Origin of the sequence: Parabacteroides sp. AF39-10AC (assembly GCF_003635405.1) — a bacterium.
GTDB lineage: Bacteria > Bacteroidota > Bacteroidia > Bacteroidales > Tannerellaceae > Parabacteroides > Parabacteroides distasonis.
Map to the genome: position 1 here is coordinate 368,472 of NZ_QTLP01000001.1, position 57,136 is coordinate 425,607.

41 protein-coding genes and 1 pseudogene are annotated in these 57,136 nt (G+C 48.4%); 18 read left to right on the forward strand and 24 right to left on the reverse strand.

The annotated features are described in order from the left end of the window. Window positions 1-179, reverse strand: a pseudogene (locus DW033_RS24810) (DNA starvation/stationary phase protection protein); the annotation flags it as partial. A 637-nt stretch (window positions 180-816) separates the two neighbouring features. Between DW033_RS24810 and mfd the strand changes: the two are divergent. The 6 genes from mfd to DW033_RS01595 all read left to right on the forward strand — a co-directional run bounded on the left by mfd (window position 817) and on the right by DW033_RS01595 (window position 11,634). Continuing rightward, window positions 817-4,179 carry a transcription-repair coupling factor gene (mfd, locus tag DW033_RS01575; RefSeq protein WP_122382341.1) on the forward strand — a complete coding sequence of 1,121 codons (3,363 nt, stop codon included), beginning with the start codon at window positions 817-819 and terminating at the stop codon, window positions 4,177-4,179. Between the two features lie 27 nt (window positions 4,180-4,206). Continuing rightward, window positions 4,207-6,108 carry a long-chain fatty acid--CoA ligase gene (locus DW033_RS01580; RefSeq protein WP_122382324.1) on the forward strand — a complete coding sequence of 634 codons (1,902 nt, stop codon included), beginning with the start codon at window positions 4,207-4,209 and terminating at the stop codon, window positions 6,106-6,108. 24 nt (window positions 6,109-6,132) lie between these two features. Continuing rightward, on the forward strand, window positions 6,133-6,288 hold the full coding sequence (locus DW033_RS24440) for a hypothetical protein (protein WP_162613644.1): 156 nt from the start codon (window positions 6,133-6,135) through the stop codon (window positions 6,286-6,288). 423 nt (window positions 6,289-6,711) lie between these two features. Next, window positions 6,712-7,521 (forward strand): DUF6261 family protein, encoded by an 810-nt coding sequence (locus DW033_RS01585; RefSeq protein WP_122382325.1) that lies wholly within the window; start codon window positions 6,712-6,714, stop codon window positions 7,519-7,521. Window positions 7,522-7,693: 172 nt separating this feature from the next. After that, on the forward strand, window positions 7,694-10,282 hold the full coding sequence (locus DW033_RS01590) for a DUF5686 and carboxypeptidase-like regulatory domain-containing protein (RefSeq protein WP_122369231.1): 2,589 nt from the start codon (window positions 7,694-7,696) through the stop codon (window positions 10,280-10,282). A 56-nt stretch (window positions 10,283-10,338) separates the two neighbouring features. After that, window positions 10,339-11,634, forward strand: coding sequence for a Na+/H+ antiporter NhaC family protein (locus DW033_RS01595; RefSeq protein ID WP_005863068.1), 1,296 nt, complete (start codon window positions 10,339-10,341; stop codon window positions 11,632-11,634). A gap of 151 nt (window positions 11,635-11,785) precedes the next feature. Here DW033_RS01595 and DW033_RS01600 read toward each other — a convergent pair whose 3' ends face one another. The 11 genes from DW033_RS01600 to DW033_RS01650 form a co-directional block, all read right to left on the reverse strand. Further along, complete coding sequence (locus tag DW033_RS01600) at window positions 11,786-12,754, reverse strand: hypothetical protein (RefSeq protein ID WP_057326474.1); 969 nt, start codon at window positions 12,752-12,754, stop codon at window positions 11,786-11,788. 6 nt (window positions 12,755-12,760) lie between these two features. Then, a complete protein-coding gene (locus tag DW033_RS01605; RefSeq protein WP_057326475.1) occupies window positions 12,761-13,303 on the reverse strand; it encodes a ferredoxin domain-containing protein in 543 nt (180 codons plus the stop codon). Between the two features lie 71 nt (window positions 13,304-13,374). After that, window positions 13,375-15,489 carry a KamA family radical SAM protein gene (locus tag DW033_RS01610; RefSeq protein ID WP_122382326.1) on the reverse strand — a complete coding sequence of 705 codons (2,115 nt, stop codon included), beginning with the start codon at window positions 15,487-15,489 and terminating at the stop codon, window positions 13,375-13,377. Window positions 15,490-15,612: 123 nt separating this feature from the next. Further along, window positions 15,613-16,008 carry a response regulator gene (locus DW033_RS01615; RefSeq protein WP_009275015.1) on the reverse strand — a complete coding sequence of 132 codons (396 nt, stop codon included), beginning with the start codon at window positions 16,006-16,008 and terminating at the stop codon, window positions 15,613-15,615. Between the two features lie 131 nt (window positions 16,009-16,139). After that, window positions 16,140-18,011 carry a TonB-dependent siderophore receptor gene (locus tag DW033_RS01620; RefSeq protein ID WP_122382327.1) on the reverse strand — a complete coding sequence of 624 codons (1,872 nt, stop codon included), beginning with the start codon at window positions 18,009-18,011 and terminating at the stop codon, window positions 16,140-16,142. A 92-nt stretch (window positions 18,012-18,103) separates the two neighbouring features. Further along, complete coding sequence (nikR, locus tag DW033_RS01625; protein ID WP_005857797.1) at window positions 18,104-18,505, reverse strand: nickel-responsive transcriptional regulator NikR; 402 nt, start codon at window positions 18,503-18,505, stop codon at window positions 18,104-18,106. An 89-nt stretch (window positions 18,506-18,594) separates the two neighbouring features. Beyond that, window positions 18,595-20,190, reverse strand: coding sequence for a SusD/RagB family nutrient-binding outer membrane lipoprotein (locus DW033_RS01630; RefSeq protein ID WP_121961199.1), 1,596 nt, complete (start codon window positions 20,188-20,190; stop codon window positions 18,595-18,597). 4 nt (window positions 20,191-20,194) lie between these two features. After that, window positions 20,195-23,500, reverse strand: coding sequence for a SusC/RagA family TonB-linked outer membrane protein (locus DW033_RS01635; protein ID WP_048928209.1), 3,306 nt, complete (start codon window positions 23,498-23,500; stop codon window positions 20,195-20,197). 172 nt (window positions 23,501-23,672) lie between these two features. After that, window positions 23,673-25,337, reverse strand: coding sequence for a SusD/RagB family nutrient-binding outer membrane lipoprotein (locus DW033_RS01640; protein WP_005863085.1), 1,665 nt, complete (start codon window positions 25,335-25,337; stop codon window positions 23,673-23,675). Window positions 25,338-25,366: 29 nt separating this feature from the next. Next, window positions 25,367-28,549, reverse strand: a complete 3,183-nt coding sequence (locus tag DW033_RS01645) for a TonB-dependent receptor (protein WP_005863087.1) — start codon at window positions 28,547-28,549, stop codon at window positions 25,367-25,369. Window positions 28,550-28,714: 165 nt separating this feature from the next. Continuing rightward, window positions 28,715-29,734 (reverse strand): FecR family protein, encoded by a 1,020-nt coding sequence (locus tag DW033_RS01650; protein ID WP_036615587.1) that lies wholly within the window; start codon window positions 29,732-29,734, stop codon window positions 28,715-28,717. A 160-nt stretch (window positions 29,735-29,894) separates the two neighbouring features. On the opposite strand from DW033_RS01650, the gene DW033_RS01655 reads away from it, so the two are divergent. The 3 genes from DW033_RS01655 to DW033_RS01665 all read left to right on the forward strand — a co-directional run bounded on the left by DW033_RS01655 (window position 29,895) and on the right by DW033_RS01665 (window position 31,663). Then, a complete protein-coding gene (locus DW033_RS01655; RefSeq protein ID WP_005857809.1) occupies window positions 29,895-30,263 on the forward strand; it encodes a DUF488 domain-containing protein in 369 nt (122 codons plus the stop codon). 14 nt (window positions 30,264-30,277) lie between these two features. Beyond that, window positions 30,278-31,024, forward strand: a complete 747-nt coding sequence (gpmA, locus tag DW033_RS01660) for a 2,3-diphosphoglycerate-dependent phosphoglycerate mutase (RefSeq protein WP_048928687.1) — start codon at window positions 30,278-30,280, stop codon at window positions 31,022-31,024. Window positions 31,025-31,090: 66 nt separating this feature from the next. After that, window positions 31,091-31,663, forward strand: a complete 573-nt coding sequence (locus DW033_RS01665) for an RNA polymerase sigma-70 factor (RefSeq protein ID WP_005857830.1) — start codon at window positions 31,091-31,093, stop codon at window positions 31,661-31,663. 50 nt (window positions 31,664-31,713) lie between these two features. Here the strand turns inward: DW033_RS01665 and DW033_RS01670 are convergent, their stop codons facing one another. Both DW033_RS01670 and DW033_RS01675 read right to left on the reverse strand, forming a co-directional pair. Next, window positions 31,714-32,649 carry a sugar phosphate isomerase/epimerase gene (locus DW033_RS01670; RefSeq protein ID WP_122382328.1) on the reverse strand — a complete coding sequence of 312 codons (936 nt, stop codon included), beginning with the start codon at window positions 32,647-32,649 and terminating at the stop codon, window positions 31,714-31,716. A 118-nt stretch (window positions 32,650-32,767) separates the two neighbouring features. Beyond that, window positions 32,768-34,201 carry an aspartate ammonia-lyase gene (locus tag DW033_RS01675; protein ID WP_005863095.1) on the reverse strand — a complete coding sequence of 478 codons (1,434 nt, stop codon included), beginning with the start codon at window positions 34,199-34,201 and terminating at the stop codon, window positions 32,768-32,770. 451 nt (window positions 34,202-34,652) lie between these two features. On the opposite strand from DW033_RS01675, the gene trpB reads away from it, so the two are divergent. The 8 genes from trpB (at window position 34,653) to DW033_RS01720 (ending at window position 42,548) form a co-directional block, all read left to right on the forward strand. Next, the gene (gene trpB, locus DW033_RS01685) at window positions 34,653-35,837 is read left to right on the forward strand and encodes a tryptophan synthase subunit beta (protein WP_008772462.1); all 1,185 of its coding nucleotides are present in this window, start codon (window positions 34,653-34,655) and stop codon (window positions 35,835-35,837) included. Further along, window positions 35,834-37,237, forward strand: a complete 1,404-nt coding sequence (locus DW033_RS01690; protein WP_008779674.1) for an anthranilate synthase component I family protein — start codon at window positions 35,834-35,836, stop codon at window positions 37,235-37,237. Before trpB ends, DW033_RS01690 begins: the two co-directional genes overlap by 4 nt. 122 nt (window positions 37,238-37,359) lie before the next feature. After that, window positions 37,360-37,926 carry an aminodeoxychorismate/anthranilate synthase component II gene (locus tag DW033_RS01695; protein WP_048928685.1) on the forward strand — a complete coding sequence of 189 codons (567 nt, stop codon included), beginning with the start codon at window positions 37,360-37,362 and terminating at the stop codon, window positions 37,924-37,926. A gap of 169 nt (window positions 37,927-38,095) precedes the next feature. Further along, complete coding sequence (gene trpD / locus DW033_RS01700; RefSeq protein ID WP_048928684.1) at window positions 38,096-39,094, forward strand: anthranilate phosphoribosyltransferase; 999 nt, start codon at window positions 38,096-38,098, stop codon at window positions 39,092-39,094. A gap of 13 nt (window positions 39,095-39,107) precedes the next feature. Then, window positions 39,108-39,902, forward strand: coding sequence for an indole-3-glycerol phosphate synthase TrpC (gene trpC / locus DW033_RS01705; protein ID WP_122382329.1), 795 nt, complete (start codon window positions 39,108-39,110; stop codon window positions 39,900-39,902). Beyond that, window positions 39,899-40,564, forward strand: a complete 666-nt coding sequence (locus tag DW033_RS01710; protein ID WP_122382330.1) for a phosphoribosylanthranilate isomerase — start codon at window positions 39,899-39,901, stop codon at window positions 40,562-40,564. Before trpC ends, DW033_RS01710 begins: the two co-directional genes overlap by 4 nt. 25 nt (window positions 40,565-40,589) lie before the next feature. Next, complete coding sequence (trpA, locus tag DW033_RS01715) at window positions 40,590-41,363, forward strand: tryptophan synthase subunit alpha (RefSeq protein ID WP_048928682.1); 774 nt, start codon at window positions 40,590-40,592, stop codon at window positions 41,361-41,363. A gap of 42 nt (window positions 41,364-41,405) precedes the next feature. Further along, complete coding sequence (locus tag DW033_RS01720) at window positions 41,406-42,548, forward strand: iron-containing alcohol dehydrogenase (protein WP_048928681.1); 1,143 nt, start codon at window positions 41,406-41,408, stop codon at window positions 42,546-42,548. Between the two features lie 58 nt (window positions 42,549-42,606). Here DW033_RS01720 and DW033_RS01725 read toward each other — a convergent pair whose 3' ends face one another. The 7 genes from DW033_RS01725 to DW033_RS01755 form a co-directional block, all read right to left on the reverse strand. Continuing rightward, the gene (locus DW033_RS01725) at window positions 42,607-43,185 is read right to left on the reverse strand and encodes an LUD domain-containing protein (RefSeq protein ID WP_009017215.1); all 579 of its coding nucleotides are present in this window, start codon (window positions 43,183-43,185) and stop codon (window positions 42,607-42,609) included. Further along, entirely contained in the window at window positions 43,185-44,552 is a 1,368-nt protein-coding gene (locus DW033_RS01730; RefSeq protein ID WP_009275003.1) for a lactate utilization protein B, read from the reverse strand. Before DW033_RS01730 ends, DW033_RS01725 begins: the two co-directional genes overlap by 1 nt. Continuing rightward, complete coding sequence (locus tag DW033_RS01735) at window positions 44,549-45,289, reverse strand: (Fe-S)-binding protein (protein WP_005857855.1); 741 nt, start codon at window positions 45,287-45,289, stop codon at window positions 44,549-44,551. The genes DW033_RS01730 and DW033_RS01735 overlap by 4 nt, the downstream gene beginning before the upstream one ends. 59 nt (window positions 45,290-45,348) lie before the next feature. Beyond that, entirely contained in the window at window positions 45,349-45,930 is a 582-nt protein-coding gene (locus tag DW033_RS01740) for a Crp/Fnr family transcriptional regulator (protein ID WP_005857857.1), read from the reverse strand. Between the two features lie 72 nt (window positions 45,931-46,002). Then, on the reverse strand, window positions 46,003-49,230 hold the full coding sequence (gene carB / locus DW033_RS01745) for a carbamoyl-phosphate synthase (glutamine-hydrolyzing) large subunit (RefSeq protein WP_122297688.1): 3,228 nt from the start codon (window positions 49,228-49,230) through the stop codon (window positions 46,003-46,005). Between the two features lie 118 nt (window positions 49,231-49,348). After that, window positions 49,349-50,530, reverse strand: coding sequence for a glutamine-hydrolyzing carbamoyl-phosphate synthase small subunit (carA, locus tag DW033_RS01750; RefSeq protein ID WP_122268510.1), 1,182 nt, complete (start codon window positions 50,528-50,530; stop codon window positions 49,349-49,351). Then, the gene (locus DW033_RS01755) at window positions 50,527-52,413 is read right to left on the reverse strand and encodes an amidophosphoribosyltransferase (protein ID WP_044545050.1); all 1,887 of its coding nucleotides are present in this window, start codon (window positions 52,411-52,413) and stop codon (window positions 50,527-50,529) included. Before DW033_RS01755 ends, carA begins: the two co-directional genes overlap by 4 nt. Window positions 52,414-52,762: 349 nt before the next feature. On the opposite strand from DW033_RS01755, the gene DW033_RS01760 reads away from it, so the two are divergent. Continuing rightward, window positions 52,763-53,923, forward strand: a complete 1,161-nt coding sequence (locus DW033_RS01760; protein WP_122382331.1) for an ATP-binding protein — start codon at window positions 52,763-52,765, stop codon at window positions 53,921-53,923. 116 nt (window positions 53,924-54,039) lie between these two features. On the opposite strand, the gene DW033_RS01765 is transcribed toward DW033_RS01760, so the two are convergent. The 3 genes from DW033_RS01765 to DW033_RS01775 are packed head-to-tail and all read right to left on the reverse strand — an operon-like array spanning window position 54,040 to window position 56,877. Next, complete coding sequence (locus DW033_RS01765; RefSeq protein WP_122382332.1) at window positions 54,040-55,092, reverse strand: mannose-1-phosphate guanylyltransferase; 1,053 nt, start codon at window positions 55,090-55,092, stop codon at window positions 54,040-54,042. Between the two features lie 20 nt (window positions 55,093-55,112). Then, the gene (locus DW033_RS01770; protein WP_122382333.1) at window positions 55,113-56,111 is read right to left on the reverse strand and encodes an acyltransferase family protein; all 999 of its coding nucleotides are present in this window, start codon (window positions 56,109-56,111) and stop codon (window positions 55,113-55,115) included. Window positions 56,112-56,124: 13 nt separating this feature from the next. Beyond that, window positions 56,125-56,877 carry a glycosyltransferase family 2 protein gene (locus DW033_RS01775; RefSeq protein ID WP_009274997.1) on the reverse strand — a complete coding sequence of 251 codons (753 nt, stop codon included), beginning with the start codon at window positions 56,875-56,877 and terminating at the stop codon, window positions 56,125-56,127. Window positions 56,878-57,136: the final 259 nt, after the last annotated feature.

The window sequence follows — 57,136 nt, forward strand, 5'->3', positions numbered from 1 at the left end:
TTGTTGTACATATCCTCGAATTTACCATGAAGAACGAAGAAACCGTGTCCCTTGATATTCCAGTGGAAACCACGAAGGTTCGTATAGAATACTTGGTAGTCCGCCAATAATTGTTTCAAGCTTGCTACTACGTTACTTACCGCTGATGCGTCTAAGTGGATATAATCTAATGTTCTCATAATTGCTACTTTTTAATTTGTTATACTTTTTGCTTTTCTTGTACCACAAAGATACGGCAAGTATAAGTAGCTGTCAAACAGATAATTTTTATATCAAGATAGAGGAAATTTATTAAACTATTCCATACAATAAGTATGCAAATGACATGAATACATAAATAATTGGATACTAACATTTTAAAAAGACGATTATCATTTTCGAAAAACACGTACGTGTTTTTTTGAAAAGTCGTACATGTTTTTCGGGAAACACGTACGACTTTTTACAGAATCATACGGCAAGGAACTAGAACATACATAAAAATATACGATAAGTCTCCCTTTTTCAGGGGGCCCAAAAGCATTTCCCCCAAAATCCCCTACTCGAATTATCGCTGTGGTTTTAGAGAGCCGTAAAAGAATGAAGCCGTTGCGCCTCCGTCTATCAGAAAATTTCTTGCGCAGAGGATGGCAAAGATAGATGAGTCCGTTCTATAGCCACTTAGCAAATTTACAGATTCTCTTACCACATTTACGGATTTACCAATATCAATAGTCGTCTTTATCAAGGATTAGTTACTTGATAAAGAAAGAAACCGGACGAACACCTATAAAAACTTAAGCAAAAAGGTTACCTTTGCGGAAACAAGATTTCGCTTTGGAAGTACAAGAATTATTGAAACTATATGCCGCTCACCCGCAAGTGACGGCGCTGGACACCTTACTGAAAAACGATACGTCCCGCAATATATTCCTAAAGGGACTGAATGGCTCGGGTCCGGCAATGACGATCGCCTCTCTTTTTACGAAAGGAAGGGGAAGTTATGTGTGCGTGTTGAACGACCAAGAGGAAGCCGGCTATTTCTATCACGACTTGATGCAGCTTACCGCCAGCGATGAGGTATACTTCTTCCCATCCGCTTACCGGAGGGCCATCAAGTACGGGCATGTCGATCCGGCGAACGAGATCCTGCGCACCGAGGTACTCAGCCGGTTGCAAGACCCGGACGCCTCTTTCGTGATCGTCACGTATCCGGACGCCTTGGCGGAACGAGTCGTGGCCCGGGAGGTATTGAAGGAGAATACCTTAAAGATCAGCGTGGGCGAGAAGCTGGATAATATGTTTGTCTCCGACGTGCTGGACGAGTATGGCTTCGAGCAGGTCGACTATGTATATGAGCCGGGGCAGTACGCCCTCCGTGGCAGTATCCTCGACGTTTTCTCTTTCTCCAACGAGTTTCCTTACCGTATAGACTTTTTCGGCGACGAGGTGGAGACCATCCGTACGTTCGACGTGGAGACGCAACTCAGCAAGGAGAAACTGGACAGCATCTATATCGTACCGGAGATGAGCAAGAACGCCATGGATAGTACTTCCTTGCTAGGCTCCCTTCCCCGGAACACCTGCATAGCGGCGAGAGATCTCGCATGGTGCAAGGAGCGCATCGGAAGCGTATGGAACGACGATCCGGTGGTAGCCGACGAGGAATCCTTCGCCGATATCGACCAGATGCGGAAGAAATTAGTCCGGGGCGAGGACTTCCTACGGGAGGTCTTGGATTTCCGTCGCATTCATTTCGGGGCACGGCCGATGGGAACGGCGGACGCTACCATCCATTTCTCTACGCAAACGCAGCCGATCTATCATAAGAATTTCGACCGGGTGAGCGAGTCGTTCCATAAATACCTCGACGAGGGCTATACATTATATATATTGAGCGATCAAGAGAAACAAGCCAACCGTATCCGGATGATTTTCGAGGATAGGGGCGACAATATCCCTTTCACCGCCGTAAACCGCACGATACACGAGGGATTCGCCGATGATACGCTACGCATCTGCTTTTTCACCGATCATCAATTGTTCGACCGCTTCCACAAGTTCAACTTGAAGAGCGATAAGGCACGAAGCGGAAAGATCACCCTTTCGCTCAAGGAGCTGAACCAGTTCTCGCAAGGGGATTATATCGTACATATCGACCATGGCGTAGGACAGTTCGGAGGATTGGTACGCACCGAGGTGAACGGTAAGATGCAAGAGGCCATCAAATTGATTTATCAGAATAACGATATTATATTCGTCAGCATCCATTCCCTGCATAAATTATCGAAATACAAGGGGAAAGAGAGCGGCGAGCCGCCTAAGTTGAGCAAGCTCGGCACAGGCGCTTGGGAAAAGATGAAGGAACGTACCAAGGCGAAGGTGAAGGATATCGCCCGGGACTTGATCCTCCTCTATTCCAAACGCAAGCAAGAGACGGGTTTCGCCTACACGCCGGACAGCTTCATGCAGCATGAGCTGGAAGCCAGCTTCATCTATGAGGACACGCCGGACCAGATGAAGGCTACCGCCGAGGTCAAGGCGGATATGGAAAGTACCCGTCCGATGGACCGGTTGATTTGTGGAGACGTTGGTTTCGGAAAGACCGAGGTGGCTATCCGTGCGGCATTCAAGGCGGTATCGGACAATAAGCAGGTGGCCGTGTTGGTACCCACCACCGTACTGGCTTTCCAGCATTACCAGACGTTTTGTGAGCGCTTGAAGGATTTCCCTTGCAAGATCGATTATATCAGCCGGGCCCGTACGGCCGCGCAAATCAAGGCTACCTTGAAAGAGCTGAAAGAGGGCGAGGTGAATATCTTGATCGGCACCCACCGGATCGTCGGCAAGGATGTACGTTTCAAGGATCTGGGCTTGCTTATCATCGACGAGGAGCAGAAGTTCGGGGTATCCGTCAAGGAGAAGCTTCGGCAGCTGAAGGTGAACGTGGACACCTTGACAATGACGGCCACCCCAATCCCCCGTACCCTACAGTTCTCCTTGATGGGGGCCCGGGATCTTTCCAGCATCACCACGCCACCGCCCAACCGTTATCCCGTGCAGACGGAGGTGGAGCGTTTCAACCCCGATATCATCCGGGAAGCGATCAATTTCGAGATGAGCCGGAACGGGCAGGTATTCTTCATCAACAACCGTATCCAGAACATTTACGAGATGGAAGCCTTGGTACGGCGGGAAGTCCCCGACGCACGGGTAGCCGTGGGGCACGGGCAGATGGAGCCGGAGAAGCTGGAAAAGATCATCCTCGATTTCGTGAATTATGAGTATGACGTATTGATAGCCACCAGTATCGTGGAGAGCGGCATCGACGTGCCTAACGCCAATACGATCATCATCAACAACGCCCAGCAATTCGGGCTTAGCGACCTCCATCAGCTACGCGGACGGGTGGGACGAAGCAATCGGAAAGCCTTCTGCTACCTCCTTTCCCCGCCCCTCACCTCGCTGACGCAGGAGGCACGGCGCAGGTTGCAAGCGATCGAGAACTTCTCCGAGCTGGGTAGCGGTATCCATATCGCCATGCAAGACCTCGATATCCGGGGGGCCGGCAATATGTTGGGGGCTGAGCAAAGCGGTTTCATAGCGGATCTGGGTTACGAGACGTACCAGAAGATCTTGGAGGAGGCGGTAGACGAGTTGAAAAGCGAGGAATTCGCCGATCTTTACGCCGATAACACCGAAGGGCACCGGGATACGGGCAGCGAGTACGTCCGGGAGACCTATATCGAGAGCGATCTGGAATTGATGTTCCCTCCCACCTACATCCCCAACGACTCGGAACGTATTTCCCTATACCGGGAGTTGGATAATATGGAGGAGGAACGTGACATCCTCGCCTTTACGGAGCGCCTGAAAGACCGCTTTGGCAAGATACCGAAGGAGGGCAAGGAGTTGATCCGGATCGTGCGCCTCCGCCGCATGGCCAAGAAACTGGGCATGGAGAAAGTGGTCCTGAAGAAAGGGCAGATGAGCCTCTTCTTGGTGAATAACCCGGACAGCCCGTATTACCAAAGCGAGGCGTTCGGCAAGCTGCTGGGCTTCATCCAAAAGCATCCCCGTGAATGCAACCTCCGGGAGCAGAATGGCAAGCGAAGCATCGTGATCAAGAACGTCCCTACGGTGGAAGCGGCATGCGGCTACCTGCAAGAGATGGAAAAAATAAACTCAACCAACTTTTGACACATCCTCTTACAAACACGAAAAGATATGGAAAAGAAAACGATTATAGACCTTTTTGAGAGTTCAGCCAAGCGATTCCCGAGTAATCCTTTTTTATGGGAGAAGACGGGCAAGCGATTCGAGCCAACCACTTACGCCGAGGTTCGCGACCTCGTCTATGAGGAAAGCGCCGGCCTCATATCGCTGGGTGTGCGAAAGGGGGATAATATGGCTTTACTGAGCGAAGGGCGCAACGCGTGGATCATCGGCGAGCTGGCCATGTTCTACGCCGGGGCGACGAACGTGCCCCTATCGATCAAGCTGGAGGAGGCGAACGACCTCTTATTCCGCCTCGTCCACGCCGACGTGAAATATATCATGGTATCGGGCCAGCAACTCAAGAAAATCCGGGCGATCAAGGATAAGCTCCCCGCCGTACGGAAGATCATCGTACTCGACGAGCAAGCGGAATACCAAGACCGTGAGATGCCGCTGTCCGAGATACGCCGGATGGGGAAGGTCTATCTGGGTATTCATCCGCTAGAGGAGTTCTTGGCGATCGGGCAATCGCTGGGCAACGATGATTACGCCACCATCACCTATACCTCCGGCACGACCGCCGATCCGAAAGGCGTGATCCTCACCCACCGCAACTATACGGCGAACGTGGAGCAAGCGCTCACTTGCGTGGATATAGACGATACGTGGCGTACGCTGGTGATCCTCCCGTTGGACCATTGCTTCGCCCACGTGGTAGGATTCTACATCTTCATGTCGAAGGGAGCCTCGGTAGCTACCGTGCAGGTAGGGCGTACCGGTATGGAGACCTTGAAGAATATCCCTATCAATATAAAGGAGTTCAAGCCGTACCTGATATTAAGTGTCCCCGCCTTGGCGAAGAACTTCAAGAAGAATATCGAGCAGGGTATCCGAGCGCGAGGCAAGAACGCCGTCCGCCTTTTCAACCTAGCCTTACGGATCGGTTATATCTATAACGGGGATAGCGACGAGGAGGAAGGAAAAGGTTTCCGCGTCCTCTTGAAGCCACTGGTCCGTTTGTTCGACAAGCTATTGTTCGCGAAAGTCCGTGAGAACTTCGGGGGCGAGCTGAAGTTCTTTATCGGAGGGGGCGCCTTGCTGGATAAGGACTTGCAGAAGTTCTATTACGCCTTGGGAATCCCGATGTACCAAGGATACGGGCTGAGCGAGGCGACACCGATCATCTCGACCAACGGCCCCCGCCGCCATACCTTCGGCAGTAGCGGCGTATTGGTGCGGCCCCTCGACCTAAAGATCTGCGACATGGACGGCAACGTACTTCCTCCGGGGGAGAAAGGCGAGATCGTCATCCGGGGAGAGAACGTGATGGCCGGCTACTGGAAGAACCCGGCATCGACGGCCGATACCGTAAAGGAGGGTTGGCTGTACACCGGGGATATGGGATATATGCATGACGGGCTTCTTTATGTGTTGGGGCGTTTCAAGAGCCTGCTGATCGGAAGCGACGGGGAGAAATACAGTCCGGAGGGTATAGAGGAAGCCTTGGTAGAGCATTCCTCTTGCATCGACCAGCTGATCCTGTACAATAACCAGAGTCCGTACACGACCGCCCTGTTGGTCCCTAACAAAGAACGGTTGCGGAAACATCTGGCCCACCAGAATCTGGACCTCACGAGCGATCAAGGCCGGGAAGAGGCCATCCGTATCATCCAGCGCCAGATCGACCGTTTCCGCAAGGGAGGCGACCTGTCCACCCTATTCCCGGATCGTTGGTTGCCGACCACCTTCGCCATCCTCCCCGAGCCTTTCACCGAGCAAAACGGCATGGTAAATAGCACCATGAAGATCGTCCGGGGCAAGGTAGAGAAAGCCTACGCCGCCCGTATCGCCCAGCTCTATACCCCCGAGGGGAAGAACCCGCTGAACAAGTGGAACAAGGAGGCGTTGTAGAGATGCGGCGTGCTCGCCTACTCCATGCACCCCCGAGAAGGCTCCCTAAGCACGAAGCAGTATTACAACCCGGAATATTATCCGTTCTTGGTTCCTACGTTAGATGACAATGGCAAGCAGATCGGGGATCTGGTACAGCCCGAGGGCGGCACGCGTATCATCGTGATCAAGAAGAAATGATTTATCGCGAGGCCCGGCCACCAAGGTTGGGCCTCGCATTTTTTACAGATTTGACCTCGCGCCTGCCGCGGGATACCGCATTTCTCCAAGATTCGGCCTCGCGCCCGATGTACCCCCCGCATTTTTCGCAAATTCCACCACGCGCCTGCCGCGAGATGCCGCATTTCTCCAAGATTCGACCTCGCACCCGATGCACCCCCCGCATTTTTCGCGAATTCCACCACGCACCTGCCGCAAGGTGGAATATTTCCCTAAGATTCCGTTTCGCACCCGATGTAAGCCCCGTATTTTCGCAAGATTCGACTTTTCACCTGCCGCGAGGTCGAATCCGCGAAAAACACGGCGGTTCCCAGAGCTATATCAATCGATTTGTCGTACCTTTAGCCAGTGTTAAACAGATCATGGATCTAAATCAATAAGAAAATGGGAAAGATTACAAAAGTAAAAGACATTAACATCGCAAAATTAAACAACGCCGAGTACCGGACCTTCATGGCCCGCTACGGGAGCCTGATCGCAGGTGACGGCGGCGATTCCGAATCTCCCGACGAGATCAGCTTCGACCCGAACGACCCGCTGGGCATCCCCGCCGAGCTGCGCACGGCCTTCGACAGCGACTTCAAGCTGCTGACCGACGCCGTCAACCAATCCTCCGCCAGCGAGGAAACCGCGCAGATGTCCGCCATCGACAAGGAGCGAGACGACCTGCTCACCTTCATCACCTCCACCGTATCGCAAATGACGAAAAGCCCGCTGGCGGCGCAACGCACGGCCGCCGAGAAGCTATACCTCGCCGTGAAACCCTACATCGGCGCCGCACGCCTCGCCAACTTGCAGGAGACGGCCGCCATCGAGGGCTTGCTGACCGACCTAGCCAAGGAGGGCATGCCCGAGGCACTGGCGGCGATCACCCTCACCGAGGTAGTGGCCACGCTGAAGGAGAAGAACCAGCAATACGCAGCCTTGACCGAGCAGCGCACCAACGCACGGGCCGACCTCCCGGTGGAGAGCGCCAAGAAAATCCGCCTCCGCATGGACGAGGAATACGACGAGATGACCACCTACGCCTTCGCCCAAAGCGTGGTGAAGCCCACTCAGGTGACGGCCACCTTCATCAGCCGCCTCAACGCGCTGATCGACGAGACCAACGCCCTCTACAACCAACGCATAGCGCTCGTGAAAGCCGCCGCCGCCAAGAAGCAAGCGGATAGCGAATCGCCGTCAGAGATATAAAGCCGTGAGGCCCTCATGTTTTTTAGATTTAAGAATGATGGGGCTCCCCTCCCTCCAAGGAGGGGATGCCCCATTGATTAATGATTATTAATAGCCTCTCCCCCCTCCCTCCCACGAAAAAAACATACCTTTGCCAACAGTATTATCCGTGAAGGAATAACGAGACATTTACATGATAAGATCTATTCGCTATATCACTTTGCTAGTCCTGTTACAATTCGTGACCGGCATTTCCGTCCTATACGCCCAGAGCATAACTTCCGCATCCGGAATCGTGAGAGACTCCGTAAGCGGGGAACCCCTATCCTACGTATCCGTCATGTTCGAGAACTCGACGATCGGGGCGATGACCGACGATGACGGGGCTTTCAGCCTCCAGAATGACAAAGGGCTTACCCGGCTGGTCGTATCCTCGCTTGGATATGACAATAAGGTCGTAAACCTAAAGGCGGGGCAAAAGAACAACGCCCTCAACGTGCTCCTCCGGCCTACCTCGTTCGAGATTGCCGAGGTAGTCGTCAAGCCTAAACGTGAGAAATATTCCCGCAAGGACAACCCCGCCGTGGAACTGATCAAGAAAGTCATAGAGCATAAGAACGACAACCGCATCGAGGCGAAGGACGAGTACCAAAGCGAGGTGTACGAGAAGCTCAGCATGTCGCTGGACGACTTCAACCCCAATCTCGAGAAGAATAAGTTCCTGAAGAAATTCAAGTTCATCAAGAACTATCTGGATACCTCGGAGTTCAACGGGAAACCGATCCTGACGATCTCCGTCCGTGAGACGATCTCCGACCAATACTACCGCAAACATCCCAAGGCGGAGAAGACGATCACCAAGGCCAAGCGCCAGCAGGGTATCGACAAGACCTTGGACGATGGAGGCGCCATCACCGCCAACCTTGAGGAGATATTCAAGGGCGTCAATATCTTCGACAACAATATCAATATCTTGTTGAACCGTTTCGTGAGCCCGTTATCTTCCACGCTGGCCGTCTCCTATTACAAATATTATATCATGGATACAGTGGACGTTGCCGGAGATAAATGTGTGGATCTCGCCTTCGTGCCCGTAAACAGCCAGAGCTATGGTTTCACGGGCCGCTTGTACATCACGCTGGACGGTAATTACGCCGTCAAGAAATTCCTCTTGAACACCCCGGCGAACATCAACCTCAACTGGGTGGACAAGCTCCGGATCGAGCAAGAGTTCAAGCGGATGCCGGATAGCACTTGGGTGCTCGCCAATGAGAATACTTACGTTAATTTCTATATCGTAAAAGGGGCGCAACAGCTCTACGCCCACCAGCTAAGGAATTTCGATAAGTATCAGTTCGACGTGCAGAACGCCGACTCGATCTTCGGCCTTCTCGGCCCGATCCATGAGTTGCCCGAAGCCACCGCCCAGACCGACACCTTCTGGATACACAACCGCCATGTCCCCTTGAAAGAGAAAGAGAGCGCCTTGGACGACTTGCTGGCGCAACTTCGCAAGGTACCGGCTTTCAACGTGATCATCAAGACCGCCGAGATATTGATCACCGGTTATATCCCGACCACGGCGGACAAGGATAAGAGCAAGTTCGATTTCGGACCGATGAATACCACGTTCAGCGCCAACCATCTGGAGGGCTTCCGCATGCGTGTGGGAGGTATGACGACGGCAAACCTCAACCCGCACTGGTTCGGTAGCGGTTATCTGGCCTATGGCGTAAACGACCGTAAGCTAAAGTATAACGCCAAGCTGACGTATAGCGTGAACAAGAAGAAATATCACGAGGGAGAAAGCCCGGTGAACAATATCTCTGCGATCCAAGAGTACGACGTATATACGCCTGGTCAGGACTTCCTCTTCACCAGCAAGGATAATATGTTCGTGGCATGGAAGGTGGGCGAGCCCGTCACCATGATGCAATACATCCGCAAGACCATGCTCCAGTACCAGAAGGAATGGCTGAATGGCCTGACCCTTACCACTTGGGCGCGGAACGAGAACAACGAGGCGGCCGGAACGCTCCGCTACGACCGTTACGACGCCGACGGGACATTGACGAACCTAAAGAGTTTCACCAACACGGAGCTAGGGACCCAGCTTCGTTTCGCCCCGGGCGAGCGTGCCTATAACGGACGAGAGGGTAAGAACTCGCTTTTCAACCTCTCGAAAGACGCTCCCGTATTCAAGCTATCCCATCAGATGGGATTGAAGAACGTGTTGGGGGGCGACTTCAACTACAACCATACGGAGATCAGCGCCGAGAAACGGATCTGGCTCTCTTCCTTCGGACATATCGACGCCTTGGTGACGGCGGGCAAGGTATGGGACAAGGTTCCTTTCCCCTTGCTCATCATGCCGAATACCAACCAGTCCATCACGATCCAGCCGCAAGCCTTCAACATGATGCGTGCGCTGGAGTTCGTAAGCGACCAGTATGTTTCGTTCTACTTCACGTATTATATGAAGGGATGGATCTTAAACCGTATTCCCGGCGTGAAGTGGCTACGTTTGCGTGAGGTGATATCGTTCAGCGGTTTCTACGGAGGACTGACCGATAAGAACAACCCTGCCTTGGACCCGACGGGACTATACCGTTTCCCCGAGGGAACCTCGCCGATGGGCCGTACGCCTTACCTGGAGGCCAGCGTAGGTCTGGAGAACATCTTCAAGATATTACGGATCGATTATTACCGCCGGTTGACGTATCTGGACCAACCGAATATCAAGAAGGGGGGCGTGCGTATAGCGCTGCGGTTCTCCTTCTAAGAGAAGGGACGTAGAGAATTGACAGTTGACAGTTAATTTAAGAGAGATAAGAAAAAATGGGGGAGTTGGAACGCAGACCGAACGCTTGGGCGTTGACACCGCTGGTGGTATTCTTATTGACTTATTTGGTGGTATCTATCGTGGCGGGAGATTTCTATAAGATGCCGATAACGGTAGCCTTCGTCATCTCCTCGATCGTAGCGATAGCGATCTCCAAGGGAGGCAAATTAAGCAACCGCATCGAGCAGTTCTGCCGGGGGGCGGCCAACAGTAATATCATGCTGATGGTATTGATCTTCATCCTCGCCGGGGCCTTCGCGCAGACCGCCAAGGCGATGGGTGCCGTAGACGCTACCGTGAATCTGGCGATGTCCATCCTGCCCGGTAACCTGTTGGCGGCCGGAATCTTCCTAGCCGCTTGCTTCATATCCATCTCGGTAGGTACGTCGGTGGGCACGATCGTGGCCTTGGCCCCGGTAGCTGTCGGTATAGCGGACAAGACGGGGATGCCGGACGCCCTTATGCTGGGTGTCGTGGTGAGCGGCGCTATGTTCGGCGATAACCTGTCGTTCATATCCGATACGACTATCGTAGCTACCCGCACGCAGGGTTGCCAGATGTCCGATAAGTTCAAGGTGAATATCCGTATCGCCCTCCCGATAGCGATCCTGACCGGATTGATATACGTGCTGGTGGGAAGCGGCGTGGAGAACGCTTACGCCCCCGCCCCGATCGAATGGGTCAAGGTGATCCCTTATCTGGTGGTATTGGTAACCGCCGTTTGCGGGATCAATGTCATGCTGGTGCTATTCATCGGGATCGTCCTGTCCGGTATAGTAGGTCTGTGGACCGGTAGCTTCGATATCTGGGGCTGGAACGCCTCCATGGGACTAGGTATCACGAATATGGGCGAGCTGATTATCGTGACGCTTCTGGCAGGAGGCATGTTGGAGATGATCCGTTATAACGGGGGTATCGACTGGATCATCCGCAAGCTTACCTCCCGCATCCATTCCTCCAAGGGGGCCGAGATGAGCATAGCGGCCTTGGTAAGTTTCGCCAACCTCTGCACGGCCAACAATACGATCGCCCTCATCATGGCCGGCCCGATCGCCAAAGATATAGCGGACCGGTTCAAGATAGATCCCCGCCGCAGCGCCAGCCTATTGGATATCTTCTCTTGCTTCGTACAGGGAATCATCCCCTACGGCGCCCAGATGTTGATGGCCGCCGGACTCGGGCATGTCTCCCCTATCGAGATCATGCAATATCTTTACTACCCGTATCTATTGGGAGCAGGCGCCTTATTGGCGATCTTATTCAATTATCCGAGGAAATATACACTCGTATAGACTGCCCGTCCTTACGAAAAAACACAATAGTATTCAAAGCAAAAAGACTATTGTGTCCGGGATTGAATACTATTGTGTTCGCTGATGAATACTACTGTGTTCAGGTGGGAACACGGTAGTGTTTGGGAGCGATGGGAATACCGCTGTCGGATTAGCCGAACAAATCCAGCGTAAGCTGTTTCTTCGCGGCTTCCAGTTTACGAAGATGCCGCTTGCCTTGAGGGGTGACGATCTCCATCTTATCGAAACGGGTACGTATCACCGTAGTCACGGTATAGCTCACGTTGACCACCTCTCCTAGCTCCGACAGACGGCGGGCGATCTCCAAGACGCAATCGATGCACATACCGCTCGTGAACGAGATCTTGTCCTCGAACATCTGTTTCTTGAAATCCTCATCTTGCATATAGAAATCGATCGTCTCGCCTCCCTTGTTGTAGATACCTTTCCACCGATACTTACTGTCTTTCAGTACCGGCGAGATGATCTCTATCGTGGCCTTATTATCCTTGACCGTAGGCAGATCGTCGCTACGCAAGATAAAATAATCGAACTGGTCCCGTTTCACCTCCAGCGAACCGGAACGGTTGCGATCCTTCTCGTTCAACTCACGTACCGAGATTTTCGTCACCTTCGGATACCCTTTCAAAGCCTCGTAGAAATTAGACTTACACTTACAGAAACGGGGCGAGGCGTTCAACAGGTCGATCAAGCGGTGTGAAGGCGTAGCCCCCGGAGTCTTCAGCCGTAGTTCACGGCGTAACTTGGACAGCTCATGCTGCATCTCCTCCTCGTCCGCCGGCGTACGATCCATCAGCGGTTGTCCACCTACCGACAAGGAAGGACGGGTCAATATCTGCATCACCAAGTTCAACACGATAGAGATAGAGCGGCTACTCTCCCCAGCCACGCCCAGCTTCTCACGGAAACCACCCTCCTTATCGTAAGGCTCGTTGTAAACCGTCAGCTTCACGTCCAGCATATCCGCCAAGGAACGTATCAGCGTAAGAATCTCCTTCTCACACCGGTGCTTGGTCATGGCATCCATATAATTGGATTTATTATTAAAGGAATAACGTATCTCCAGCTTATTCGCGAATTTTAGAATAGAGTCACTCATTTGTTTCTAGTTTTTCGGTTCTTCTTTCGGTTTACGATCAAAAAACGGGTTCTTCGACGAGGCGCTGACCGGTATCGCCATCACGCATTTACAGTCTCCCAACAGCCCCAGTCGTTGGGCCGCCAAGCCGGCGCTGAACATGACACGAGTATCCACACGCAGGTCCGCCGCCGTAGCGCAAGCCGAGCCGATAGCGATACCCAGATCGACGGAATTAATAGCGCACGGAACCAAGTCCGGCTTCTCCACGCAGGTATCGAAACCACAATGGGCGCAGTTCAAGCCTTGTACTTTCTGGGAGGTACCGATAATCACCACGGCATCGGCACTCTTTATATTCTCGGCGTCACGGAGCAGGAACTTGAATCCGGTCTCGGCCGCTATCTGGATCATCTCATCGGACAAGCGCAAGATATCCCCATCCGTCACCATCGCTATCTCTATGATATCAATACCCTTGCCTTTAGGAGCCGTGCGAGCGGCTGTCATCATACGGCGTGCGGCCTGTAACACAAGCTCATGCCTGATTTCTCTTTCGTTCTGTATCATATCCTTCTAAATTCAGTGAAACAAAATTAAGCAAAATATACGAAACCAAGGCAAACATATGAGGATAGAATTCATAATTCAAGATTAGTCATTCGGTCCGTGGCCTTAAAGGGATAAGCCGGGTATTCATAAATACTGAAGCGAGGCTCCGTCTCTCCCTCGCAATAATTCCAGATCGTACGGTACTCATTGACATCCTCGCCCATCTCCTTCAATTGCCTAAGGTAAGCGGCCACGGATTTATTCTCCACGATATAAACCTCACCCATTTGATCGATAATCGGGCTATGCCGACGGCTCCCGTCGTGATCGAACTTAAGAATCCGCTTTCCCTCGGAAGTCAGGCCTATGGTATGGAAAGTCATGCTCTTACCAATAGCGGGCAAGTTCAATACATTACGATCCGTACCTGCGAACAACAACCCGTTTTCCTTCAGGAAACGAACCAAACGCTTGCCTAAAGGACGTTGGTTACGGATCATATCATACAACTCCGCCTGTTTCTCCTCCGGCACCTGCCCGAAGATCTTCTCCTCACGAGCCTCTTGCAACGAGCGGCTATTCGGGGTGTAAACCGCATAATTCTCCAGGAATCCTTTCACGGAGAACGTATAATAGCAAACCACCCCAAGGGCGTTTAAGGTCTGCCGTAATTTCGCCGTATGTCCCTTACGGGAAGCCGAAACCGTATATACCAACTGATTCGTGATCGTCCAGCCCGCCGCCAAGATCGCCTCGATAGCGTGCCTCGCCTCCGGTGTCACCTCTAGTGGAGACTGGAAATGCGTTTGTATATAGAACTGGCTCACGCCGATAGCGGAAGCCTTCTCCTTGAACTCCCTCAATATACCGACCAACTCATCGGTCACACGCAGCGGAAGATAAGCCAGCAACCGGGAACCTAGCCGTACCCGTTGCAACTCGGCGTACTTCTCGCCCTCCGGACGGCTCTCGTTCGCCTTCCGTTTCCGCACCGCCATCTTATATACCGCCTCCAATATCTTACGCAAGGTAGCGTTCTGGCTCATCAAGGCATCCCCGCCCGTTATCAAGATATCCCTCAGTTGGGCGTCTTCCTCAAAATAACGCATCAGACGACGTAACTTCCGGTCCCAACTCTCCTTAGGCTTCAGAGCCTCGAAATCGAAATTCAACCGCTCGCTCTGGAAATCATACATGCGCTGGCAAGAAGCGCACAATCCACCGCAGGCACGCCCCATCGAATCGGGGATCAAGATCGCCACCTCCGGATACCTCCGGTGTATATTATGTCCCTCCGGCAATAGCCAACCCGCCGCGTTCGGCTCATCGGCAACGACCATGTCTTCCTTTTCCCACGCCTTAATGCTTCCATACGTATCTACCAGCTCGTTCGAGTACATGATGTACGATCGCACCGTAGCGTCGTCATACCCCTCATGTTCTATATTTAATAGGGAAAGATAATAAGGAGTCACAAAAAAGGGCATCCCCTTCTTTTTGGCACGAGCCAATAAGCTCATCGTCTCGTCCGACAGGGAATATCCCAAAAAGGAGTTCAATTCCGTAGGACTCTTGATCGCCATCGACAAATGGAAACGAGCGGTATTCCACCATTCACGTACCCGGGCCTCTTTCTCCTCATAGGAGATGCCCTCGGCGAACTGAAAACGTGACGAAGGGCTATGGCGTCTTTCTATCTTCTTGATCAAGCAAGCGATGATACGCTCCTTGTTCCTCTCACGGATAGCGATTACCTCCGGGTCAAGCCCGGTCGGCCAGCGGCTCATCTGCCTTTTCACCAATGCCCGGTCCGGTAGGATCTCAACCGGATATTCCAATAAATCAAACTGATGGTATAGGTCAATGAATAAATCAGGAGAGACCTCATTTTCCAAATGGCCGGTCAGGAACTGCCAAAGATAAGTGACCGTCCGCACCGGAAGACGCTCGCCCGTAGACAGCTCGTCCACGAAAGTATCATCATGCTCAATCAAAAGAAGGATACGTCTCGCCACCGCCATTCCTACGTTTTCTTGGGTACTTTCCTTTTCCGTGAGCCGGGATAAAATAAGAGAACGCAAAGCATCCTTAAAATACTTTGCGTTCTCACTTTCTTCCGCTAAGGTCACCAACCAAGGGAAGCTCTGATTATATACTTTTTTTAGTTTAGAAATGTCGGATACAAGATGTTCTTTTTTTATCATAAGCATGTCATTTTTGTAGATTAGAATACATTTGTAAAGCGCCCTCTTGACGATTTCCTACAAAAATAACAAAAAATACGACAAAATGCCGTTTATACAAATCTAAAACATCTTAATAAATCCTTACCATACGATCGACGGACAATACTGCGATATCGTATTTTTCAATACCTTTAGATTGATCGGCTTCGTGATAAAACCAGAAGCCCCGGCTTCTTTAGCGGCTTCCATATCAGAGTCGAATACATAAGCCGATTGCATGATTACGGGGATATCTTTCGACAGCTTACGGATTTCTTTCAAAGACTCGATACCCGTCATCTCAGGCATCTTTATATCCATCAAGATCAAGTCCACCTCGTTTTCCTTAAAGAGAGCCAAAGCTTCCAAACCAGTTTTAGCACGGATCAAATTACAATATTTATGTAAAATGGTCTTCAGAAGTAAATAATTACTTTCCTCATCCTCTGCGATTAGCAACGTGGGCTTTCCTCCCCCCAAATCATTTTTCACATCCATATATATAACGTTTTATTCTTTTAATCAAAATCAAATAAACTCTGATGAAGCAAAGATAAAACAAATATTAGAAAGTAGACATAAAATTCAAGGAGATATGAGTATTCGGGGAAGTTCTTTTTCCACCCATGCTAGAAAGTTACGTCTATACCTCCCATAAATATCGCCTTCGGCATCGGGAATCCTTCGTTGATGGAATAACGGGCAGCCGTTAAATTCTCTCCTTTGACAAATAGATTCAAGCCTTTATCACGTGTACCGAAACGGTAGGCTACCTTCGCGTTCAGAACCGTGTAATCCTCTTTCACCTTGTCCGCCGTATTGATATAAAGGTCGAAAATGGATTGTACGTTCACGTTGAAAGTGAAACGTCCCGGGGCATACATCACGCCAGCGAAAAACTTATGCGCCGGAGCCGCCAGCAGGGCCTTGCTCGTATGCAAATAGCTATAGTTCATATCGAGGCTTAAATTCTTGAGAATCTGGTAGCGGGAATCGAACTCGATACCTTTATTGGTAAAAGTACCCGTATTGACATTCTTAGGGCGTCCGTCTATACGTGTCGTCTCGATCATATCTTGCCCGTCGATAAAAAAGGCGGTCAACTCCGTAAACAAGTTGCCATCCAAGAATGTCTGTCCGATGGATACCTCGTAGTTCATCATGCGCTCCGGTTTCAAATCTGGGTTCTGAGGCGGGAACATGTACATCTCCCGTATATTCGGACTCCGGAAGCCTTTCGACAAAGAAGCCTTTATCACGTTTCCCTCGAACGGACGTACCGTGAAGCCGGCCTGCGGAATCCACTCGCCGCCGAAGATACTGTTATGCTCATAACGAACCCCGGCGTTCAAGCTTACCTTGTCAAATAGATCCTGCTGCATGATAACGTATCCGGCTACCTCGTTCACGGTCTTATTCACCAACTCATTCTGGTTATCATTGATACTATCCTGCCATGCGTGACCACCCCAGTTCTTATAATCGATGCCGACCGTAAAACTATTCCCTTTCACCAAGCGGAAAGACTGATAAAGCAAGAAACCCGCATTATGATCGTCCGAATAAAACAGATAAGGATTAGGCGTCCCGCCCGGATTATACCCATCATCAATCTTATGATGGCCCCAGTTGTAGAAAGCACGAAGGGCACCACTTGTCTTCCCGTAATTATTCTCTAAAGCGAAGGAGGTAGTACCTCGCAGGATATTCATTATATTATCGATAAGCGGATTTGTTATCTCTCCCGGGTTCTGGTTCTTGAACTTAGCTAAGCTTACGTCTCCCGTCACCTTATAATGATCATCAATCTTATATCCTAACTTAGCGAAACCATTCGTGATATGGAACTTCGAATCCGGACGATGTCCATCCGTGCGGTCATGATTCAAGGAGATATAACTACTAAAGTTACCGATATTGTACCCATTATTAATCATATACTTCTGGGTGTTATACGAGCCGTACATGATACGGGCTTGTGTACGTCGTCCCGGCCGATTATGCTGGCGGGTAATGATATTCACGACACCTCCCATAGCGTTCGAGCCGTATAATAAGGAACCCGGCCCACGGATCACCTCCACCCTTTCCACGTCCGAAGCCACATAGGTATCCGGAAGCGAATGGCCGAATATACCGGCCCATTGAGGCTGTCCGTCGAACAACATCAAGACCTTATTACTCTGTCCGACACCCCGGATATTAACCGTCCCGGCCGCTCCCTCGGAGACGCCAAAACCTGTAATCCCTTTTTCCGTGACAAACAGCCCGGGTACTCGCTCCGACAATACGGGAAGCAACGCCGATTCACTGCTAGCCTCAATCTCTTCCCGTTCGATGACCGAGATAGATAACGGCACACTGTTCCGGTTCATATGGATCTTGTTGGCGGAAACCACCACCCCTTTCAAATTGATCAGACTGTCAATCTCTGCCGGATCTATCGCAAACGCCATGGAGCCTATCAACAGTCCGGAAACTAGTAAAAGTTCTTTTCTCATATACTACTTACATCTATAATATTTATCATTTTAAACATCCCGTAGTGGCACGTTCACCAGAAAACGTGTTACCAAGCCTGCAAAAAAAAGCATTAATCCGCCCGGCTCATCACCAACTTACCATGCTTAATGCCTTTGATTGTCGTCAACTTATCCGACAATTCTGTCAAGCGGTGAGCCGTTCCCATCACCGTCACTATATGCAAGCAAAAATTCTGATTGATATAATACTGGGAAGACGACAAGATCACATCCTTATAATTTTGTTGGATACCCGTGATTTTCAAGGAGATCTCTTTCTTGACTTGGTCATACATGATCACGATCGTCCCGGCTACGATATGGTTGCATTGCCATTTACGTTCGGCTACATTCTTCTCTATCAGAAAACGAATCGCCTGTGAACGATTGGCGAAGCCATTCTCATTCACATATTGATCCAATGATTCCAACAGATTGTCTTCCAAAGAGACACCAAAACGTTTTAAAGACATAAACCCTTTTTTTATAATTTTCGGTGCCAAAGGTAGTGTTTTTTCAAGAATCTCGGTATTCTATCGGCAGGAAGAGGAAAAATTAGTCGCTAATCACGAAAATTCACTCCGGTATCCCACCATAAGCGGGTACCTCCGGTATCCGGACCTCCCAGATACTCACACAAGGCGGAATATTGAGCCGGGTTACCGGAAATAATGCTAACCGGGAAATTCAAACGACGAATCATCGTTCGCGTATCGATCTTTCCATTGCTTTTATTCACCAAAACCGGGAACAAACGGGGATAACCGGTACGCCTCTGCTCCGCCCAAGCCTCACAGCCCTCGGGGTAACAAGCGATCCATTTTTGGGTAATGATCTTCTCCAGCTTGGTCTCCCTAGAGGCTTCTTCATCCCATGCCGGAGACACCAAGCAAAGCGCCTTCGCCGAATAGTCGGGAGTAAACGTATCCACGAAATCGGCGGCAACATGATCACTTTGTAAATAAGCGTTCGCCTCTCCTACCCTCCATTGATTGAACGATGATCGTACGCCTTGCTCATAGCAAGTCCCGGCGTCCTCCCCGGACCAGCCCCGCAAGGCTGCCTCCGCACGTAAGAACCAAACTTCCGCAGGCGTCATTAAGATAGCGTCCGTTTTCTGGGTAATCGTACTTCTCGAATGCTCACTATAGCGGGAATGATTAAATCCTGTCCCTTGCCGGATTCCCCGGTACTCCCCGGAATATCCCTTTCCGGTAGCAGGCTCAAAATAACGGGATAACCGAGGGTCTTTATATCCTTTAAGGATCGATTCCATATTAGCGTTCATAAAAACCTCTCCCCACGCCTTATTGATCTCCCCCAGCGGATTCGAATAGCCGGTTCCGGCGGTAGAAACCGCGACGACCTCATAAGCCTCCTCCAGCAAACCGGCTGGATGTGTCAGCGACTTATGCGCCTCATCCCTTGCCTTATCAGGGTCAGCCATAGCAATACGAATCGCCAAGCGCAAACGTAATGAGTTGGCGAAACGCATCCATTCCCCAAACGTCCTGTAATTCTCCGGCATAATCATATCGAAACGAGAAAAGGTTTCCTCTCCATCATATTCAGACAGCAGGTGAATAGCCTCCCCCAAATCTTGGAAAAAAGCATAATAAGCGTCTTTCTGGGAATCCGGCATTACCCCGGCATCCGACTCCCCAAACTTTGTATACACGATCGGGCCATAATAATCCGAGATCCGATGCATGATCTCTACTTTCAGTATTTTAGCGATCGCATAGAAAGCCGGATATTTGTCACGGGAATGATCTTCCGTCTGCTTTATCTCCGTCATGATATATCCATACGTATTATCCCACATCGTACCATTCCAGCCATCCTGCAAATTATAGACCGTATTCCCCAATCCTGCGTTGAAGGGTTTAAAATCATGCATATAACCGGAAAACATATCCGCATTCAGATTTTGCATCGTCTGGAAATGCCAGTTCTTGCCACTCCCCCAATCATAATTAAAATAAATCCCCATCTGGACTACCTTTAGCCAGACACCGAACGTATTATAATCATACGTTTTCTGCTCATCGGTAAAACCCGTATTATCGGTATTATACTCCTCGAATTTACCCGTACAGGAAAAAAGGAGTAATACAGCCAACAGAGCTGCCATCTTATTCAGAAATCTCGTCTTCATACGCTTAGAATGAAAGTTTCACATTAAAGCCGACACTTCTCGTAGTCGGTATCCCGAATATATCAATCCCTTGATTGCTATTGCTCGCCGAAAGCACGGCATCCGGATCAAATGGAGCCTTTTTATAAATAAAGAATAGATTCCGGGCGACAAAAGACAGTTCCGCCTTTTTGAGAAATTGTTTTCTCCCCAGCAATCTCTTCGGTAGCGTATATCCCAAAGATAACTCCCGCAAACGGATATTGGTAGCATCGTACATATAATATTCAGTCACACCGTTTCGTCCTCCCACCTGCTCATAAAATCCTTTTATGTTATAAATATGATGCCCTTCCAAATCCACATACCCCATCGTACGGGCCTCTCCGGAAACCTTACTCACTCCCGTTTGGTCAAGCACAGCCTGAGTCTGGGCCAGCACATCTCCCCCAAAATGCCCGTCAATCAAGAAATAGAACGAGAAATCCTTATACGTGAAACTATTTCCCCAACCCAATAAGAACGCCGGATTGCAATTCCCCACCTTAGCCGTATTCCCGCTGCCGATCTCTTGGGGCAAGCCGTCCCGACCATACACGATCGCACCATATTTATCCCGCTCAAAAGCTTTCCCATAGATATCACCAAACGAGCCACCTTCCACCAAACGCATCGTATAGCTAGAGGAGAATCCTTCATCTCCTTGAATAAAGCTAGCCAAATCATCATGTAGTTTCTTTACTTCATTTTTATTCCGGGAAAAGTTGAGTGTCGTATTCCATTTAAACTGATTCGTTAAGATAGGAACCGCACCGAACGTCAATTCCACTCCCATATTCTGTATATTTCCCGCATTCACAAAATAATACTTGTATGCGGCTCCAGCGGAAGAAGGTAAAGAGAAGAGTTGATTTTTCGTATTGGTCTTATAGAACGTAAGATCCACGTCCATACGATAATCAAAGAATTTCCATTCGGTACCTATTTCAAAAGAACTGCTCATCTCCGGCTTCAAGGTACCGAACGGAGCCGTATCATTCGGCTGGGGAATCCCGCCCGCGGCGATATGGCCTACCGTATTGCTAACGAATAAGGGTATATCATTACCCACCTTACTCCAAGAAGCCCGTACTTTCCCAAAAGATATCAAGGAAGGCATCGAAAAGGATTTAGGGATAATCCAAGAAAGACCGACTGAAGGATAGAAAAAACCTCTTGATTTACGTTCCGTAAACGCAAGGGTAGATGACCAGTCATTACGTGCGGTCACATCTAAGTAAAGGCTTTCCTTATATCCCAACTGCGCCATAGCAAAAAAGGATTGCATTTGCCGGCGTGCGTCATCCGACTCCTCGATGTAGGCACTGGACGACATGTTAATATTAGCGATCGTAAAGACATTCGGATAATACAAGGAAGCCGTTTTCGAATCCAGCCTCAACGCACTGGTGCGTGTGTCCGTTATGCTCGTACCGATAGCGGCGTTCAAGGAGAAATCACCCCAGCTTTTATTCAATTTGGCCATCAAATCCCCATAGAGCAACGTAGTCTGGTAGGTGTAATAAATGTAACGCCCGTTCTCACCGGCGATACCCGGAGAGGTAGAAGCGTATATTTCCTGCTGATACTTATCATTCACATAATCGATATTTCCACGGCCCTGTAATGTAAGCCAATCTGTCACCTTGAAACTAGCGGAAGCCAACGCCAACACACGGGCACGTTTGTCCTCGTTTTCCGTACGGTTGACCAACCAATAAGGATTTTGCTCAAAATCAGTAATCGTAGTATACCAGTTCTGGACGTTCATATTCCGTTTCTCGTTATATACCTCAAAGTTCTCCTTATAAGGTGCCATATCCATCCCTCTAGGAAACGTGTATAAACCTTGTAACGGGTTCATATAAAATCCCCCGGCCGTAGGTTTTCCTTTGATTGTTTGGAGTATCAAGTTTACCTGCCCCTCCAAGATCAAACGATCATCAAAGAAAGAAGAACTTTCACGGAGATTAAAATTATGCTTGCTTAAATTATTCTTAGGAACGATGCCCCGTGCGGTCGTATTGGCATACGAAAAATAATTTTGCACATGGCTATTCCCTGCCGTAAATATCAATGAGTTAATAGCGGTAATACCCGTCCGGAAGAAATCGCCGACAGGGTCATAGACCGGAAGAGAAGCCCGGTCTCCCCAACAAGTTTCCGCCCCTTCCATCCGTCCGAACTCATTCTGAAACTTGGGGAGACTGATCGCTTGATCAACAGTCAGCGACGAGGAGAAATGAATATTCCGTACCCCGGCCTTACCTCTTTTCGTTTTGATCAAGATCACACCGTTCGCCGCTTGTCCCCCATACAACGCAGAGGCCGAAGCCCCTTTCAAGACACTCAAACTCTCTATATCATCAGGATTTAGATTAGAGATACCATCGCCCGCATCCCGGTTACCGGCATCGGCCGTACCACCGATCGTTGTCAAGGCTTGCTCACTGCTAATGCTCAAGATCGGGACACCGTCTATCACATACAAAGGCTGGTTATTTCCGGATGCGGAACGACTACCTCGAATAATCACCCGGGACGAGCTACCCAGACCGGCGGAAGTCCGGTTAATCTGGAGTCCAGCCATCTTTCCGGAAAGCGTACTCATAAAATTAAAATCCTTGGCCCTTACCAATTCCCCACCTGTGATTAACTGGGTGGCATAAGGCAAGGAAGATTCTTTCTTCTCGATACCAAGAGCCGTAATAACTACCTCGTCCAAAATCTGGGCGTCATCCTCCAACTGCACATTCAATGACAATTGCCCCTCATACTCAATTTCCCGTGAACGATAACCGATATAAGAAAAAACCAAAGTAGCCTCCTCGGGAAGCTCCAATACAAAGCTGCCATCCATATCCGTAATCGTACCGTTTCTCGTTCCTTTTTCCACCACATTCACGCAGGCAATAGGCTCTCCTTTGTGATCGGTCACGATGCCTTTTACCTTACCATCCAGCTTTTGTTGCATTTGGATTATCGCCTCTTTCTTATTCAAGATGATCTGGTCATTCATGACCGTATAGACGATCTCCGTGTTCTTAAATAATAAATTTAAAATCTCGAAAACCGTACGTCCGGATAAAGATTTACGCACTTTCTCAGATAAATTGATCACCTGAGCGTCATAAATAAAAGAATAATTGGTTTGACTCTCAATCTCATCCAGAGCGCCAGCCAAGCTAACCGGGGGAGAGATACGAATATAGGATTCCGAACGTTCCTGTTGGGCGCCCAGCGGGAATATACATAATAATAGTAGAATGAAGATATAAATATATAATCTCATAATTTACACACGCACAATTTATCATGGGTAAATGTAAGAATTATTATCTAATACTATTCAATTATAACAAAAAAATCTCGCTTGGAGTACTGTTCTTCACAGATAAGTATCTCCAAACGAGAATAACCATCAGCTTCTGTTAAAGCTCAATATAATCAATCTGTCTGTTTATTTATTTTGAAGATGTGCAATAGTTGGAATTCTTATCCCACCAAATCGGGGTCGAAACCACATCACCTTTCCCACCTAACATGGATTTGCCTTTCTCATATTCAGCAGCATTTACCAATTGCTCTTTCATCGGGTATTTCATACGTTTGATGAAATTTTGAGGATTCAAGATATTTGTATCACTATTATTATATACAGCTTGATCTCGATAAACAGCCACATCCAAACGAGGCAAGTTCAAACGACGCTTGTCATTCCAAGCTTCCTGCGCCAAATCTGGAAGTCCGGCGATATATTTCTGCGTGATGATCTTCTCTAAAGCCGTATTGCCTGCGCCTTGTTGATCGTCATATTTCGCGCTGGTACCAGCCTCATTCTTTTCCGTGGAAGCCAAATACTCCTCAACATCACCCGATACACCCCAAGTCTCGAAGGAAGCACGTACACCTGCCTCATAAGCAGCTTTAGCATCACCGGCGACCAAATTACGGGCGAACAACTCAGCTTTCAAGAAATCAACTTCCTCAGAAAGGAACATATCATAAGGACGAGATTTATACGGAGCGCCATCTTTAATAATAAAGCCCATCTCTGCACATTGCTTAGACTGATAAATACCAGTATTCGCCTCCTCTGCTTTCGCACCGTATACCAAACCTTTCCAATCACCATTCTCAATACCCGGCTGGAACATCTTCGGGGCACGAGGGTCTACCTTAGCGGGATGTACATTCGATACGGCAACTCCGGATGTCTGGTTTACCACGCCGGCAGGCCAATCGATATTACCGATATTAGTCACTAATTTCTCAAATGACTTAGACATACAGATCGGACCGCTCCAAGTAATCTGGAACATCGTATAGTTATAGTCCTGTCCCCAAGAACCATCCGCTTTTGGAGGCATATAAGCATTATCAGCCTTGCTTGAGATCAAACCACAAGGAGATGTCAAAGCGGCATTTGCCTCAGCGACACATTTCTCTCGATCCACCTCAGATAGACGAACAGCGAAACGAAGACGCAAGGAGTTTCCAAATTTTTTCCAAAGAGAAACGTCATTCTTATAGACCAAGTCGATACCTGCATCCGAGAATATAGGCTCAGCGCTATCGCTAAAGCTATTCAACGCCTCATCCAATTCCGTGAAATATTCATAATAGATATCCTTCACCGATTTATAAGGAGGATTATCTTCTACGGTAGCATAGGCCGGGAAAGGCATCGGACCAAACTTATCCGCAGCCAGGCTATGGATATACACACGCCAGATACGAGCGAAAGCGATCGTATTAGCGTATAAGTCCTTATCTTTTTCCATCAAACTACGGATCACGATATTGATAGAAGAAATCTGTGTCAGATACGCTTGCCATGTTAAATTGTTCCACTCGTCATTTTGGATATAATTCTTAGTTGCCCAACCACCGCCATCGACCAACATTTGAGAGTAGAAATCAATTTGCAAAGGTTTCAAGCGTTGTTCCACATCACCATCGATAATCATCCCACCACGTAGCGTAGAGGCCAATCGAGGTTCGCTCATATTGTAATTTACATCATCCGTCGGCTTATCCGGGTTATCATTTATACCTGTCAGGTCGCAACTGGCCATACTCGCCATCATAAACGAACAAGCTGCTAATATCTTTATATTACTTTTCATAATAATTCCATTTTTAGATTTATGTTTCATTAAAATGCCAAATTAATATTGAAACCTAAGCTTCTCATAGTAGGCATAGAACCGTACTCGATACCTTGGGCGTTACCAGATGTATAAGCAGCCTCCGGGTCGAATCCCTTTGTCTTACTATAAATCATGAACAAGTTACGAGCCACGAAACTCAAGCGAGCGGAAGTAAATGGAGTCTTCGCCAACATCGTTCTCGGGAAATTATAACCCAAACTCAACTCACGTAAACGGATGTTTGTCGCATCGTACATATAAGCCTCTGTCACGTTATTGCTAGAAAGACCATTCCAATAAGCTTGAGCCGTAATACTCTTCGTATTGGGAGTACCATCGGCCAATACCCCCGGAACAACCATACCATCACGACCATCCAACGTCATCTCTAAATTACCGGATGAAGCACCCGCACGGATAGATCCCATATACACATCACCACCATAACGCATATCGAACATGAAGTTCAACACGAAATTCTTATATGACAAGGTATTGCTCCAACCCATCATCCATTTCGGCTGGTTGTTACCCAACAATACCATATCGTCCGTTCTCAAAGGAACACCATCGGCACCGATAATAATGTTGCCGTTATCATCCCGTTGATAAGCGTAACCGTAAATATCTCCATAGGCTCCACCCTCGTGAGCGACGATCTTCAAGAAACTTACTGATGCGTCACTAAGGATCTGCTCTTTCGTATCATCTGTCAATGAAATTACCTTGTTGATATTCTTTGACCAGTTCAACTGAGTATCCCATTGGAAACCACTCTCGGAGATATAAGGAGTAGCGTTAAACGCAACCTCTACACCCTTATTCTCAATATTACCGGCGTTGATCATCTTTTTCTTGAACCCTGTAGCGGAAGGAACATCGATCTTTAAGATCTGGTCTTTGGCGTTCTTCTTATAATACGCTACGTCGACACCAACCCTATTCTCAAACGCCTTCAACTCAAGGCCTAACTCCCAAGAGTTGATCGTCTCATTCTTTAAATTTGGATTTGCCATCCAATCCTCGTTGCTGGCATTAAAAATACCCCCTTTAATATCATAACTGATATTATAATAGTCACGCAACATATAAGCGTCCGTATCATTACCTACCTGAGCCCAAGACGCACGGATCTTACCGAAAGAAAGAATACCCGTGTTATGCCCCATCTTATTCAACATTTGGGTGAAAATCCAGCTAACACCTACCGACGGGTAGAAATAAGAGTCATTGTCTTTTGGAAGTGTTGAAGACCAGTCGTTACGAGCAGTTAAGTCCAAATACAAATAGTCGTCCCAAGACAATGATGCCGTAGCATATAGCGAGTTGATTTGTTTACGGTTGCGAGTATACTCACCACCATGTGTCTTACCGTTGGCGATCGCATGGAAATCGGGAATCACAAACTCACCGGATGATTCCTTGTACCATGTAGAATTACGGTACATCATATTACCACCTACCGTACCTACGATACCGAATCGATCCCAGTTGCCTTTAGCTGTCAATAAGAAATCGGAGTTGATCTCGGTGAATTTCTCCATATTGGCTGTCATGCTACCGTTGTTCTCCCAATACGGGTTACCTGTCGCACGGATTGTCTCATACTGGATGGTGTAATTATCCATACCAGAGCGAAGCTTCAAGCTCAACCAATCCGTAAACGTGAAATCCAAGGCCGCGAATCCGATAAAGCGGTCTTTCTTATCCTTGTTCGTATTGCGGTAAGCGGACCAATACGGGTTATTGGCGTTGGCTCCCGTGTCGATCAGATAACCAGCGGGCTTTCCGTCCGCACGTTTCCAATCATTATCTTTATAGGCGTCATAGTCAGAGAAGCCCACACTTCGGGGCATACTTAAATAGTTAAGGAAGATATTATCCGGGTCGCCCGCTAATTTCACACGGTTGTTCGTATGCTGGCTTACATAATTAACCTTCACGTCGGCCGATAACCATTTAGACAGTTTAGCCGTAGAACGCAAGTTGATAGACGTACGATCCATTCCGCTATTCGGAACAACACCCTTATTATCCAAGCGTGTCACGCCGGCACGGAAAGTGATATCCTCGGAACTCTTGCTCAAATCCACGCTGTTTGTCCAAGTGGTACCAGTGCGCAAGAAATCCTTATATAAATCATTGTCTCTCGCCGCATACTGGTAAGAACCCATCGCCATATCCTTAGAAGAACCGTCCATAGCGGCACCCCAGCTCGTCGCTTTATTATTATCGAAAGCGCCGTCGATACCTTGTCCGTATACATCTTGGAACTTCGGGGTTTGCATCGGGTTCTCAGCCGTGAAATTCGAGTTGATACTTACGCCCCAACCTTTATTCTGGCTACCTTTCTTAGTCGTGATCATCACGACACCGTTACCTGCACGGCTACCATACAACGCCGCGGCTGCCGGGCCTTTCAATACGGACATACTCTCGATATCATCCGGGGAGATATCAGAGATACCGGAACCTTTATCCACGTTACCGTTACCCCAATAGTCATCCGTACCACCGCTAAAGTTATCGATAGGTACACCGTCCACAACGATCAACGGCTGGTTATTACCAGTAATAGAGTTATTACCACGAATCACGATACGAGAGGAACCACCGACACCGGTACCATTTTGCTTGATCTGCAAACCTGCTACCTTACCAGCCAAAGCGTTGGCCACGTTAGCATCACGGGTTTGCGTCAGGGACTCGCCTTTCAATTCAGACATAGAATATCCCAAAGCCTTTTTCTCTCGCTTGATACCCAAAGCGGTTACCACGACTTCATCCAAGGCTTGCGTATCATCGACCAATTGAACCTCGATAGAAGGTTGTCCGGTAAAGACGATCTCTTGCGTATTAAAACCGATATAGGAAACTTGTAAAGTCGCATTGTTAGGAACATCCAACTCGAAACGGCCATCCATATCCGTGATGGTACCGTTGGTAGTTCCTTTAACAATTACGTTAGCACCAATAATAGCCTCGCCCGTTTTGTCCGTAACGACACCGACTGCTTTTCGTGTCTGTTGTTGAGCGTTTAAGACTGTGACTTCATGCGTGTTCTCTGCGAAAACCATGGCCGGTACCAAACAGAATGCGCATACCCCCATGTTAATCATTAACGGAATTTTTCGAAAAAGAGAATAACTATTCCCCCTTAAAGCATTTAAGGTTACAATTTTATTCATATTTTTGTAGTGTTACTATTTATAATAAAGTTATTTGTAGCTGCGCCAACAGCTCTTCTTGACTTTTCGTACGGGAGAATACGCCAATATTCTTCCGTATGTTTTTAATCCTTGTTTATTCTTTCTTCATGGGCAGACGTATTTTAGAAGGTTACACATTATTTCTCATTTTGATATTTCCACGACTGAGGTTCCCGATCCACTGTCCTTAACGGTAGGTTTATGTATCGCATACTGGATTCCCGACGCCAATTTCAGGTATTCCAATACTTGAGGCAATTGCTCGTCCTTGAAACGGGCTGTTATTATGGACTTGAGTATCTCGTTATCTTTTACCTCGAATACTACGTGATAATGACGTTCCAGCGTTTTCAATACTTTATCCATCGGATGGTTCCTGAAGATAATCTCCCCGTTCTTCCAAGCCGTGTCATATTCGGTATTCACGTCGAACACCTTGATCTTGTCAGCACCCTTTTGATACTCAGCTTTCTCGTTTGGCTTCAACATCTGTGTCATTCGCTTTCCTCCGGACACGACGTTCAACTTTACCGATCCCTCTACCAAGGTGGTCTCTATCATACTCTCGTCTTTGTAAGCGGATACATTGAAAGAAGTACCCAACACCTCTACCGAGTAATCTTTATCCGCTTTCACAATAAAAGGCTTATGGGCATTCTTCGTCACCTCGAAATATCCTTGTCCGGTTAATTCCACCGTACGGGTATCCGCATTGAAATCCGAAGGATATCTCAATTCGCTATTGGCATTCAGCCAAACCTTAGAACCGTCAGGTAAATCGAATGCCGAAACCACCCCAGGATTCGTGCGTACGGCTAGCGTACGCACGTTCCCTTGACCCTGCTGTATGAACAAATAAGCGGATAAAAGAAAGACTGGAATGAATAACACGGCCGCAGCCCGTTGAATAACACCTAACACTTGTCTTAAAGCTAATCTTTTCTCTTTCTTATGGATTCTTGATTTAAAACGAGACAACGCCTCGTCCGGGTTCACGGTCCGCATGACTTTTAGGCGACTTGCCACTTGAGCTGTAAAATAGACCTGCTCCAACAGTTTCTCGTTTTCTAGAGAGGCGGCCCGCCAGTTTTTCACCTCCACAGCTTCCTCCTCGGTCAACATCCCATCGATGTATCGGATCAATATGTCTTCGTTTATTTCCATTTTTTCTTGTTTCTATAATTAATACAGTTGAGACAAAAGATGTACTAAACAAAAAAACGATTTTTTTCAAGAAAATTGAATAATGGCAAAAATACCGTTCCTAAAGAAAGGCTCAACAATATCCCTCTTTCTACTGTTTTACCACAAAATGAGACTTCTTATGGTAAAGATTCTTTTAAAACGGATTTATGAGGAGCCAAGTGAGGCGGATGGTTATCGCATTCTTCTCGACAGGCTATGGCCCAGAGGACTGAAGAAAGAGGATGCGAAGTTTGACGAATGGAGAAAAGACATCACTCCATCTAAGGAGTTACGCCAATGGTTCCACGAGGATAAAGACAGGCATTGGGAAGTATTCCAAGGTCGCTACGGGATGGAGATCAAGCAGAACCCGGATTTCATTCCTTTCTTACGAGAGATCGAGAAGCATCCGGTTGTCACTTTCCTCACGGCAGCGAAGGATGTACAACATAGTCATCTACCTATATTAAAAGAAGTCATCGAGGATTTCGAGAAAAACAAATCATAAAAATAAAAAGACCTATGAAAAGTATCGTATTGCTTCGCCACGGCGAAAGTGTATGGAATAAAGAGAACCGGTTCACCGGTTGGACCGATGTGGATTTGACAGAAAAAGGCGTGGCCGAAGCTTATAGGGCCGGCAACTTATTGAAAGAAAAAGGATATGTGTTCAATAAAGCCTATACCTCTTATTTAAAACGGGCTGTCAAAACCTTGAATTGTGTATTGGATCGCATGGACCAAGACTGGATCCCGGTGGAGAAGAGCTGGAGGCTGAACGAGAAACATTACGGATCGCTACAAGGGTTGAACAAGAGCGAGACCGCCCAAAAGTATGGAGACGAGCAGGTCTTGATCTGGCGTCGCAGTTACGATATAGCCCCGCTTCCCCTATCGGAAGGCGACCCTCGTAACCCTCGCTTCGATATCCGCTACAAAGACGTGCCGGATAAAGAGTTGCCCCGTACGGAATCCTTGAAAGATACGGTTGAGCGGATTCTCCCTTATTGGAAAGAGGTTATCTTCCCGACGCTCCGGACCGCCGACCAGATCCTTGTCGCCGCTCACGGAAACAGCTTGCGGGGAATCATCAAATATTTAAAAAACATCTCCGATGAAGAGATCGTTCATCTGAATCTCCCGACAGCCGTTCCATACGTGTTCGAGTTCGATGATGACTTGAAACTCGTGAATGATTATTTCCTTGGCGACCCGGAGGAAATCAAGAAACTCATGGAAGCCGTAGCCAACCAAGGAAAGAAAAAGTAGCGGGATTCATGCCTCTTATCCGGAATTATTCATTAAGTTTGCAACCAAACAAACTTAAACACTATTGTGGACGAGAACGCAGAACGAATTTCACTAGAACTTATCGCAGGAGACGAACAAGCGTTCGACACCGTGTACAAACAATATTACCGGGGATTGTGCGCCTTCGCCTCCCAATATGTAACAGTACCAGAATCGGAGGAGATCGTACAAGACGTGATGATGTGGCTGTGGGAAAACCGAAAATCCCTAGTAGCGGACATGTCCCTGAAATCACTCCTCTTCACCATTGTCCGCAATAAATGCCTCAATACGATCAGCCACATACAGGTTAAGCAACAAGTGCACGAGAGATTGTACGCCAAGTTCCAAGAGCAATTCGAGAATCCTGATTTTTATATAGGAGAACTGATGGCCTTGGCCTCCAAGGCCATCCGGGAGCTCCCGGATGAATACCGTAAGGCATTCGAGATGAACCGTTTCGAGGAAATGACCTACAACGAGATCGCCGAGCGGACAGGCGTATCCCCCAAAACAATCGCATACCGCATCTCTCAAGCGCTCAAGATATTACGGACGAAATTAAAGGACTATATCCCTTTATTGGTATGGCTGCTTTACGAACAAACACGCTCATAACGGAGGAAGCATCCTACCGCCATGAGCGTTTTTTTAATGAGTCAAAAGACTTATTTCACGAACGGTGCTTTCAATAAATAATCCACGCAGCCTTTCACGCCCTCAAACTGGGAACGTCCGTCAGGCATACCCTCCAACTCCACGAAATAATCCTTGATTCCATTCGCGTAAGCTTGCTGGAATATATTCTCGAAATTCATCATCCCGGACTCGCCTAGAATAGCACGGTCCTTGATGTGCAATACCTTAATACGGTTCGGATATTTCTTCAACCACTCTATCGGATCTTGTTGTCCCATCACGGCCCAATAAACATCCATCTCGAAAAATACAAGCGAAGGATCAGTATTCTTCAAGAACAACTCATAGATGCAATCTCCTTTCACACGCCTTCCCAGCTTGGCCTCCGTACTACCCGGATTTACCTTGGCGAACTCCATCTCATGGTTGTGATAGCCGAAAGGAATACCGGCCGCTTTCACGATCTTACCCGCCTCGTTAAAAATCTCGCAGACGAAAGCGGTTTCCTCGGTGCTACGGGTACTCGGTTGCCCGGGCTGGATCAAGTACTTCACGCCTAGTTTGGCATGGTCATCAGCCGTCTTCTTCCAATACTCGGAGATCTGGGAGCGATTGGCCTTCGTGTACTCACGTACCGGAGGATTCACGTGGGAACTGGTGATCTTCAATCCGGCATCATCCACCATCTTCTTGAATTCCATCATGTCTACACCGCCGATCTTGCCTTCCTTGTAACCGGCCAATTCCAGATTCGTGTACCCCATTTTCTTGATCTTTTTCAATCCACCGGGTACATCCGCATAAAGTTCCTTGCCTAAAGAATAGATTTGTAAACCAACTGTCTTAGCGGCCATCGTTTCAGAAGTGACAGGTTTAGCCGCATCTGCGCTCCCGACCTTTCCGGCCATCAGGCCACCCAAGGTGAAAAGGGACGCATTCTTTAAAAAATCTCGTCTATTTATCATGATTATTAGAATTAAGTCAGTCCAAAGATAGAGATTATAATCTAAAAAAAGACCGCATAGGATGGAAAAATCCACCTATACGGTCCACAAATGGTATACATTATATAATAGGACTCGATTAACGGCGAGGCTTGATATCCAACTTCACCGGCTTGATCATATTCTCCGGGCTTAAGATCGTATCCAATTCCTCCTTGGTCAAGATACCATGATCCAGTACCAATTGATAAACGCTAACGCCGGTCTCCAACGCCTCCTTCGCGATCTTGGTCGAGTTCTTATAGCCGATTACCGGATTCAAGGCCGTCACCACGCCGATGCTATGATGTACCTCCTCACGGCAACGATCCTCGTTAGCGATAATACCGTCCACGCAACGGGTACGCAAGGTATCGAAACCATTGATCAGCAAATCCACGGACTCGAAGCAGCATTGTGCCATCACCGGCTCCATGGCGTTCAGCTCCATCTGGGCGGCTTCCCCGGCCATGGTCACACATAATTCATTACCCATTACCTTATAAGCGATCTGGTTCATCACCTCCGGGATCACAGGATTCACCTTACCCGGCATGATAGAAGAACCCGGCTGCATAGCAGGCAAGTTAAACTCACCCAAACCGCAACGAGGGCCGCTTGCCAACAAGCGAAGGTCATTACATATCTTATTCATCTTCACGCAAACCCGCTTCATGGCGGAAGCATAGCCTACCAAGCAAGAAGTATCCGAGGTAGCTCCTACCAAATCGGAGGAGAGACGGATATCCCATCCGGTTATCTCACGTAAAGCCGCAATACATTTCTCCGCGTATCCCGGCTCGGCACAAATACCCGTACCGATAGCGGTAGCTCCCATATTAACCACCAAGAAATCGGCGGCGGCCTCATTCAAGTGAGCGATCTCATCCTGCAAGATGCTGGCGAAGCCATTAAAGGTCTGCCCCAACGTCATAGGTACGGCATCCTCCAACTGCGTACGTCCCATCTTGATAATTTGCGAGAACTCCTCTCCTTTCTTACGGAAAGAGGCGATCAATTCCTCCAAATGGGGAAGCAATTGAAGATGCTTAAAATACATACCGATATGGATAGCGGTCGGATATGCGTCGTTCGTGGATTGCGAGCAGTTCACATGGTCGTTCGGTGAGCAGTATTGGTATTCACCCCGCTCATGCCCCATCAGCTCCAAGGCACGGTTGGCGATCACCTCATTCGCGTTCATATTCGTAGTGGTACCCGCTCCGCCTTGGATCATATCCACCGGGAACTGGTCGTGATGTTTACCATCGAGAATCTCCCCACAAGCGGCGATGATAGCGTCTTTTTGCTCTACGGTAAGCAAGCCTAATTCAAAGTTAGCCATGGCAGCCGCCATTTTTGTTATAGCTAATCCTTTAATGAATAAAGGATATTCACTCAAACGGAATTTACTGATTGAGAAATTCTCGATTCCTCTCAAGGTTTGAACTCCGTATAATGCTTCGGCGGGGATTTCACGAGCGCCGATCAAATCGCTCTCTATGCGAGTTTTTCCAGTTAATTTAGTATCCATATTAGAAATATTAATCGTTTTTTATTGTTTCCGCAAAGGTAGAAACTATTATTTTGAAAGCAAATTATTCTTCGAAATAATAAAAACAAATACCAAAAACGCCAATACACGTCTACACAAGGCTCAATGAATTACAATTTGTCAATAGAGCAGTTTTAATAGACCTTCTGATCTTTTTTATCTCATTCATAAAAAAAGTACGATTTTATTTGCTGTTTGTCAAAGATTCCATATATTTGCTGCCGTAATAACAAAACAGAGTCATGAGAACATTCGTAGTAAATACATATTGGTGGTGGCGCTCCGTACAACTCAAAAGGTCGTAAGGAACGAAGACTCGTATGTATATATAAACACTACATAAAGATATAAAGAGGTCTGTCGCACTTGCGGCAGGCCTCTTTTCTTTTTATGGCAAATTCAAAAGGAAAATAACTAAAATAGATAAAAGATGAAAACGTATCAAGTTGACAAGAATGGTTACTATGGTGAGTTCGGCGGGGCCTATGTTCCCGAGATCCTTCATCAATGCGTGGAAAATTTACAGAATACCTATCTGCAAGTGTTGGAGAGCGATAGCTTCAAGGAAGAGTTCGATCAGTTATTGCGTGATTATGTAGGCCGCCCCTCCCCTCTTTACTTGGCCAAACGGTTGAGCGAGAAGTACGGATGCAAGATCTATTTGAAACGGGAAGACTTGAACCATACCGGAGCACATAAGATCAACAATACGATCGGCCAGATCCTCCTAGCCCGCCGCATGGGGAAGACCCGTATCATCGCCGAGACGGGTGCCGGACAGCATGGAGTGGCTACGGCTACGGTATGTGCCTTGATGAATATGGAATGTATCGTTTATATGGGGAAGACAGACGTGGAACGCCAACATGCCAACGTACAAAAGATGGAAATGCTGGGAGCTACCGTCGTGCCCGTGACCTCGGGAAACATGACCTTGAAAGACGCCACGAACGAGGCGATCCGTGACTGGTGCTGTCATCCTTCGGATACGTATTATATTATCGGTTCTACGGTAGGCCCCCATCCTTATCCGGATATGGTAGCCCGGCTGCAATCCGTTATCAGCGAGGAGATCAAGAAGCAACTGCTGGAGAAGGAAGGAAGGGATCACCCGGATTACCTGATCGCCTGCGTAGGCGGGGGAAGTAACGCCGCCGGTACGATCTATCATTTCGTGGATGACGAGCGGGTGAAGATCGTCTTGGCCGAGGCCGGCGGCAAGGGCATCCACTCCGGCATGAGCGCCGCCACGATCCAATTGGGTAAAGAGGGCATCATCCACGGGGCACGTACCTTGGTCATGCAGAACGAGGACGGACAGATCGAGGAACCTTATTCTGTTTCCGCCGGCTTGGATTACCCGGGCATCGGCCCGATCCACGCGAACCTCTCCGTAAAGCACCGTGCGCAAATCCTAGCGGTAGATGATGACGAGGCGTTGGAGGCCGCTTTCGAGTTGACCCGTCTGGAAGGAATCATCCCGGCCTTGGAAAGCGCCCATGCCTTGGGGGCCTTGGCCAAGGTAAACTTCAAGCCGGAAGAGGTGGTGGTACTGACTGTCTCGGGCCGTGGCGATAAAGATATGGACACTTACATTAATTATAAATTATCATGAATTATTCTTTCAAAACGATAAGCAAGAAGGTGATGGGCGACCTTCACACTCCCGTAAGCATCTATCTGAAAGTGCGGGATATCTACCCGGAATCGGCCCTGTTGGAAAGCTCGGACTTCCACGGAAACGAGAATAGCCTTTCCTTTATAGCGCTCCGCCCCTTGGCGAGCATCGGTATCAACAACGGGGAATGCACGGCGACCTTCCCCGACGAGACCCGTGAGGTTACCCCGCTCACCGAAGACTATAACGTACCCGAGGCGATGAACGCTTTTCTCGGCCGCTTCAAGGTGGAGGGAGCGGACAAGAAAGTCTGCGGATTATTCGGCTACACGGCTTTCGATGCCGTCCGTTATTTCGAGAACATCCCGGTCATGGAAGTTCATCACGAGGAGAACGACGCCCCCGATATGCTATACATATTATATAAGTATATCCTTGTCTTCAATCATTTCAAGAACGAGTTGACCCTAGTGGAGATGCTCCAAGAGGACGAGGCTAGCCGGCTGGAAGAAATCGAGACATTGATAGAGAACCGTAACTTCGCCTCCTATAACTTCCAGACAGCGGGTCCCGAGACCTCCCCGATCACCGGCGAGGAATACAAGGCGATGGTCCGCCAAGGCATCAAGCACTGCCTCAGGGGGGATGTCTTCCAGATCGTATTGAGCCGTCGCTTCGAGCAACCGTTCAAGGGAGACGACTTCAAGGTGTACCGGGCTCTTCGCAGCATCAACCCCTCTCCTTATTTGTTCTATTTCGATTTCGGAGGTTTCCGTATCTTCGGCTCTTCCCCCGAGACGCATTGCAAGGTAACGGGCAGACACGCCAGCATCGACCCGATCGCCGGGACCGCTTTCCGTACCGGTAATATCGAGGTAGACAAGCAGCGTACCGAGGCCCTGCTTGCCGACCCCAAGGAGAACGCCGAGCACGTGATGCTGGTAGACCTCGCCCGCAACGACCTCAGCCGGAACGCCCACGACGTGCAAGTGGATTTCTATAAGGAGGTACAATACTACAGCCACGTCATCCACCTCGTATCCCGTGTGAGCGGCGAGATCAACACCGATAGCGACCCGGTAAAGACCTACGTCGATACCTTCCCCGCCGGCACATTGAGCGGAGCCCCCAAAGTACGGGCCATGCAACTGATCACCGACATCGAGCATCATAACCGGGGTGCTTACGGCGGCTGTATCGGCTTTATCGGTCTGGATGGTGATTTGAACCAAGCGATCACGATCCGTACCTTCGTCAGCCGTGGCAACGTACTTTACTATCAGGCGGGAGCCGGGATCGTGGCTAAGAGCAACGATGAGCGTGAATTGCAAGAGGTAAACAATAAGCTGGGAGCCTTGAAGAAGGCGATAGATCTAGCGGAGAAATTAATCAATTGATTATCCGGTTGTAGAGACGGGGCGTGCCCCGTCTCCCACAGTCTGATAGTATTTTAAGTTACCATTTTGAAAGGATGAGACGGGGCGTGCCCCGTCTCTACAACAACAACAATATATATAAAATGAAGATATTATTATTTGATAATTACGATTCCTTCACCTACAATTTGCTACATATATTGAAGGAACTGGGTACGGACGTAGAGGTACACCGCAACGACAAGATCTCCTTGGAAGAGATAGAGCGTTTCGATAAGATCTTATTATCCCCGGGACCGGGCATCCCCGAGGAAGCCGGCATCCTCCTCCCCTTGATCCGCCGGTACGCCCCGACAAAGAGCATCCTAGGTGTCTGCCTAGGCGAGCAGGCCATCGGCGAGGCATTCGGCGCCACATTGATAAACCTTACCGACGTGCATCACGGCGTTTGCTCCGATATACGAATTGTCGCTAAAGATCCTATCTTCGAGGGACTGGAACCGGGTATACGTGTTGGGCGTTATCATTCTTGGGCGGTCTCCAAGGAAAACTTCCCGGATTGTCTGGAAATTACGGCGGTCGATACGGAAGAAGGACAGATCATGGGCTTGCGCCATCGTGAGTACGATGTACGAGGTATCCAATTCCATCCGGAATCCGTGTTGACACCCAAAGGGAAGACTATTATAGAGAACTGGCTGAAACGCTAATTACCTCCTAAGGCACTTATAGTTTCTTCCTAACGAAACATCAGTTTCTCTATGGTGAAACTAATGTTTCTCAAGCAAGAAACAAGAGTTTTCCCCTAGAGAAACAAAAGTTTTTCGATAAAGAAATATCGCAAAACTGCAATATTTTATCATTCAACACATTACAGACATGAAGCAAATATTATACAGATTATTCGAGCACCAATATCTAGGCCGGGAAGAAGCCCGGAACATCCTCCAGAACATAGCGGAGGGACGCTACAACGATTCCCAGATCGCCAGCCTGATCACCGTATTCCTGATGCGCAGTATCTCTGTAGAGGAATTGACCGGATTCCGGGAAGCTTTGCTGGAGATGCGTGTACCGGTAGATTTAAGCGAATACAAACCGATCGATATCGTAGGTACCGGAGGCGACGGAAAAAACACGTTCAACATCAGTACCTGTTCCTGTTTCGTAGTGGCCGGTGCCGGTTACAATGTCGTAAAGCACGGTAACTACGGGGCTACCTCGGTGAGCGGCGCCAGCAACGTGATGGAGCAACACGGCGTAAAATTCACGAACGATATCGATAAGCTACGTACCTCCATGGATACCTGCCATATCGCCTACCTCCACGCCCCCTTGTTCAACCCGGCGCTGAAAGCGGTAGCTCCGGTACGGAAGAGCCTCGGCGTACGCAGTTTCTTCAATATGCTCGGCCCGCTGGTCAACCCGGTCATGCCTACTTACCAATTGTTAGGCGTATATAACCTCCCGCTACTCCGCCTATATAATTATACGTATCAAGAGAGCTGTACCCGTTTCGCCGTGGTACATAGCTTGGACGGTTACGACGAGATCTCCCTCACGGCCGATTTCAAGGTAGCCATGCCGGAGAAAGAGAAGCTTTATACCCCGGAGATGCTCGGATTCAAACGTTGCACGGAAGCGGACCTCGATGGCGGAGAGACCCCGGAGGAAGCGGCCCGTATCTTCGACGCCGTATTAGGGAACAGGGCTACCGAGGCCCAAAAGAGCTGCGTGATCGCCAACTCCGCCTTCGCCATCCAAGTGATCTGTCCTGAGAAGAAGATCGAGACGTGTATCGCCGAGGCACGTGAATCACTGGAAAGCGGAAAAGCATTGGCTACATTCCGTAAATTTATATCTTTGAACCAAAGATAAAGAAACATATCCTATGAAAAAGGACATCTTACAAGATATTATCGCCAATAAGCGCATCGAGGTAGCCCGGCAAAAACAGGCCGTAAGCTTACAGACCTTATTGGCTCTAGGTAGCGACCGTATGGAGCGTGACACACGTTCCATGCGTGCGGCGTTGGAATCATCCCCCTCCGGTATTATCGCCGAGTTCAAGCGTAAAAGCCCCTCCAAGGGCTGGCTGCATCCGGGAGCGAATATCGCCGACGTGGTGCCCGCTTACGAGGCCGGAGGCGCCTCCGCCTGCTCGATCCTTACGGACGGGGATTTCTTCGGAGGTTCCTTGGGCGACTTGCAAAAGGCCCGCAAGCTGGTGGATCTCCCGTTACTTCGCAAGGACTTCATCATCGATACCTACCAACTCTTCCAAGCCCGGGTGATGGGCGCCGACGCTGTCTTGTTGATCGCCGCCGCCCTTACGGAAGAAGAATGCCGGATACTCGCCGAGACCGCCCATAGCCTGCAATTGGAAGTCTTGCTGGAAGTCCATAGCGAGGACGAGCTCAAATACCTGAACGCGGATATCGATATGCTCGGCGTGAACAACCGTAATCTCGGCACCTTCCATACGGACGTAAACAACTCATTCAAGTTGGTCGATAAGATGCGAGGCTTCTCCCCTCTTTTAGTGTCCGAGAGCGGAATATCCGAGACCGATACCGTACGCCGATTGCGTGAGGCCGGTTTCCGTGGATTCCTGATCGGAGAGACCTTCATGAAAACCGAGAGGCCGGGCGATACCCTAGCCGATTTTATAGGAGGACTGGCATGATCATCAAAGTTTGCGGAATGCGGGAGCCTCAGAATATCCGGGAAGTAGCCGCCCTAGCCATCAACTGGATCGGCTTTATCTTCTACGAACGTTCCAAGCGCTTTGTCGAGCGATGCCCGACGGAGCAGCAGGCAACGGACAGTGAACAATTGTCCCCTAAGAAAGTGGGCGTTTTCGTCAACGCTACCATCGAGTCCATGATGGAGAAAGCCTCCGCCTACAAGCTAGACTATCTCCAACTTCACGGTAACGAATCGCCGGAAGATTGCCACACCTTGCAAAAAAGGGGCTATTCCTTGATCAAGGCTTTCCCCATCGCTACGAAAGAGGACTTCGAAAAAACAAGGGAATATGAGGGCCGGGTGGATTATTTCCTTTTCGATACGAGATGCGAGGGCTATGGAGGCTCGGGCAAACGTTTCGATTGGTCCATCCTAACCGAATATGAAGGAGAGACTCCCTTCTTGCTCAGCGGAGGCATCCGTCCGGAAAACGCGGAGGCGATCCGGAACTTCCGGCATCCCCGTTTCGCAGGTATCGACCTCAACAGTGGCTTCGAGATTGAGCCGGGATTGAAAGACATCGACAAACTAAAGAATTTCATCCAACAAATTTTACATCCAGCTGTAGAGACGGGGCGTGCCCCGTCTCCCACCGTCTGATAGTATTTTTAAAATAGAATTCAAAATGAATCGCATCACAAACTTATTCCAGACCCAGAAAGACGGAATACTCTCCGTCTATTTCACCGCCGGTTATCCGAACTTAAACGATACGGCAAGCATCTTAAAAGCCTTACAGGCTAAAGGTATCCACATGGTAGAAGTAGGAATCCCCTTCTCCGACCCGATGGCAGACGGCCCTGTCATCCAAGAGGCCGCCACGCAAGCGTTGCGTAACGGGATGTCACTGCACCTCCTATTCGAGCAATTGAAAGAGATCCGGAGCGAAGTACAGATCCCGATCATCCTAATGGGCTACCTGAACCCCATCATGCAATACGGTTTCGAGAAATTCTGCGAGAGTTGCATAGAGGCCGGCGTAGACGGAATGATCATCCCCGACCTGCCTTATGCCGATTATATCTCCGACTACAAGGAGATCGCCGATCGCCATGACCTAAAAATGATCATGCTGATCACCCCAGAGACCTCCGAGGAACGAATCCGGCAGATCGATGCCCATACCAGCGGATTTATCTATATGGTATCCAGCGCCGCCACGACCGGAGCCCAACAAGACTTCAACGAACAAAAGCAGGCCTATTTCCGTCGTATCAACGCCATGAACCTACAGAATCCCCGCTTGGTAGGTTTCGGCATCAGCAATAAAGCCACTTTCGAGGCGGCGACAGCCCATTCTTCCGGTGCCATCATCGGTAGCAAGTTCGTCCAGTTACTAAAGAGCGAAGCTACTCCCGCCGAGGCGGTCGATAAGTTACTGGAAGCCCTAAAACAATAGGAACCCTATTCATGTTTACATATAAAAACAGTAAATAGTCCTATGAATAACTTCACTTTTCACAACCCAACCCGTTTATTATTCGGTAAGGGCATGATTGAGAAACTGAGTACGGCCATCCCGATGGTGCATCGCATCATGATCACCTTCGGAGGAGGTAGCGTAAAGCAAAACGGTGTGTACGACCAAGTGATCAAGGCGCTAAAGGATCGTGACTATATCGAGTTCTGGGGCATCGAGCCTAACCCCACCATCGAGACCTTGCGAGAAGCTATCCAGATAGCGAAAGGCAAGCAGGTGGATTTTCTATTGGCGGTAGGCGGTGGCTCCGTCATAGACGGGACGAAGCTAATCTCCGCCGGCATCCTGTACGACGGTGATCCTTGGGAATTGGTACAGAAAGGGTATTACTATCATACCGTGCCCATGGGTACCGTACTGACCCTGCCCGCCACAGGTTCCGAGATGAATAGCGGGGCCGTGATCTCCCGGAAAGAGACGCAAGAGAAATTCCCGTTCTACAGCAATTTCCCCGTATTCTCGATCTTGGATCCGGAGACGACCTTCAGTCTACCCCCGTATCAAGTGGCTTGCGGTATCGCCGATACCTTCGTCCACGTGATGGAGCAATATATGACTACGACCGACCAATCCCGCTTGATGGATCATTGGGCGGAAAGCATCTTAAGCACCTTGGTTGAGATCGCCCCGAAGATTAAGGAAGATCCGAGGAATTACGACCTGATGGCAGATTTCATGCTATCCGCCACGATGGGCTTGAACGGCTTTATCGCTATGGGCGTAACGCAGGACTGGGCTACCCATATGATCGGACACGAGCTAACCGCCCTTCACGGATTGACGCATGGAGCGACCTTAGCGATCGTCTTCCCCGGAACCTTACGCACCCTACGCAAGCAGAAAGAGGGCAAGATCCTGCAATACGGCGAACGGGTATGGGGTATCCATAGTGGAACGACAGAGGAACGGGTAAGCCAAGCCATCGAGAAGACCGAGCAATTTTTCCAAAGCCTCGGTTTATCTACCCGCCTCAGCCAAGAGAAGATCGGCGATACGACAATCACCGAGATCGAGAATCGCTTCAATGAACGAAACGCCGCCTTCGGGGAGGCGAAGAATGTAACGGGTAGCGTGGCACGGGAAATATTGGAGAGCTGTAAATAACGTACAACTTGTAGAGACGGGGCGTGCCCCGTCTCATCCCCTCAAAAGGGTATAGATTTTATCTTAACAGGACTACTACTTGGATCGGGCCATGCGCCCCGAATACCAAGGCTTGTTCAATGTCAGCAGTCTTTGAGGGACCGGACATGAAGACTCCGTAATCATAATCCATAGTGGCAGTACGGCGGTAAGCCTCATTCATCGTATGAACCAATTGAGTCTTGTCCAACAAGATCACCAAAGCGTTCGAGATAAAGTACAGACCTTTATAACGTACCTGACGGGGTAACCAGACAGCGGCATTCTCCGCCACGCCGAAACTACCCTCCACCACAGATACGTCCGTTCCGTTCAACTCCCGGGGATCGGTCAGCCCATCCGGGTTAAAGGTAGCGCAAGTAATCTCCTTCAAATTCGAGGCGATACGTTTCGCCTCCGGAAACTCACGGCGGATCACCTCATTCACATCCTCGCCGGGCTTTAACTCGATGGCCTTGCCACCCGCCCCGGCTAACACCTCCGAGAACGTAGCCAACTTATCCGCATAGGTAATCGCCTCCAACGTAAGCTCAGGCATCTCGTGGCATGTACCCGTATGACGACGGATACTCGCCAATATAGAATCTTTACTACTCATTATCTCACCTTATTATTCTTCCACATATCATTAAACGACTCCTTGGCGAAAGCCGGAAGCTCACGTCCCTTGCCCCAAGCGTTCAAGCCATTATAGACCATGAAACGAGGCAAATGATTCACTACCGGAGCAAACTTCAACGCCGTATTGAACAATCCCGGACGTTCCATCAGGAACTTCATGCCGAAAGACATCACTTTCTTCTCCTTGCTCGCCTTACCGATCTTATCCAAATCTTGCCGCCAACGGTAAATCTGCTCGCCCAAATCGATCTTTACCGGACAAACGTTCGAGCAAGAAAGACATAAGGAGCAAGCCGATACGTTATCCGAATATTCCTCCGGATTCCTCAGCATACCCAAGTTGATCCCGATCGGTCCCGGGATGAAATACGTATACGAATAGCCACCACTCCTGCGATATACCGGACAGGTATTCATGCACTCGCCACAACGGATGCAATTCAACGTACGAATATGATCCGGTTTCGCCAAGATATCACTACGCCCGTTATCCACGATAATGATATGGAACTCTTGTCCCTCGGGCGGACGGCGATAATGAGAAGTATAAGACGTGATGGGTTGCCCCGTACCCGAACGAGCCAGCAAACGAGTGAATACGCCCAATGCCTCCAGATTCGGTACGATCTTCTCCATCCCCATCGTAGCGATATGCACCTTCGGGAAGGAGGTTCCCATATCGGCGTTTCCCTCATTGGTACAAACCACGATCTCGCCCGTAGAGGCGACGGCGAAGTTAGCACCCGTCATCGCCACGTCGGCATGCAGGAATTTCTCACGCAGATTCTTACGGGCGGCATGCGTCAGGTAGGTAGGGTCGATATTCCCTTTCTCCGTTCCCATCTCACGCTCCATCATCTCGCTGATCTGCTCCCGTTTGATATGGATCGCCGGCATCACGATATGGCTCGGGGCCAAATGCATCAATTGCAAGATACGCTCACCCAAATCGCTCTCCACCACATCGATTCCTTTCGACATCAAGAACTCGTTCATATGGCATTCCTCCGTCAGCATCGATTTGCTCTTGATCAGGTTCCGGGCATCATGCTGGCGCAAGATCCGCAAGACGATCTCGTTATGCTCCTCGGCATCTTTCGCCCAATGCACGATAGCCCCGTTGGCGATCGCGTTTTTCTCGAACTCCTCCAGAAGCGTGTCCAGATGGCTGTTGGAGTAAAGCTTGATCTCCGAGGCCAACTCCCTCAACCGCTCCCACTCTGGAAGCGAATGGCTCATCTTATCCCGTTTGGTACGTACCATCCAAAGCGTATGGTCGTGCCAAGCCTCATTCTCCTTATTCTCTAGGAAACGGGCCGCTGCTATAGCATGTTTCGTACTCATAATCCGGACGCTAATATTTGAACGATGTGAATAGTCTTGATCGGAAGTTTCTCCCGCTTGATAACCCCTTCCATATGCATCAAGCAAGAGCTATCCGCACCGGTGATATACTCGGCGCCGGTACTCATATGATCCTTTACCTTGTCTTGTCCCATGCAAGTAGAGACCTCAGGCTCCTCGATGGCGAACATACCGCCGAAACCGCAACATTCGTCCACCCGCTTCGGCTCGAACACCTCGATACCTTTCACCAAGGAAAGGAGATCACGTAACTTGGAATAGTACGGGATATTACGCTCGCTGGGCGACGAGAGATGCAACTCACGCACCCCGTGGCAACTATTATGGATACTCACCTTATGCGGGAAAACGGCCGGCAGGGATCCCGGTCTCACCACGTCGTGCAAGAACTCGCAGATATCATAAATCTTCTTACTGTTCATACAAACGTGATCCCGCTTTCCCAATATATGGGGATGGTTCTCTTTTACGAAGGCTACGCAACTGGCCGAGGGGCCTACCACGTAGTCATAGTTCTTAAACTGTTCCTCCATCCGGAGGGCCAAGCGAGCCGCCTCATCCTCGAAGCCGGCGTTCGCCATGGGTTGTCCGCAACAGGTCTGGTCCATCGGATAATCGACATCCACACCCACATGCCTCAACAATTTATACGAGGCGATACCCACTTCGGGGTACACCGCGTTAATGTAACATGGGATAAATAATCCTACCTTCATACTAATTTTATCTTATATATCATATACGACACCGTATATAATTAACACCTACAAGCCCCTCATAGCTGCATATTGGCCCTTACCCTGCTTAATGTCTCGGGAGTCATCAGCAAATAAGAGGCGATATGGGACAAGGGGGCACGCTGCACGATCTCAGGGTGTTCTTTCAATAAGCGGGCATAACGTTCATTAGCGGTCTCGAAACGAAGGAAATCCGCCTTCCGTTGAGACAGGATCAGCGAATTCTCCAACAGGCGGCGATACATGACCTCGATCTCGTAATCCTCGGCGCACAATGCCAATAAAGGATCATGAGGAATGCCATACAGCACCGTATTCTCCAAGGCCTCCACCAACAGATTAGCGGGACGCTGGCGCAAGAAGCTCTCGATGCAAATGAAGATGTTGTCCTCGCTGGCGAAATGCTCGGTCAGCTCTTTCTTATTCTTGAAGTAAAACTGGCGAACCATTCCCTTATAGACATAACCGAGTTGCGTACAAACCTCTCCTTCGCTCAAAAACAGGGCGCCTTTTTTCAATTCTGTCCGGATTAAGATAGAGGCCAGTTTCTGGGCGGCTTCCTCACTGAGTAGAATCGATTGCGCCGCGATCCTGCGAGCTATAAATATCGCTGTATCCATATTCATGGTTGTTTTTGTTTGTTTCCGCAAACTTACGAAATAAATACCACTTGATTTACATCAAGCCCCCATTTATTTATATTCCTGCCAACTCTTGATGCAGATATCATCTACGCTCAAGGTACAGAAGGCTTGAATGAAAGCGCTCGCCAGACGGGCATTCGTAATCAACGGGATATTCAGGTCGATGGCGGCACGGCGGATCTTATAGCCGTTGTCAAGCTCGCCGGCGGAAAGGTCACGAGGAATATTCACGACCATATCGATCTGCTTCTCATGAAGCATCTTAAGCGCCTGCGGTTCTCCCTGCTCGCTCGGCCAGTACACCTTCGTACTCGGAATGCCATTCTCCTCCAAGAAACGGTGCGTACCTCCCGTAGCGAATAGGTTGTAACCTTTCGCCGCCAGCATCTTAGCGGCATCCAGCATGGCTACCTTCTGCTTCGGCGTACCGGTGGACAGGAGGATATTCTTCTCCGGAACCCGTTGCCCGACAGCGAGCATACTCGTCAACACCGCCTCGGATACATCATCGCCCAGACAACCCACCTCGCCCGTGGAAGCCATATCGACCCCTAATACCGGATCGGCTTTCTGCAAGCGGTTGAACGAGAATTGAGAGGCCTTGATACCCACATAATCCAAATCGAACTCATTCTTATTCGGTTTCTCTACCGGCAAGCCCAGCATGACACGGGTAGCCAACTCGATGAAGTTTATCTTCAGCACCTTGCTCACAAACGGGAAAGAACGGCTGGCACGAAGGTTACACTCGATCACCTTGATCTCATTGCCCTTCGCCAGATATTGGATATTGAACGGGCCGGAGATATTCAGCTCCTTAGCGATCTGCTTACTGATACGCTTGATACGACGAACCGTCTCTACATATAATTTCTGGGCCGGGAACTGAATCGTAGCGTCGCCGGAATGAACCCCGGCAAACTCGATATGCTCGCTAATGGCATACATCACGATCTCACCATGATCGGCCACGGCATCCATCTCCACCTCTTTCGCATGCTCGATGAACTGGCTTACCACCACCGGATGCTTTTGGCTGACGTTGGCGGCCAATTTCAAGAAACGCTCCAACTCCTCTTGATTCGAGCAGACATTCATGGCGGCGCCACTCAACACGTAACTCGGGCGAACCAATACGGGGAAGCCTACCTCCGCCACGAAACCATTGATATCCTCCATGGAAGAAAGCTCTTTCCAGCGGGGCTGATCCACGCCGATACGATCCAACATGGCGGAGAACTTCTCACGGTCCTCGGCATTATCAATGCTCTTGGCGGATGTCCCCAAGATATTCACATGCTGCTCGTCCAGACGCATCGCCAAGTTATTCGGGATCTGGCCGCCGGTGGAGACGATCACGCCGTGGGGGTTCTCCAGCTCAAGGATATCCATCACACGCTCGAAGGTAAGCTCGTCGAAATAAAGGCGGTCGCACATATCATAGTCGGTAGATACCGTCTCGGGATTGTAGTTGATCATCACGGAACGGTAGCCCTCCTTACGGATCGTATTCAAGGCCTGCACGCCACACCAGTCGAACTCCACCGAACTACCGATGCGGTAAGCGCCGGAACCCAGCACGACAATCGAGCGATGATCGCCCAAATACGTCACGTCGTTTTCCGTACCGCTATACGTCAGGTACAGGTAATTCGTCTGCGCCGGATACTCGGCGGCCAAGGTATCGATCTGTTTCACCACCGGAAGAATGCCATGCTCCTTACGGAACTGACGAACCAACATCATACCCTTCTCCACATCCCCGTCGAGACCGATCGCCCGTGCGATCTGGAAATCAGAGAAACCTTGTATCTTCGCCCGGCGGATCAACTCCGGATTGATGCGCCAACGTTGGATCCCCTTCATATCGAAAGCGTGAAGCTCCTTGGAGGTCTGCATGATTCCATATAGTTTCTGTAGGAACCATCGGTCTATCTTGGTAAGCTCATGAATCTGGTCTACCGTATAACCGGCTCGGAATGCCTTCGAGATAACGAAGATACGGCGGTCGGTAGGCTCATGCAAAGCCTTATCGATATCCTCGATCACCAACTCCTTATTCTCCACGAAACCGTGCATACCCTGCCCGATCATACGCAAGCCCTTCTGGATAGCCTCCTCGAAAGTACGTCCGATCGCCATCACCTCGCCAACCGACTTCATGCTGGAACCCAACTCACGAGCCACGCCGTGGAACTTACCCAAGTCCCAGCGAGGGATCTTACATACCACGTAATCGAGAGCCGGCTCAAAGAAAGCGCTAGTCGTTTTCGTCACGGAGTTTTTCAAGTCGAACAAACCGTAGCCCAAGCCTAATTTAGCGGCCACGAAAGCCAACGGATAACCGGTCGCCTTAGAAGCCAAGGCCGAAGAGCGGCTCAAGCGGGCGTTCACCTCGATCACCCGGTAATCCTCACTCTCCGGATCGTAAGCGTATTGCACGTTACACTCGCCCACGATACCGATATGGCGGATGATACGGATCGCCAACTCACGTAATTTATGATAATCCGTATTACTCAAAGTCTGCGAGGGGGCAATCACGATAGACTCTCCCGTATGGATTCCCAGCGGGTCGAAATTCTCCATGTTACATACCGTGATGCAGTTATCGAAGCGGTCGCGCACCACCTCGTACTCCACCTCTTTCCAGCCCTTCAAGCTTTTCTCCACCAATACTTGCGGAGAGAAAGAGAAAGCCTTCTCTACCAACACGTCCAATTCTTCCTCATTGTCGCAGAAACCGGAACCCAAGCCCCCCAGTGCATAAGCGGCACGGACGATGACCGGATACCCCAGCTCGGCGGCCGCACGGCGAGCGTCAGCGGCGTTCTCCACGGCCTCGCTCTTGATCGTCTTCACGTCGATCTCATCCAGCTTGCGTACGAACAACTCCCGATCCTCGGTATCCATGATAGCCTGCACCGGGGTACCCAATACCTTCACGCCATACTTCTCCAGCACGCCGCTTTGGTAAAGAGCCACGCCACAATTCAACGCCGTCTGCCCGCCGAAAGCGAGCAAGATACCTTCCGGACGTTCCTTCTCGATCACCTTTTCCACAAAAAAAGGAGTAACGGGCAGGAAATAAACCGTGTCCGCAACTCCTTCCGATGTCTGTACCGTAGCGATATTCGGATTGATCAATACCGTTTGAATCCCCTCTTCCTTAATCGCCTTCAGGGCTTGGCTGCCTGAATAATCGAACTCGCCCGCCTCACCAATCTTCAAGGCTCCGGAACCGAGTATCAGGACTTTCTTTATATCTTCTTTCATTGCTTTACTTTTTTTAATGTTCTCTTTTAGGGTAAGCCTAAACACCCGTTTAGGGTAGACCTAAACACTCATTTAGGGTTGCCCTAATCCCTCGTTTAGGGTGGGCGTAAATCCCCGGCTACAACAATTCCGTGAATTTATCAAACATGAACTCCGTATCCAGCGGCCCGCTGCAAGCCTCGGGATGGAACTGAGAGGAGAAGAAAGGCTTCGTCTTATGCTTGATACCCTCGTTCGTCCCGTCATTCATATTGATGAACAGCGGTTCCCACTCCTCACCCAGCGTATCGTTATCCACGGCGTAACCATGGTTCTGCGAGGTGATGAAGCATTTCTCCGTGCCTACCATACGTACCGGCTGGTTATGGCTACGATGACCGTACTTCAATTTATAGATAGAAGCACCGCCGGCTTTCGCCAACAACTGGTTACCCATGCAAATACCGCAAATCGGCTTATCCCCGGAAAGCGCCTTACGGATATTCCGCACGGCGGCATCGCAAGTATCCGGATCGCCCGGACCGTTACTGATAAACAAGCCATCGTATTCCAGCTGATTGAAGTCGTAGTCCCAAGGCACACGGATCACCGCCACGTTACGCCTCAACAGGCAACGGATGATGTTATGTTTCACGCCGCAGTCCAAAAGCACGACGCGCTTTAGGAATTGAGAATCGAGAATCGAGAATCGGGAATCGGAGGCTTCCGATAAAGAACAGGTCTGGCTCGTACCATCGGGCAGGTAACAAATAATCTCCTTGCACGATACCCGATCCACATAGTTCACATGCTCATAATCCTCGATCTTCAATTCCCCATTTCCAATTTCGTTATCGGCATCGCCGATAACGATGCGTCCCATCATCACGCCATGCTCACGCAATTTCTTAGTCAACGCACGCGTATCGATACCGTATATGCCCGGGATCTTCTCCTCCTTCAACCAGTCGCCCAAACTGCACTCGGCGTTCCAGTGGCTATACTCATGGCTGTAATCGCTAACGATAATCGCCTCGGCATGGATCTTCTCGCTCTCCATAAACGTAGCGATCCCGTTCGGCTCGAACGTACGAGGCGGGACACCGTAGTTACCAACGAGCGGATAAGTCAACACCATCAACTGGCCTGCGTACGAAGGGTCCGTCAAGCTCTCCGGATATCCGGTCATAGCGGTATTGAACACGACCTCGCCAGCCACCGGTCTCTCATAGCCGAAAGAGTAGCCACGGAAGACGGTACCGTCGTCTAACATCAAAGTTGCTGTTCTGTTTGTCTGCATAGAATCTGTATGTTGTGTCATTTCACTAAATATTCTTCTTCCATATAGTGAATAAAAGCCTCGTTCACTAACCGAGTCCCGCCCGGTGTCGGGTAATCGCCGGAGAAATACCAGTCACCCGGATGCTCCGGACAAGAGGCATGCAAGCCCTCCAAAGTCTGGTAGACGATCTCTACTTTCGCCTGTGTCCCGGCCGGTGTAAGCAACTCCACCATCTTAACGGATATCTCCTCGTCTGTAAACGGGGCGTATATCTCCTTTACGTAATTCACCAACGGACCATCCGCCGCTGTTTGTTGTCGCTTCGCCTTCTGATAAGCGTCCAAGATCACGTATTCCATCCTCCGGTCACGTAACAGGGCCACCGCAGCCTTAAAAGCGATAAACTCGTTCATCCGGGACATATCGATACCGTAATAATCCGGGTAACGTACCTGTGGAGAAGAACTTACGATCACGATTTTCTTCGGATGCAGGCGATCCAAGATACCGATAATACTCTGGCGTAAGGTAGTACCCCGCACGATGCTATCATCTATCACAACCAGATTATCGATAAAAGGTTCAATACTTCCGTAAGTAATATCATATACGTGCGCCGCCAGATCATTGCGGCTATTGCCCTCAGCGATAAATGTACGTAATTTTATATCTTTTATAGCTACTTTCTCCGAGCGGATTCGCATGGAAAGGATTTGTTCCAGTTCCTCTTCCCTGAGCAAGTGACTACGATCGGCGATCCATTCTTTTTTCAGCTTATTCAAATAGTTGTTCAATCCCTCCTGCATCCCGAAATAAGCGACCTCGGCCGTATTCGGGATAAAAGAGAAGACGGTATGATTCAAATCATAATCCACCGCTTTCAAGATCGGATGCACGAGATTATCTCCCAAACGCTTCCTTTCCCTGTAAATATCCACGTCGCTACCCCGTGAGAAGTAGATACGCTCGAAGGAACAAGCCTTATTCTCTTTCGGCTCCACGATCTGGGAGATATGCCACTCGCCTTTCTTGTTGACGAGTATCGCCTCTCCCCGATTCAACTCCCGGATATTCTCTACCTGCACGTTCATCACGGTTTGTATAACCGGACGCTCGGAAGCCAACACGATAATCTCATCATCCGCATAATAGAAGGCCGGACGGATTCCCCACGGGTCCCGTACGCTAAACGACTCGCCACTACCGGTGATACCGCAAATCACGAAACCACCATCCCAGCCCGGGGTACAGCGTTTCAGCACGTTCGACAAATCGATTTGATCCTCGATGGCATGCGTGATATCCATCCCTCTCAATCCTTCCGCCTCACACTTTTGGTACAGGCGCTCCACTTCCCGGTCCAGCCGGTGTCCCAGCTGCTCCAGCATGATATACGTATCGGAATATTTCCGGGGATGCTGACCGATCGCCGTGATCTCCTCGAATACTTCATGAACATTTGTCAGGTTGAAATTTCCGCAAACGGCAAGGTTCTTTGCACGCCAGTTATTGCGTCGTAAAAAAGGATGGATATAAGAGATTCCGGATTTTCCGGTGGTACTGTAACGGAGGTGGCCCATATAAAGCTCTCCGGCGAAAGGTAGGTTGGCTTTGGCGAATAGCGGATCGTTGAGTTGCTCGGGGGTTAAATCCTTGTAGTGTTCGTGAACTGCGGCAAATATCTCGGTAATAGCTCCGGTCCCGACGGCCCGTTCACGGAACATATATTCCTCTCCGGCATTTGCCTCTAACTTCACGCAGGCTAAGCCCGCTCCTTCCTGCCCCCTGTTATGCTGCTTTTCCATCAGCAAATAGAGCTTGTTCAGTCCATACATCCAACTACCGTACTTCTCGTGATAATACTCCAAGGGTTTCAGTAACCGGACCATGGCAACACCACACTCGTGCTTCAATACTTCCATTGTCGAATCAACTTTTTGATTTTGCCGCAAAGATACAGACAATCCCTAACATATTGTTTAAACAAACATAAAATAATTGACACTTTCACGGAAAAAATGTTTTTATCGGACGTTTGGTTAACAAAGCTTACATTTTATAAGCAAAAGGGAGGGTTTTATTTTCAATCCATAAGCCACTCATTTCCCTCTTGAAAGAGGCCTTTCAAAGATATCCATCCGAGAACCGTAATATTTCCGTAACAGAAAGAAAAACACCAATATTCTTTCTGGCACAGAAATATTCTTGCATAAATTCTTTCTATCATAGAAATAATTCGGTAATTTTGTGCGTAAATATAATTTCCATAGAATGAATACAAATATACTCCAAACACTGGTAACGGCCATGCAACGCCGATTAGCGGCTCTTCCGCAGAGATTGCGACCATTTACCACGGAGTTTGATGAGCTCCCTAAAAACCTGATGCTAACCGGTGCCAGAGGATGTGGCAAATCTACATTTCTACTCCATCATTCACAAGGCAGGCGCTTATTATACTTTTCTGCTGATAATCCGAAGATTATTGGCGAACCGCTCTATGACTTAGTTAGTAGCGTATTCATGCTTGGTTATGAAGGTGTTATTATCGACGAGATTCACTACGCATCAAACTGGAGCATACATCTGAAGGCCTTGTATGATGACTATCCAGGAAAAATCATCTGGATTTCAGATTCCTCATCGTTAGTACTTCGTGATGGCAAAGCCGACTTGTCCAGACGTTATGTAGCGATACAGATGCCTTTAATGTCGTTCAGAGAATTTCTATATCTTGAAACTGGCCAAATATACCCCAAGTACAAACTGGGAGACACAATACTACCTACACAACCAGATGCGGAGCTGTTGAACCATTTCCTCAATTATCGTAGTTACGGTACACGTCCTTTCTACCAAGAGAAAGATTTCGAAGCACGTTACATGGCTATCATCGACAAAATTCTCAATAACGATATACCGTTCTTCCTGCCTAGCATTTCCGAAAACAACCTACGTGTGATGCGAGCCATTATCGGCACACTGGCAAACTCCTCAATACCTCGTGTACAAGTCACCTCCTTATGCTCCGACTGGGGAATAGGAGCGGAAAAACTCTATCAACTACTCTTTGTGATGGAAAGTGTAGATCTATTGAAAATAGTAAAGTACCCCAATGACACGAAAGCCCGTAGCACTGGCGCAAAAATGTTGTTCGCAGACCCATGCGCTTATAAGGTTTTGAATGCAGACCAAGGAACGGAACGTGAAGCCTACACTGTCCACTGCTTTTCTAGGGCAGGTTACGAGATAAACGCCATGAAAGACGAGAAGAAAGGTGATTATATGATTACAAAAGACCATGTATCACAAACCCTAGAAGTTGGAGGAAAAAACAAAAATCCTAAAGAAGCGGACTATGTCTTGAGAGACAACACCGACTACCCTGTAGGCAACGCCATTCCATTCTGGCTCATGGGTATGATGTGGTAGTATTATAGTCATCACCTAAAAAAAATAATCACCCCAGCCATTCGTCTCCCCCCTTCAAAAAGGAAATGAATGTCCAAGGTGATTATTTTTAAGTTTATCAGAAAGCAGGAAAATCCCTATCTTCCCCACTCCTTTATCATCTGCTCATTCTGCAAACGACAAATCAATAGTTGCCCATTCTTTTCAGCTACGATATAATCCTTAAGTCCTTCAATCACAACTTTGCGCTCATCCGAGATGTGCACAACACATCCAGCACAATCGATCATCCGTACCTCTGACCCCACGGCTGAATTCCCATCCATATCTTGAGGTAACAAGGAATGTAGTGATCCCCAGCTACCCAAATCACTCCAGCCAAACTCAGCAGACAGCATATAAACCTCTTTAGCTTTCTCCATCACCGCATAATCTATCGAGATTTTTTCGCAAGTAGGGAATAGTTCTCCTATTACTCTTTTCTCATCATCCGTATAAAAGCTTAAACTCATATTGTCCATCACTCTCGCCAGTTCCGGTGTATATTTACGGATAGCCTCCATAATCATGTCTACATGCCACACAAAGATACCCGCATTCCAAAAATAATGACCGTCAGCCAAGTAATCTTCTGCCACCTTTCGGTTGGGCTTTTCCTTAAATGCCTCAACCTTTACGACCTCATTCTTTATAGAGGAAGAAAATGTTTTTATATATCCATATCCAGTTTCTGGTCTTGAAGGTTTGACTCCTATCGTCACGATCGCCTTCCGCTCTTGCGTGAATGAAAGAGCCTGCGCAATCACCTTTCGAAACCCAATCACATCGATCACCAAGGCATCTGAAGGTGTTACGACGATATTGGCATTAGGGAACCTACACTTGATCTTCCAGCAGGCATAAGCGATACAAGGAGCCGTGTTACGAGCCTCCGGCTCAGCAAGAATATTATCTAGCGGTATTTCCGGTAATTGTTGCTGAACGATCCCCACATACTGTTCACTTGTCACCACCCAAAAATTACTCAAGGGACACAATGAGGAAAAACGTTCCACGGCAAGTTGAATCAATGATTTCCCTACACCCATCACATCAATAAATTGCTTAGGATAATCAGGCGTGCTCATCGGCCAAAATCGAGAACCAATACCTCCGGCCATGATGACGATATGTGTGTTGTTTGTTTGCATATATATTTAAAGAATTAATTTCAGCGACCAAATACGAATGTCATCGCAAAAGATTTACCTATCTTTACATAAAGATAATTCATAAATACTAATATAATCAATGACAGTATCGGAGTTAATACTAAATCAGTAAAGTATTTATCAAGATTATCTAAATCCAGAAAAACACCTAAAACAGTTTCAAGAAAGAAATACTGAAAGACATAGATATACAAAGTATTTTTACCCATATAAGAAATATATCTACCCAACTTAGAAGATTGAAAGAGACTAGACCTCATTTTAAACAAACAAAACAGAAACACTGAACCACAAAGGCCAATTATTATTTTATAAAATAAGACACTAAAATAATGCGTTAAAGAAGAAGAAGTATCAAATAAAACAAAAGGACCTAAATGTTCATAATATATTTTAAGATACTCATTATTCCAAAAACAAAACAGAAACAAAAATACGGTGGCTGATAAAAACGAAACAAGACGAATCTTACGATAGACTAATCTTTCAAATTCACGAAGGAACGTACCAAATAAAAAGCAAATGTACATTTCATTAAATTTATAATAGACGACAAACAGACTCAGTACTATTGTAAAAAATAGAACATACACATTCTTATATTTTGCATATGGATAATAAAACACAAAGCACAAGAATATAGATTTCAAAAACCATAAACAATAAAAATATTTACCTAAAAGACTACCTCCATATATATATATATACGAACATAAAAAACCATAAATTATACAAGGAAATATCAATTGAATAAATTTCTTTTTTAGAAACTTCCCAAAAGAATACTTTGCAATATTGCCCGCAAAGAAACCTGATATCATCATAAACAAAGGCATATGAAAAGAATAGATACCTATATGTATATCATTTTCAAGGTAATCCGTAACACCATATTGAATAACGTGTCCCCAAATCACTAAAAACATCGCAAAGCATTTAAGAGCATCCAACCATAATATACGATTCAAACTAACAGGATCTTGCTTAATACACTCCATACAACTAATATTTTTATTTTATATACTTCATAAAACCCTTATAAGCAAAAATCAGCATAAAGTAAATAGAGGGGATCCATTTCACACCCTCTACCTTCCGGAGTACGAACCACTGTTGGGCGAACATCTTCCATTTATTTCCTGAACGAGAATTCACAGCCTCACGATACAATGCATGTATCTTACCCGTGTTATAAGCCTTTACCCCTTTACGCAAAATCTCTAGCCAAAAGGCGTAATCTTCTTTGGGAATCGATCGGAAGCGAGTCTGCTCGATTAACTCCCTATGCAACAATACTGTCAAGCAGGGAATCTCATTACTCTCTAGTATATCCCAATAAGTAGATACACTCCTAACCCGAATCCACCGATCAGCCCTAGCTCCATTCCACGACATCTTCTCGTAGTCTGAATAAACAAAGTTATAAGAATAAGCCTCCATGAACGCCACCTGCTCTTCTAGTTTATTAGGAAACCAAGCATCGTCACTATCCAAGAAGGCGATATATTCGCCCTGTGCTTGTTGAAGTCCAATATTCCTTGGCAGCGACGGACTGCCCGACGGATTCTCCGTCCTCAAATACCGAATTCTTGTGTCACGTTCCACATACGTTTGAATAATTTCAGCTGATCGGTCTGTCGAGCAATCATCTACGATCAACATCTCCCAATAAGGATAAGTTTGAGATAAGACAGATTCAATCGTTTGGGTAATAAAAGGAGAAGCATTATAACAAGGAGTTATAATAGATATAAGGGGGTTCATAAAATAAAAGTTTAGTAAGCACTTTATTTAGCCCATATGAGGCACTTGTTTGTGCCCCAAACTGAGTTTAATCATAAGAAAGTATATCTTATCTAATTATCTGTAATTTAAAAATTTACAAATAGGCACATTTACATCGATTCACCGCTCAGTCGCAAAATTAACGCCAAACCTACTCAAAATACTTTTTAGCGTTCTCCGTTGCCTAGGTGATATTTTCCACTGAAGCCAATTAGTCATATCAATCTTTATCTGTTGA

Excerpts from the sequence above, each read along its gene's own strand:
- DW033_RS01580 (WP_122382324.1), top strand. The coding sequence starts at position 4,207 with ATGGAAAAGAAAACGATTATAGACCTTTTTGAGAGTTCAGCCAAGCGA.
- DW033_RS24440 (WP_162613644.1), top strand. The coding sequence starts at position 6,133 with ATGCACCCCCGAGAAGGCTCCCTAAGCACGAAGCAGTATTACAACCCG.
- DW033_RS01585 (WP_122382325.1), top strand. The coding sequence starts at position 6,712 with ATGGGAAAGATTACAAAAGTAAAAGACATTAACATCGCAAAATTAAAC.
- DW033_RS01590 (WP_122369231.1), top strand. The coding sequence starts at position 7,694 with ATGATAAGATCTATTCGCTATATCACTTTGCTAGTCCTGTTACAATTC.
- DW033_RS01595 (WP_005863068.1), top strand. The coding sequence starts at position 10,339 with ATGGGGGAGTTGGAACGCAGACCGAACGCTTGGGCGTTGACACCGCTG.
- DW033_RS01600 (WP_057326474.1), bottom strand. The coding sequence starts at position 12,754 with ATGAGTGACTCTATTCTAAAATTCGCGAATAAGCTGGAGATACGTTAT.
- DW033_RS01605 (WP_057326475.1), bottom strand. The coding sequence starts at position 13,303 with ATGATACAGAACGAAAGAGAAATCAGGCATGAGCTTGTGTTACAGGCC.
- DW033_RS01610 (WP_122382326.1), bottom strand. The coding sequence starts at position 15,489 with ATGATAAAAAAAGAACATCTTGTATCCGACATTTCTAAACTAAAAAAA.
- DW033_RS01615 (WP_009275015.1), bottom strand. The coding sequence starts at position 16,008 with ATGGATGTGAAAAATGATTTGGGGGGAGGAAAGCCCACGTTGCTAATC.
- DW033_RS01620 (WP_122382327.1), bottom strand. The coding sequence starts at position 18,011 with ATGAGAAAAGAACTTTTACTAGTTTCCGGACTGTTGATAGGCTCCATG.
- nikR (WP_005857797.1), bottom strand. The coding sequence starts at position 18,505 with ATGTCTTTAAAACGTTTTGGTGTCTCTTTGGAAGACAATCTGTTGGAA.
- DW033_RS01630 (WP_121961199.1), bottom strand. The coding sequence starts at position 20,190 with ATGAAGACGAGATTTCTGAATAAGATGGCAGCTCTGTTGGCTGTATTA.
- DW033_RS01635 (WP_048928209.1), bottom strand. The coding sequence starts at position 23,500 with ATGAGATTATATATTTATATCTTCATTCTACTATTATTATGTATATTC.
- DW033_RS01640 (WP_005863085.1), bottom strand. The coding sequence starts at position 25,337 with ATGAAAAGTAATATAAAGATATTAGCAGCTTGTTCGTTTATGATGGCG.
- DW033_RS01645 (WP_005863087.1), bottom strand. The coding sequence starts at position 28,549 with ATGAATAAAATTGTAACCTTAAATGCTTTAAGGGGGAATAGTTATTCT.
- DW033_RS01650 (WP_036615587.1), bottom strand. The coding sequence starts at position 29,734 with ATGGAAATAAACGAAGACATATTGATCCGATACATCGATGGGATGTTG.
- DW033_RS01655 (WP_005857809.1), top strand. The coding sequence starts at position 29,895 with ATGGTAAAGATTCTTTTAAAACGGATTTATGAGGAGCCAAGTGAGGCG.
- gpmA (WP_048928687.1), top strand. The coding sequence starts at position 30,278 with ATGAAAAGTATCGTATTGCTTCGCCACGGCGAAAGTGTATGGAATAAA.
- DW033_RS01670 (WP_122382328.1), bottom strand. The coding sequence starts at position 32,649 with ATGATAAATAGACGAGATTTTTTAAAGAATGCGTCCCTTTTCACCTTG.
- DW033_RS01675 (WP_005863095.1), bottom strand. The coding sequence starts at position 34,201 with ATGGATACTAAATTAACTGGAAAAACTCGCATAGAGAGCGATTTGATC.
- trpB (WP_008772462.1), top strand. The coding sequence starts at position 34,653 with ATGAAAACGTATCAAGTTGACAAGAATGGTTACTATGGTGAGTTCGGC.
- DW033_RS01690 (WP_008779674.1), top strand. The coding sequence starts at position 35,834 with ATGAATTATTCTTTCAAAACGATAAGCAAGAAGGTGATGGGCGACCTT.
- DW033_RS01695 (WP_048928685.1), top strand. The coding sequence starts at position 37,360 with ATGAAGATATTATTATTTGATAATTACGATTCCTTCACCTACAATTTG.
- trpD (WP_048928684.1), top strand. The coding sequence starts at position 38,096 with ATGAAGCAAATATTATACAGATTATTCGAGCACCAATATCTAGGCCGG.
- trpC (WP_122382329.1), top strand. The coding sequence starts at position 39,108 with ATGAAAAAGGACATCTTACAAGATATTATCGCCAATAAGCGCATCGAG.
- DW033_RS01710 (WP_122382330.1), top strand. The coding sequence starts at position 39,899 with ATGATCATCAAAGTTTGCGGAATGCGGGAGCCTCAGAATATCCGGGAA.
- trpA (WP_048928682.1), top strand. The coding sequence starts at position 40,590 with ATGAATCGCATCACAAACTTATTCCAGACCCAGAAAGACGGAATACTC.
- DW033_RS01720 (WP_048928681.1), top strand. The coding sequence starts at position 41,406 with ATGAATAACTTCACTTTTCACAACCCAACCCGTTTATTATTCGGTAAG.
- DW033_RS01725 (WP_009017215.1), bottom strand. The coding sequence starts at position 43,185 with ATGAGTAGTAAAGATTCTATATTGGCGAGTATCCGTCGTCATACGGGT.
- DW033_RS01730 (WP_009275003.1), bottom strand. The coding sequence starts at position 44,552 with ATGAGTACGAAACATGCTATAGCAGCGGCCCGTTTCCTAGAGAATAAG.
- DW033_RS01735 (WP_005857855.1), bottom strand. The coding sequence starts at position 45,289 with ATGAAGGTAGGATTATTTATCCCATGTTACATTAACGCGGTGTACCCC.
- DW033_RS01740 (WP_005857857.1), bottom strand. The coding sequence starts at position 45,930 with ATGGATACAGCGATATTTATAGCTCGCAGGATCGCGGCGCAATCGATT.
- carB (WP_122297688.1), bottom strand. The coding sequence starts at position 49,230 with ATGAAAGAAGATATAAAGAAAGTCCTGATACTCGGTTCCGGAGCCTTG.
- carA (WP_122268510.1), bottom strand. The coding sequence starts at position 50,530 with ATGACACAACATACAGATTCTATGCAGACAAACAGAACAGCAACTTTG.
- DW033_RS01755 (WP_044545050.1), bottom strand. The coding sequence starts at position 52,413 with ATGGAAGTATTGAAGCACGAGTGTGGTGTTGCCATGGTCCGGTTACTG.
- DW033_RS01760 (WP_122382331.1), top strand. The coding sequence starts at position 52,763 with ATGAATACAAATATACTCCAAACACTGGTAACGGCCATGCAACGCCGA.
- DW033_RS01765 (WP_122382332.1), bottom strand. The coding sequence starts at position 55,092 with ATGCAAACAAACAACACACATATCGTCATCATGGCCGGAGGTATTGGT.
- DW033_RS01770 (WP_122382333.1), bottom strand. The coding sequence starts at position 56,111 with ATGGAGTGTATTAAGCAAGATCCTGTTAGTTTGAATCGTATATTATGG.
- DW033_RS01775 (WP_009274997.1), bottom strand. The coding sequence starts at position 56,877 with ATGAACCCCCTTATATCTATTATAACTCCTTGTTATAATGCTTCTCCT.